This is a genomic window from Flexivirga sp. YIM B11880 (assembly GCF_058148645.1).
This window is the reverse complement of record NZ_JBMAMH010000018.1, coordinates 1-56,458: the sequence shown is the minus strand read 5'-3', so window position 1 is coordinate 56,458 and position 56,458 is coordinate 1. Positions and strand designations below refer to the sequence as shown.

Sequence of the window (56,458 nt, the reverse complement as noted above, 5' to 3'; positions counted from 1 at the left end):
GCGGTGGACGACGCCAGGATCACCGCTCCGGACCACCAGTGGTCGGTGGCTGTGCCCGTCGAACCGGTGTTGGTGCGCGGCGATCAGGAGCAGTTGCGGCGGATGATCACCAACCTGGTGACGAACGTGCGGCTCCACACGCCGGCCGGGACCAGAGCGCGCTGTGAACTCAGCGAGACGTCCGGTCAGGTCCGGCTACAGGTCCGTGACAACGGACCCGGGTTCCCTCCCGAACTCGTGGACCACGCTCACGTCCGGTTCGCACAGGGACGGCACCGCCAGGACAGCGTCGACAGCACCGGCCTCGGCTTGGCCATCGTGCACGCCGTGGCGCGTTCGCACGACGGATCGCTGGACGTCGTCAGCACACCCGGGGACACCACGGTGAGCGTCACGCTGCCGACGGTACGCAGGGCGTGAGTCAGAGCTTGCGGCTCACTATCAGGGCCCGGGCAGGACACGCCTCCGCCAGTTGCCGCGCACTCTCCTTGCTCATCGCGACGCGTGACTGGACCGGGTAGCCGAACTCGTCCAGCTCGATGGCTCCCTCGGACATCACCGCGCAGACGCCGTGAGCGGTGCAGGCGACCCGGTCGACGACGACCTGCAGTTCCCGGTCAGCGCGCCGCATGCGACCGCTCCCGTGATGCGATGCAGCGACCGGCCAGGTGAGCCTCCACATCGGGAGCAAACGCCCGCAGCGCGGACGCGGCGAACCCCGCGACGCCGTCGGGGAAGCGGCAGGCGCCGCGTCCCGGGAGCAGGCCGAGCCGCTGATGCAGCAACCGCAGCTCGTCGTGTCGCATCGCGCCGTCGGCGAGCCGGTCCAACTGCTCGGCCACGGCCGGCACGCCGAACATGCACGGCCCACACTGCCCGGCGGACTCACCCGACGCAAAGCCGGTCAGCCCGGCCACGTGGTCGAGCGGACAGGTCGATCGGTCCAACACGTGGATCGCGCCGGTCCCCGTCTGGAGTCCGTATGGCGCAAGCCCTGCATCGGACCAGGTGGCTCCCCACGCCGCGGCGCCGGCCAGCCAGCCTCCGCTGAGGCCGGACAGCCCGACGGCGGCCACGTCGACGGCGCCGGCGGCGCGCAACAGTTCGCCGAGAGCGACGCCGGCGGCGGTGTCGTAGACGCCGGGCCGCTCGACGCTGCCGCCGATCGTGACCAGGCGTGGCCCCGGCTCGGCCGCCGTGCCGTAGCCGCGGAACCAGCCCGGCCCGTACTGCTCGATCTGGCTGATCCGCCACACGGTTTCGGCGTTCAGCACCACCGTCGGAGGAAGCCTGCGGCCACCGGAGTTCCTACTGCCGAAGGCGATGGGCGTCTGGCGCATGATCGGCCGGGCCAGGCCGCCGTGCAGGTGGTTGAGCAGGGCCGATTCCTCGGAGGCGACATACCGCGCCGGCACCGACAGCACCCGCAGTCCGGCGTGCAGCAGCCGGTCCTCGGTGTCGCTGCCCCGATGAGCCGCCCAGTGCACCTTGCGCGTGATGAGTCCGGCGCCGTGGCGCAATTCGCTCAGGTGCTGCGCGACCACCATGGCGTCCTTGTGCGTGCCGATCTCCCCGTCACACGCGTTCACGATGAGGTCGGCGCGATTCTCGAACGCAGCGCGAAGTTTCGCGCTGGTCCGGAACGCCGCGCCGCCGCGGCCGGTCAGTCCGGCCGCATCGAGAAGCTCGATGAGGTTCACGCCGGTTCCCTCTGTGCTCGGGCCCCGCCGTTCACTGGGGGCTGTATTGGTCGCTCACTCATGTCCACTCCTGCCGTAACACCTCGCGTCGCCGCGCACTGTCGTGGTGCGAGCCGACCAGCCGCCACAACACGGCCACGACGCCGACGACCCCACAGCCGACGGTCGTGTAGCGCAACAGCGGCTCGTTCCCGGTGCCCATCGCGATGCCGTGCCAGAGGGTGATCGGCCACATCACGAAGCTGGACCGGTGCACCAGTCGCCAGAGTCGTTCGCTGATCCGGTGTCTGGCCACAGAGGTCACGACGATCGCGGCCACCACGTCGAATCCGATCGTGCCCAGCCCCACCTCGAGCCGGCTGTATGACGAGGCGAACGGCAGCACGGCAGCGAGCACGCCGATGTGCACGTAGGTATCGACGATCGCCGTCACGATGTGCACGAGAAGGAAGGTCAGCATGCCCAGCGCCAGACTGCGGTGCACGGCCTGGGTCGTCGTGGTGCGGTTCCCGACGCTGCGGCGCGCCCCGGACAGGAAGAGGCCGAGCACCATGACGGCGGTCATCAGCACCATGCTGATCACCCCGGTCGCCCGCGACAGATACCAGAGGACGGTCATGACGCGCGCCCCACCGTAGGCTCGGGCCAGCCCGGGGTGCAGACGATGTCGCCGTGTTCGGGCACGAGCCGGGCCGGTATGCCGCGCTCCGTCAGCCACCCGACCGCGGAGTCACCCAGCACGCACGCTGCCGTCGACGCCGTGTTCGCCTCGAGCGCCGACGCGCCGACACAAGTCACCTGCCGCCAGGTACACGGCACCGGCCGGCCGGTGGCCGGATCGAGCAGATGGTGCCGGAGCGCGCCGTCGACATACCAACGACGCCGGTCCGTGCCCGAGGTCGCGACACCCTGTGTCGTGATGCCGATCCGATCCGGATCAGGGGACGTTTCCTCGTCGGTCGAGATCACCCAGCCCTGGCTCGGCGGCTGCCCCGCAACCGCGATGTCGCCGCCCAGATCGACCAGGAACCCACCCGGCCAGCGCTCCCCGAGCTCGCGGGCGATCCGGTCTGCCGTCGCCGCTTTGGCCGTGGCGCCCAGATCGAGCAGTGCGCCCTCCGCGATGGTGATCGTTCCGGCCACTTGATCGACATGCAGGTCACGCAGGGAACTCCCCTGCCGTGCCACAGTTTCGGGCGCCTCGGCACCGGCCCGGACCGAACCACGGGCGGTGCTCCCCGCCAGGACCTCGGCGAGATCGGCGTCGTATCCACTTGCTTCCATCGCCCGGCCGAGCGTCGGGTCGACCAGTCCATCGGTCACCCTGGCCGCCCACAGCGCATCCTCGAGCAGAGACCGGAGCAGAGGGCTGGTCGATGCCGTGATCGTGCTCGCGCCGGTGGGGGCCGCGACAGTCGACAGCCGCATGACCTCCGAATCCGGCCGGAACCGCGACGCCACAGCGTCCAGCTGCGCGAGTCTTGCCTCGGCGACCTTGCGCGCGGGGACCAGCGTCGCCTCGCGGGTCGCGACGATCTCGCAGTCGACCCCGATCGCGCGGAAACGTGCGGACTGCATCACGAGGAGTGTGTCCGCGCCTGGGTCGTCTGCGTCGCCGTCGGTGTGCTGACCGCCGGCACCTTGCTGAACGTGTGCCGATGACGCGGCGCGTGCTGCGCAGCGGTGGACGATCCTGATGAGTTCGACGGCGACGGTGACGACGAGGACGACCCGGTGGATGTGGCCGCCGGTGATCGTTGTTGGGTCGGGGACGCCGAACTTGACGGTGCATCCACTGCCAGGTGCGCAACGAGCGCGAGTGAGCCGACGACGCCGAGTCCGAGCGCGGCGCGGCTGATTCGTCGGGCCTGTCGAAGAGCGGGAATCATGAGGAAGAGTCCTTTCCTGTCGAACGACCTCAATGCTTCCGGTGGAACTTCTCAAGCCCCTCAGGAACGGCTATGACCTGCCGTTCCGCCTGAGTTGCGCGGATCGAGCGTCAGTGCCGGAACGCGAACCCCTGCTGCCATGCGTTGATCCACGGCTCGGCGAGCCAGATCGCGAGCACAACACTGCAGGCCGCCATACCGGCCAGGACCATGACCCGAGCGCCGACACCGGGGACACGGACCTGTGTCGGCGAAGCAGTTCGGCCGGCCACGATCTTGGTGGCTCGCACGGTGCGCCCGAGAACGTGAACGGTCATCACCGCCAGCCAGGCGAAGAACGATGCTTGGTGCAGGAAGAGTGCGGTCACGGGCAGTCCGAGAAGATGCTCGTGGCGCTCGACCGGACCGTTCACCGCCACGAGAATTCCGGTAGCCAGCACGATCAGGGTGAGGAGCACGACCAGCGGCCCGAGGAGGCGCATCACCAACTGTGGTGGCCCGGCCCGCCGGTAGGCCGCGTGGCCCGTGTAGTAGCGCACGATGCGCCAGCCCGTGCTCCCGACCTTGACCAGCGCCGGTGGCACCAGCAGTAGCCCGACCACGATGTGCCAGCTGATCAGGCCGTGGATGTCGAGGATCGTGAATCCCTCGACGGCCAGCAGGATGAGCAGTACGAGTCCTGTCCATGCAGTGATCCGCGCGTTGCCTGCCGGCCCACCGGTTCGGGGCAGAACCGGGTCGAAGCGCGGCGTGCGATCGGTCAGTTCGTCGATTGCGACCTTCACCGCTCGACCCGAGGAGATCTCATCGGTCATGACGCCGCCGGCAGAGCCGTCGAACGGAGCGGGCGCATCAACAGATTCCTTCCGAGAGATGAACCCGATCGTTCCGGCTGAACTTCTCAACGCCCTCAGCAACCGCTCCGCGTTCGCCGAGAGGCCGAGTCGCGGGAAGGGCGCATACTGGAGGAATGGCATCCTCTCCCGCACGGCGACGACATCTGACCAGCAGCCCCTTCCAGCCACTCGTCGAGCGCGAGGTGGAGCAGTTCGAGTGCGGTGACCGTGTTTGCCACGACTCCTACGGCATGGGCCAGGTGGTCGGCAGGGAAGCCCAAGCGGTCACGGTGGACTTCCGTACCGCGAAGGTGCGCATCACCAGCCCGTTTCAGAAGATGACGAAGCTGTAGGCCGCGCAGTCGCGCGACGAGCTGCCCGCGAGTATGGCGGCGCAGCGTGGAGCACGCCGCGCCGCCATACTCGGTGTCACACCGGCCGGGTGAGCTGCACCTCCGGCGGATAGTCCTCCTCCGGGTCCGTATCGACCGCGATCGACTGCTCGATCAGGTCCCCCTCGTCGGCCTCGGCGAGTGGATCGGCATCGTCGGCGTGTGTGCTCCGGCGCTCGTGGAGTTGCGCGGAGATCGCTTGCATCCGGCGCTGCAGCCGGGCGATCTCCGGATTTGCGTGGTAGCCGGCGGCGGCACGCTGGCTGTTCAGCCGATCCTCCACCCGGGTGAGTTCGGCGAGCAGCTCGCGGATGGACATTGCTGCCAGGTCGGACGGGCGTTGCAGGTCTGCGGTCATGGCGCACCTCGGTCGTGGCGGCGTTGGTGGGTGGCCGGGCACGTCCTCGTGACGACATACGCAGAGGATGAAGGTTTGCGGGTCGCGGCCCGCACCGGAGTCCGCGCCCGGCCACAGCTAGGAACCAAAAGTCACTTCGTCCCTACTCGCTCGCCTCCTTCCGTCTGCTGCCCTGATGACTCGGCCGTGGACGTGACCAGGTGCTGCTGCTTGTTGTCCTGGCTGTGCGCGACCTGGATCTGCCGCGGCTTGGCGCGCTCGTGCAACGGGATCGTCACGTTGAGCACGCCGTTGTCGTAGCTGGCGCTGATCTGCTCCGTGTCGATGTCGTCGCCCAGGCTGATCTGGCGCCGGTAGACGCCGGCGAAACGCTCGCTGGTCAGCCACTGGACGTCGTCCTCCGGCGGCGGTGTCCGGTGCGCGGTGAGGGTGAGCACACCGCGGTTGACGTTCACGTCGATGCTGCCCGGGTCCATGCCGGGGAGATCGGCGTGGAGGACGTAGTGGTCTTCGACCCGGTAGAGATCGATCGGCATGAACTGCGGCGAGCGCGCGGAGCCGGCACGCATGCCCAACAGATTGCGGGCAAGGGCGTCGAATTCAGAAATCGAGTCAGAGCGCATAGCAACCTCCAACGTTCCAAGGTCGCCACCGGGCCACCCGGAGGCGACCGACTGCGAATTCCTACGCCAGAAAATTTAGCACTCTCATCCGCAGAGTGCCAAGAGCCGTTTTGGCCTCAGTGGCTGCCGGGGTTCGCAGCGGTCGTGCGATGGGAGGTCACTGCGTCGCCGTCGAACAGCGCACGGATGCCGTCCTGCCGGTCCGACCGCACCAACACCGTCACCTGGTCCCCCGCTTCCAACTGCACCGCACCGAGGCCGAGCAGCATCGTGTCGCCACGTCGCACCGCGACGACGATGACGCCGTCGGGCAGCACCTGTTCGTCGAGCCGACGTCCGATCAGCGGCGAGCCGGGACCGACCCGGACGTCCTGGATCCCCGCGCTCGACGCGACGCGTGACATGCGACGCGCATCCGCCCGCAGGGCACGGTGATAGGCACGGACGATGTCGCTGAACGCGAGAATGCCCTGCACTCGACGCTCGTCGTCCAGCACGCTCAGCCAGTGCACCGTCGCCGGCAACGCATCCATCGCCTGGTCCAGGGTCGCCGTCGTGTCCACCGAGGGAGCGGTCGCGTCGACCTGCCGCCGCACCTTGCCGTCGGGGTTCTTGTCCCCCGCATCGCGCAGTTCGGCGAGGGTCACCGTGCCCAGGAACCGGCCCTGGGAGTCCACCACCGGTGCGCCCGGAATCCCTTTGGGGGCAAGCTGACCCACCGCGTCCGCCAGCCGGTCGTCGTCGTGCAGCACGAGACGCGGCGGCGCCATGGCGTCGGCCACCGGGACCCTGCCCAGCAGCGGCAGGCCTTCTCTGAGCCGGGCGCCGACCGACTCCTCGCGATTGGCCAGCTGGGACCGGTAGATCGTCTTGTCGAAGTGCCGCACGATCAGGTAGGCGATCCCGACCGCGACCATCGCCGGAGCCAGGATGGTGAGGTTGCCGGTCATCTCGGCGACCATCAGCATGATCGCCAGCGGCGCACGCGCAATGCTGCCGAAGCATGCCATCATCCCGACGATGACGAACGGCGCCGGGCTGTGCGGCACGCCGGGCGCGAAGGTCTCGAGCACGCGCCATACGGCTGCGCCGGTGAAGCCGCCGATCACCATGCCGGGCCCGAAAATGCCGCCGGATCCTCCGGATCCGATGGACAGGCCGGTGGCCAGAATCCGGGCGAACGGCAACACCAGGATGGTCCACAGCGGTATGCCGAGCAGCCCCTCGCGGGTCAACGAGATCTGCACCCAGCCGTATCCGGTGCCCAGGACCTGGGGAATCGCGAGCGCCAGCAGCCCGACCGCGAGGCCGCCGGCGGCCGGCTTCACGATGGTGTTGCCGGGCAGCCGCTTGAAGACGTCGGCGACGCCGTAGAACGTCGTGCTGTAGGTCAGCCCGACGAGGCCGGCGACGATCCCGATGACGGCGAACCAGGCGAGCTGCACCGGCTGGTTGAACTCATAACCCGAGGCGGCATACCCGAACATCGGCGAAAAGCCTTCGACCAAGCCGAAAACCGTGTAGGCAACGATCGACGTCACCAGGCCGGGTACGAGCGCCTCGACCTCGAAGTCGTCCTTGTAGACGATGTCCGCGGCAAGCACTGCGCCACCCAGCGGCGCGCCGAAGATCGCGCCGATGCCCGATCCGATGCCGACGGACACGGCGATCCGACCGTCCTCCGCGGTCAGGTCCAGCGTGCGCGCCAGCAGAGAGCCGAAACCCGCGGAGATCTGCGCCGTCGGCCCTTCACGGCCACCGGAGCCTCCGGATCCGATCGTGATGGCCGAGGTGATCATCTTCACGATGACGGCTCGGGCGCGGATCATCCGCGGGTTGCGGTGGACGGCGTCGATCGCGGCGTCCGTGCCGTGCCCCTCCGCCTCCGGCGCCAGCGTGGTCACGAGCAACCCGGACAGGAGACCACCGAGCGCCACCACCAGCGGAACGGCCCACCAGCGCGTGTAGTGGCCCGAACCCCTGGCGCCGCCCTCCGCAGCGGCGGTGGGCACGACGTAGCCGCCGATGTCCGCCAGCAGCAGGTGGCCCGCCGTCTGCAGGGCGAGAAAGAACGCGACAGCACCCAGGCCGGCAATGATCCCGATGACAACACCGAGCACCACCCACTTCTGGAGGTAGCTGCTGCGGCGGACCCAGCCCCCGGCAGCGGCTCCGGCGGACCGCAATTGCGTCTGCACGACGGTCATGACCGGCTCCGCTGGTGGTGCGCGACGCCGGCTGCCTGATGCAACCTCCGGGAGGCGCGCGTGCGGTCGCTGCCGTGCGCCGCCTGGACCAGCAACCCGAGGGCCTCCGCGAGGTCGGCCTGCTTGTCCGGCGGGATGCTCTTCAGCAGCCGGTTGATCTCGCGGGTGCGCTGACGGGTGCTCTGCGCGATCAGGGCGCGCCCCTCCGCACGGAGGGTGAGGGCCATCTGCCGACGGTTGGCGCTGTCGACCACGCGGTCGACCAGCTTCTTGGTGACGAGCCGGTCACACATGCGGGTGGCCGTCGACGGCACCACGCCGAGGGCATCCGCCAGTTGCGCGACCGTCATCGAGCGATGAATATCGATGAGCACCAGTGCTCGGAACTGGGGCAGCGTCACGTCCGGCTCGAGGTTGGCGAGGGCGCCGGCCGCCACCGCGACGAAGACTCGGTTGGCCGCGAGAACGGCGTCCACGATGTCGGCCTGGCCGGCGAGCATGCTGGCGGCATCGTCGTCCGCCAGCTCCGCGTCGATGGACTCCGACACGGTGGCGTGTTCGTCTGTCATGAGCTCAGCATAGAGCAACTGTTGCACCCTGCATGAATGGCTGCACCCAGCGCACGCCCAGCTGGCGGTGTAATCCTTGCGCGATGCATCGATTGCATACAGCACTGGTCGGCGGAGCACTTGCCCTCATGCTTGCCGGTTGTTCGGCCGGTTCGTCCGGCGGCTCGCCGACCTCGGCCGCAGCAGCCTCATCGTCGCTGAACAGTATTGGAACGCCACTGAACTCGGCTGTCCCGAAGTCGATCCGCGATCTTCCCTTCACCAACGCCGATGGCAAACGGGTGACCTTGGCACAGTTGACCGGTCGCATCGTGGTGCTCTCGGACGTGATGACCTTGTGTCAGGAGACCTGCCCGGTCGACACCGCGACAGTGGTGCAAACGGCACGCGCCGAGGACCACTCCGCCACGCCTCCGGTCTTCATCTCGTTGACCGTGGATCCCGCCCGGGACACGACGACCCAGCTGCGCGCCTATCGCCGGTTGTTCACGAACCCGCCCTCCGACTGGCAGGCCTGGACCGGCAGTGCGAAGGACGTCAACGCGCTCTGGGACTACTTCGGGGTATGGCGCAAACGGGTGCCAGACGGGCCGGGACCTGCACCCCGCAACTGGCGCACCGGCGCGAAGCTCACCTACGACGTGCAGCACTCCGACGAGGTCTTCTTCCTCGACGCAGCCGGGCACGAGCGGTTCGTGCTGGAGGGAGCGCCGTATGCAGCCGGCGGCACGGTGCCCGCGAAGCTGCGGGCATTCATGGACGCGCAGGGCAGGAAGAACCTCCAGGATCCCGCATCGACCGCATGGACCCAGGCGCAGGCACAGACGGTGATCAAGTCCCTGCGTCGATGAGCGGCACACCGAACACCCCGATGTTCCGGGTGACGGGGCCGATGTGGATGCCCACCGCGCCACCGAGTTGGCTGCGCTACCTGGCTTGGCACCCCCAACCAGTCCCGATCCTCATCGTGCTGGCGGTCGTCGCCGGGGCGCTCTACGGCTGGGGCGTGGTGCGTCTGCGGCGACGTGGGGACACGTGGCCGCTCGGCCGTGCCATCTGCTTCGCGGTCGGCCTCGCCACCTTCGTGTTCATGCTGGGAACCGGCATCAACGGCTACGGCATGGAACTGTTCAGCGTGCACATGGTGCAGCACATGACGCTCAACATGGTCACCCCGTTGCCGTTGCTGCTGGGACGACCGCTGACGCTCGCGCTGCGCGCCATACCCGCACGATCGCGGACGCACCGGCACCTCGTCCGTTTCCTGGGCAGCCGCTTCAGCGCGGTGATCACCGCGCCGGCGTTCACCATTCCGTTGTTCGTGGTCACGCTCTACGGCCTCTACTTCACCCCGGCGATCGACTGGCTGATGAGCAACTGGCTCGGGCACGACGCGATGCTCGTGCATTTCGTGCTGACCGGCTACCTGCTCTTCTGGCCGATCCTGGGGCTGGATCCGTCACCGCACCGGCAGCGGCCGGCGGTCCGTCTGATCGAGGCATTCCTTCCGATGCCCTTCCATGCCTTCTTCGGCGTCGTCGTGATGGGTATGACGACTCTGCTCACCACCTGCTTCGCCCAGCCACCGATGTCGTGGCACCTCTCCCCCGTGCACGACCAGCAGATCGGCGGCGCCATCGCGTGGGGCTTCACCGAACTGCCCAACCTCGCCGTCGTACTGACCCTCGCCGTCGTCTGGGCCGTGAGCAGCAGGCACGAGGAGCGGCGCCACGACCGGTCTGAGGACCGGACCGGCGATGCGGAGTTGCGTGCGTACAACGAGTGGCTCCACAACCTGGACTGAGGGCGTCACTCCGCCTTGCCGATCGAGCTGCGGACTGGCCGCGAAACTCACTAGGGTAGAGCGCAACTCAATGGTGGCAACCCCTTCACGAAGCACAGGTACCCCAGATGAAAACGGCGGTCTCCGCGGCGCTGCTCAGCGCTGCTGCACTCTGTCTCACCGCAGGCTCGGCAGCTGCCGCGACGCCGCGAGCGACATCCACGCTCAACGCCTGCCCGGTGATCACCGTGCAGTATGGCGACTCGCATCACTCGTTGGTCAAAACGCTGCAGCAGCGCCTCGGCGGGTTGATCGCCGACGGCTACTTCGGCAACGCGACGCTGGCCAAGGTCAAGGCGTTCCAGACGACTCGTGGGCTGACTGTCGACGGTGTCGTCGGCCCGATGACATGGGACCTGCTCGGCGGCTTTCCCGGCTGCACCACCATCACCGGCTACGTGATGGCCGATTCCGGCGCGGCCGGGTCGAAGGCCCAGATTCGTTCCGGGCCAGGGATGGGCGCTTCGGTGATCGGCAGCTACGGGCCACATGCGAAGGTCACCGGCACGCGTGTCGGCACCGGCCCATGGCTGCACACCAACCTCGGCTACATCAACAAGGGCACGCTCGAAACCACGACGACCAACCCGTCGTCGCTGAACGGTCGGATCCCGTCCAGCGGCCTGTGCAAGGTTCCCCTTACCTACAACTCCCCCGACTCGTTCGACCCCGGTTACACCAAGAGCACCCAGCGCTACCTCAACTGTGACGACCTGCCCTACCTGAACGCACTTGAGGGTGCCTACAAGAAGCAGTTCGGCCACTACGCCGCGATCGACCTGACCTACCGAAGCATCGCCGAACAGCAATACTGGTACGAAAAATTCGGCTCACCGCGAGCGGCATACCCGGGCACCTCCAACCACGGCTATGGTCTCGCCGTGGACTTCCGGGAGACCGACCAACCGGGCGAGGAGTTCGGCTGGGGCGGCACCGGACAGAAGTGGCTGTCCGCCAACGCCGCGCGTTGGGGGTTCGTCAACCCGTTCCCCTACGGCACCGAGGGCGAGAGCTACCACTTCCAGTTCGTCGGTTGACGGTGGCGCCGGAGGTCACGTCCCGTCCGGCTCGTGCATGTAGGGATAGAGCTGGCCGCGGTTCTCGTCGACCTGCAGCGTCCGCCCTGCAAAGGGAAAGGCGCGCTGTGGGCACGCCGGACGCTCGCACACCTTGCAACCCATGCCGATCTGGGTACGGAAGGCACGATCCTGCAGATCCAGCCCGGTCGAATAGACGGTCTGCGGCGCGTAGCTCAGGTCGCAACCCAGCCCCACCGCGAAAGTCTTTCGTGGCGCACGGAATCCGACACTCGCGCTGCTGACGGTCCGAGCGATCCACAGGTAGGCGCGGCCGTCGGGCATCTCGGCGATCTGCCGCAGCACCTGGCCGGGACGGCTGAAGGCGTCATACACGGTCCAGAGTGGACACGTGCCACCGGTTCGCGAGAAGTGGAACGGCGTCGCCGACTGACGCTTGGAGAGGTTGCCCGCACGATCGACGCGCACGAACGCGAACGGAATCCCTGAATTCCCCGGCCGTTGCAGGGTGTTCAGCCGGTGGCAGGCGGTCTCGAAGCCGACATCGAACTCCTCCGCCAGCAACTCCAAGTCGTAGCGCGTGCGCCGGGCCGCGGCCAGGAACTCGCCATACGGCAGCAGCACCGCACCGGCGAAGTAGTTGGCGAGCCCGATCCGCGCCAACCGCGTCGTCACCGGATCGGCGAACGGCGCCGTCCGCACGATGTCGTCGATCGCGTCCGACTCCGTCGCGAGTGCGAACTGGCTGACGATCTGGAAGGCCTTCTGTGCCGGCTGCAACTCGCCCGCCACCCGCAGGACGTGCGTCGTCGGGTCGTAGCGGCGTTGGCCGCCGATCTGCGAGCGCGGCACCTCGACCACATCAATTTGCTGTGTTTGCAGGTACTTACGTAGCTGCTCATAACGATCAGGGGGACGTATGCCGAGCCGCCGCGCCAGCTGCTCCGCGCGCACATCGAGCGTGTCGAAGTAGTTGGAGTGCACCGAGAAGAAATCACGCACGGCTTCGTAGGGCATCGGCGGCCCGAGCTGGTCCTCCCGGTCCGCGCCGAGCCGGGCCTCCAGCGCGGCGACTCGCTCTCGGTCGGCGTGCCGTCCCTCGGCCATGGACAGCAGCGCGGCCGCCACGCCCGGCAACTGATCGGCAACCAGCCGCACCTCAGCGACGGACAGGGCGCGCAATTCCTCGTGTTCGGCGAACGAATCGACCAGAGCGGCCGCGGTGCGCCCCTCCGGCTCGACGGTGAGCCGCTGCACGTCGACGCCGAGCGCGGCCGCGATGCGGGACCGCAACTCCGGCGTCAGTACCCGGTTGTTGTGTTCGATCTGGCTGAGGTAGCTGGGGGAGATCGACACACGGCGGGCCAGCGCCGCACCGCTCAGCCCGGCATCGATCCGCGCGCGCCGCACGACGAATCCGGCATACTCCCCGGAGACCACAGCCAATCTTTACAACATTGGCAGCCCGCGCGGCGAAACTGTCCGAACTTCGCAACCGCAGGCGGCTGTCCGGCCCGGTCGACCGTTGCTTATCTTGTGAAGGAAGCTATCCATCGACAAGGGAGTCGCCATGGCAGATACGAGCGCGTTGCCGAAGCCGAAGAAGTCTGTCGCACTGTCGGGAGTGCCGGCCGGCAACACTGCACTGTGCACCGTCGGTCAGCGCGGCAACGACCTGTCCTATCGCGGCTATGACATCAACGACCTCGCGGAGAGCTGCAGCTTCGAGGAGGTCGCTCACCTGCTCATTCACGGCACTCTGCCGACCCAGGCGCAGCTCGACGGTTACACGAAGCGATTGAAGGCGGCGCGCGCGCTGCCGCTTCCGGTGCGCGCGGCGCTCGAGGCACTGCCGGCGGCCAGCCACCCGATGGACGTCATGCGCACAGGTGTGTCGGTGCTGGGCTGCACCCTGCCGGAGAAGGACGACCACAACGCCGCCGACGCCCGTGAGATCGCCGACCGGCTGATCGCGTCGCTCGGGTCGATGTTGCTCTACTGGTACCACTGGAGCCACAGCGGCCGACGGATCGACGTCGAGACCGATGACGACTCCATCGGCGGACACTTCCTGCATCTGCTGCACGGCGAGGAGCCGACCGCCGAGCAGGTCCGCGCGATGAACATCTCGCTCAATCTGTATGCCGAGCACGAGTTCAACGCCTCCACGTTCACTGCGCGGGTGATCGCCGGGACCGGCTCGGACATGTACTCCTGCATCACCGGTGCGATCGGCGCGCTGCGCGGGCCGAAGCACGGTGGTGCCAACGAGGTCGCGCTGCACATCCAGCAGCGCTATGCCACCCCGGACGAGGCCGAGGCGGACATCCGCGAGCGAGTGGCCAACAAGGAGGTGGTGATCGGCTTCGGGCACCCCGTCTACACGATCTCCGACCCGCGCAACAAGATCATCAAGAAGGTCGCGAACGACCTGACCAAGGGCACCGGTGACGAGACACTCTTCGCGGTCGCCGAGCGCATCGAGTCGGTCATGGACGACGCCAAGAAGATGTTCCCCAACCTGGACTGGTTCAGCGCGGTGAGCTATCGCGCACTGGGCGTGCCGACCGACATGTTCACGCCGCTGTTCGTCATCTCCCGCACCACCGGCTGGGCCGCACACGTGCTCGAGCAGCGCGCCGACAACAAGATCATCCGCCCCAGCGCCAACTACGTCGGCCCGGAGGACCAGAAGTTCGTCCCGCTCGCACAGCGCAAGTAATCCGCCTCCGTCGATACGCTCCTTCGCCGATACTCGACCAGCGGCTCTCCGACACACGATTGGTGAACAGCATTGTCCAGCAGTGAAACCGACACCAGCACAACGAAATCCGCGACCGGCGGCCGCGCCTGGGACCAGGTACTGGTCGACATCGTCGACTACGTGCGGGACTACCGCATCGACTCCGACCTCGCGCTCGACACCGCACGCAACATCCTGATCGACGCGCTGGGCTGCGGCCTCGAAGCTCTCGAATACCCCGCTGCGACAAAGCTGCTCGGCCCGATCGTGCCCGGCACGGTCGTCCCCAACGGTGCTCGCGTCATCGGCACCAACTATGTCCTCGACCCGGTGCAGGCGGCGTTCGACAACGGCGCGCTCGTGCGGTGGCTCGACTTCAACGACACCTGGCTGGCGGCCGAGTGGGGCCACCCGAGCGACAACGCCGGCGCGATCCTCACCGTCGCCGACTGGATCTCCCGCGAACGGGTGGCCCGCGGCGAGGAGCCGCTGACCATGCAGGCGGTGATCGAGGGCATCGTGAAGGCGCACGAGATCCAGGGGATCATCGCGCTCGAAAACTCTTTCAACGCAGTCGGTCTCGACCATGTCATTCTGGTCAAGGTCGCGAGCACCGCCGTTGTCTCGACGCTGCTCGGGCTCAGCCGGGACGAGACGCTCGCCGCCGTGTCGCTCGCCTTCGTCGACGGTCAGTCACTGCGGACCTACCGGCACGCGCCCAACACCGGCAGTCGCAAGAGCTGGGCCGCCGGCGACGCATGCAGCCGAGCCGTGAAGCTGGCGTTGATCGCGCGCACCGGTGAGATGGGCTACCCGACGGTGCTCACCGCGCCGACGTGGGGCTTCTACGACGTGAGCTTCGGCGGTAAGCCGTTCACGTTCCAGCGTCCCTACGGTTCGTATGTCGCCGAGAACGTCCTGTTCAAGATCAGCTACCCGGCGGAGTTCCACAGCCAGACCGCGGTCGAGGCGGCGCACACGCTCAAGGACCGAATCACTGCTGCGGGCAAGACGATCGACGACATCGACGAGATCACCATCCGCACCCATGAGGCGTGCATCCGGATCATCGACAAGCAGGGTCCGCTGAACAACCCGGCCGACCGTGACCACTGCATCCAGTACATGGTCGCCGTCCCGCTCATCTTCGGCCGGCTGACCGCCGCGGACTACGAGGACGATGTCGCCTCCGACCCGCGGATCGACGCCCTCCGCGCCAAGATCCACTGCGTCGAGGACCCGCAGTTCACCCGCGACTACCACGACCCGGAAAAGCGCAGCATCGCCAACGCGCTGACCGTGAAGTTCACCGACGGCACGTCGCTGGACGAAGAGGTCGTCGAGTACCCGATCGGCCACCGCCGCCGGCGCGAAGAGGGGCTGCCGCTGCTGGAGGCCAAGTTCCGCCGCAACCTGGCCCGGCGGTTCGACGAGGCCAAGCAGCGGGAGATCGCCGAGCTGTCCCTGGACCACGCGCGTCTCGCGGCGACGCCGGTCAACGAGTATGTCGACCTCTACGTCACGCTCGACAACGACTTCGGCCGGAAGGACAGCTGATGCCGGCATCCACGAAGGAGCAGCTGAAGGCGCTGGTCGAGGAACGCGCCGGTGTCGTCGTACCGGGCTCGTTCAACCCGTTGTCCGCCAAGGTGATCCAGGATCTGGGGTTCCGGGCGTCATACGTCACGGGAGCCGGCGTGACCAACATGTCGCTCGGCCTCCCCGACCAGGGCTTCATGGGGCTGGCCGAGATCGCCGACCACACGGCGCGGATCCGGGACGCCGTCGAGCTGCCGCTGCTGGTCGACGCCGACACCGGCTTCGGCAACGCGCTCAACGTGCGGCACACCGTGCGCGTGCTGGAGCGGGCCGGAGCCGACTGCATCCAGTTCGAGGACCAGGTCAGCCCGAAACGGTGCGGCCACTTCGAGGGCAAGTCGGTCATCGACACCGACGAGGCGGTCAACAAGATCAAGGCCGCCGTCGACGCCCGTCGCGATGACAACCTGCTCATCATGGCGCGCACGGACGCGGCCGCCGTCCACGGCTTCGAGGCGGCTGTCGAGCGAGCCCGCGCGTTCGGCGAGGCCGGTGCCGACATCCTTTTCGTCGAGGCGCTCACCGATCGGGAGCAGGTGCTGAACCTCCCCGGCATGGTGGACCAGCCGCTGCTCGCCAATCTCGTCATCGGGGGCAAGACACCCATGGTGTCGGCTCCGGAGCTGGCCGAGGCCGGCTACGGGATCGTGCTCTACGCCAACGCGGCGTTGCAGGGCGCGGTGTTCGGGATGCAGAACGCACTCACCGCGCTGCGGGACCGCGGGCGCGTCACCGAGGAGGACAACCTGGTCGTCGGTTTCGCCGAGCGGCAGCGCCTGGTGGACAAGCCCCTCTGGGACGAGCTCAACGACCGCTACAGCTGAGCTGTTTGGCTCGACTCCTCGCAAGACGGTCCTGCTTCCGGCGATCCGAACCGACCGGCACAGGTATCACCGAACGGCACAGTTACAGGTGTGCCACTCGATGGCACGTGTGCCACTCAGTGGCACGTGTGCCACTCGGTGGGAGGTGTGCCACTCGCCGAGCACTCCGGCCCGTCTCACATCCCGCGCGCGTTGAGGTAGCCCTGCAGGGCGACAACGGTGCGGTGGTTGAAGTTGCTCGCACCGTCCTGCGTGATGCCGAGGTAGCGCTGCACCGCACGAGTGGTGTTCGGGCCGATGACGCCGTCCTGGTAGACGCCGACCCTGGCCTGCAACGCGACGATGGTGTTGCGGGTGAGGTGACTGGCGCCGTCCTGGCGGATACCGAGCCAGTGCTGGGTCGACGCGGTGGTGAGCGGGCCGATGATGCCGTCCAGCACCAGCGCCCGGTGCCCGCTGCCCCGGGACGGCGGTGCGGGTGAGGGTGTGGGCGTCGGTTGGGGCGTGCCCGGGTTGACCTTGATGGCCAGCCCATTGGAGCGGGTGAGGCCGGCGCGCTTGGAGCACACCGGCCAGGCGCCCGGACCCTGGCCGCGCAAGGTCGCCTGCGCGACGTAGATCTGCTGGTCGCGGGTGGCGTACTGCGCGCTCGACGCGAACTGCCCCCCGCCGAAACCGAGCCAGGTGGACTTGGTGAACTGCAGACCGCCGTAGAAGCCGTTGCCGCTGTCGATCGACCAGTTGTTGCTCGACTCGCAGCTGGCGACGCTGTCCCAGACGTTCCAGGGCGTCGCCGCCTTGGCGTGTCCAGCGCTCACCAGGCCGGCACCGACCGAGGCCGCGGAGGCCATCACGGCTCCCAGGGCGCGCCGGCCTGCGACGGACGGCCGGTCGGACTTGTGGCGTGGTGTGTAAGGCACGGTGTTGTCCTCTCGTGGTCACCTGGGAATTCCGTTCGCCTTCGCGAAGCCCCATGCACGTTACGGGATTGACGCATGTGACACAAGATGCGAGTGAGGTTTGGCTGCGAAACTCAAGACGACACGCCGAGCGGAAAGGTAAAATTACATCGATGTAATTAACGGCGTCGGTCCCGACGGCGGCGGTGCAGCGCCTGCCGATCCAGCGGTGCCGAGATGACGTCTCCCATCACCACGCCCGTGCTGATCGCGAGCGCAACGGCGGCCGCCCCCATCAGCGTGCTCACCGCCTGTCCCTGGGTGGCCACTGACGTCCCGACGACGCTGCCGGAGACCGCTTCATACATGCCACGGAAGATCCGCAGACCGGGCAACAGCGGTGACACCGCAGGGACCACAACCACGAGTGCGGGCGCGCCGAGCCGCAGACCGACGAATCGACCGCCCATGCCGATGACGATGGCGGCCACCGCGATGGCCGTCGTCGCGCCGAGGTGGAACCCGCCGAGACCGACCGAGCTGGGCAGGCCGCCGGCGAGCAGCAGCCCGACGGCTCCGAGCAGACCGGCCGGCACCAGGTGGCGCGGCAACACGCGCGCGGACACCGCACTGCACACCGCACCGAAGGCTCCGCAGACGACCTGCAACCAGAGCACGGCCGGCTGGGACGCGAAGTTCAGCGCCTTCGGAGCGGTCAGTTGCAGGTCGAGCGCTTTGTCCAGCCGCAGCGTGAGCGACAGGCCCGCGGCGATGCCGACGATGATCCCCGACGTGGTGAGGAAGACGGTGAGCAGCCGGCCCGCGCCGGTCACCGGGTAGCCGGTGATCGCGTCCTCCACCGCGGAGGCCATCGCGCGGCCCGGCAGCAGCACCACGATGCCGGCGGCGATCGCGTAGCCGAAATCGGTCGGCGGCATCTCCAGCCCGATCCAACCGTGCGTGCCCACGAGGTAGCCGACCCAGGCGAGTACGACGGACACCGCCCCGCCCGCCGCCGAGGCGTAGAAGGACGGCACCGCACGCTTGCCGAGCCACCGGCCGATCCGGTCGACCAGCAGCACCGAGATGATCGACACCACGATGGCCATCGCGTGGCCGCCGAGCAGCGCGCAGACGGAGCCGGCCAGCCCGGCATACCCCAACGCCACCATCCAGCGCGGGTAGATCCGCGACCTGCGCTGGATCCGGCGCAACTTCTTGATCGCGGCCTCGACGTCGTCGATCCCGCCGGACACCAACTCCTCGACGAGTCCGTGCACCGCGGTGAGACGCGCGAAGTCGCGGGTGTTGGATCGCACGACCCGCAGCAAGGTGACCGGCACGCCGTTCGGCGCGGACGCCTGGGCGAGCAGCGATTGGTTGGTGATGTCCAGCTCGAGCCGACGCAGCCCGGCAGCTGCGCTGACGGCGACCACCGCCGCTTCCACATCACGGGTACTCCCACCGCAGCGCAGCAGCAACTCGCCGACCCGCACGGCGAGTTCGAGCGCACGCCGGACCGAGGCCTCCTGCTCGGGAGCCTCCATCGTGCGCGGATCGCGGTATGGCGTGTGGCGCAGGCTGTCCGCGAGCGGCATCGGCTCAGTGACCGGTTCACCCTGTAGGAAGCGCATCCGGCCAGAGAGGGGCAGACCGCCGGGATCCGTGTCGGGCACGTCGTCGTTCACTCGCACCAGGGTAGAGGCGAGTTCCTGCGCGCGGTATGTGCCGGCTGAGCGTCGGCTGAATTCGCTACTGCGCCAGGGGTTTCGCGAGCGCAAGTTGCACCCGCAAACTGGAGTCGCTCGGGATCGGCCACCAGCTGGCGCCCGAGGTCAGGTGCGTCAGCACGAAGATCACGCCGATCACCGCGAGCAGTGCGCACAGGCCGATGATGATCTGGGTCAGCGGCTGGCCGCGCACCACGCCACGCACGATGCTGCGCGAGCCGCGGCGCAGCGAGACGCCGCCGGGACCCCACCACATCACCACCGCGCCGACGAGCACGCCGGCGGCCATCGGCAGCGGCCGGCCGATGTAGACCGGTCCGCCCTCCGCCAGCGAATAGCCGAGCCCGACCGCCGCCGCGGTGCACCCGCCGACGAATGCCGGGATCAGCACGGTCAGCAGCGTGGCCAGCACCGCAATCACGCCGTGCCACGGCGAGGTGACTGCCGCGACGATGCCGTCCGAGCGCCGCGGCCCGGCGGCGTAGCGGCGCAGCACGAGCGAGGTGATCGTCTTGTCGCACCAGCGGGCCGCGATCGCCCACAGCACCAGCAGGGCGATGCCGACCGTCGGCCACACCGCACTGATGCCGGTGAGNCACGAGCGAGGTGATCGTCTTGTCGCACCAGCGGGCCGCGATCGCCCACAGCACCAGCAGGGCGATGCCGACCGTCGGCCACACCGCACTGATGCCGGTGAGCGCGGCCAGCAGAGCGGCCAGCGTGCCGGTGCGCGACGCCTGCCCGATGCGGGGGTCGGGCGGGGGCACGAACCGGCCGGGCGCGACCGACGGCACCGGTCCCTCCGGCCGCGGCACCATGCCGTTGTCGTATGACGGGCCGCCCGCGACAGCGGGCCGCGGCGGGCCCAGGTGCTCGGTCGGATCGGGCCGGCGCGCCGGCCGCACGATCCGTTCGGTGCCTGGCTTGGGCCGGGAGAGGCGCTCCGTGGCGGGCTTGCGCTGGTCGCCCGTGACCCGCGCGGTCCGGCGGTCCGCGATGACCGGCAGTTCCCCGGTGTGACCGCCGTGGGCGAAGATGTCGAGTGCGGCCAGCACCTCGTCGGCGGCCGGGCGGCGCTCCGGGTCGGGGTCGAGGGCGGCCTCGAGCAGTGGCCGGATTCGTGCGTCGACGCCGGTCAGGTCGTGCTCGCCACGGCATACCCGATCGAGCACGACGGGCATCGGCCCGCGACCGAACGGCGAGTGACCACTCGCGGCATACACCAGGGTCGCCGCCCAACCCCACCAGTCGGTCGCCTGCGTGACCTCCTCGCCCTCGACGATCTCGGGTGAGAGGTAGCCCGGCGTGCCCATGACCAACCCGGTGGAGGTGAGCCGGGAATCGTCGGCGACGTGCGCGATGCCGAAGTCGATGAGCACCGGGTCGTCGCCCACCATCAGCACGTTGCCCGGCTTGAGGTCGCGGTGCACGATGCCCGCCGCATGTATGGCGCCGAGCGCGTCGGCCAGTCCCCGGCCCAGCCGGGCGAGCCGCGCGGCCCCGAACGGCCCGTCGTCCTCGACGACCTCGTCCAACGCCGCGCCGGGCACGAAACTGGTGACCAGGAAAGGGCTTTCGCCGTCGACGTCCGCGTCGAGGAAGGACGCCACATGGGGCGACTTCACCCGCACCAGCGTGCTGACCTCCCGGCGCAGCCGCTCGCGGGCACTGCGGTCGTGCGCGATGTGCGCCCGTAGCACCTTGACCGCGACGGCACGGCCGTCGTCGTCCAGCGCCTTGTAGACCACTCCCATGCCGCCCTCGCCGATCTTGCGGATCAGCTGGTAGTCGCCGATGCGGTCCTGATCCGCACGGCGCTCGCGGTCGTCGGCGCCCTGGATCACCGGCAGCCGGTGAGTGCCGCCGTCACCGGGCGGCATCGGCTCCGGGCGGCGGTTCGCAGTCATGGTCTCCACGGTAAGCGACAACGATCCGGACACCGTGCACGACGCCCGGGAGGGTGCGACGTGGCGAACACCACCTGCCAGAAGGGCACAGTCGGGTAACGGATCGGGGTCCCCGCGAAGCATTCGGAGGAGGGGGAGAAACTTCGTGGGGTGATCAGGAAGTGATGTAGGACTCCAGCTGATCGCGTTCGCGCTGCAGCTCGTCGAGCCGGAACTTCACAATGTCCCCGATGCTCACGATGCCCACGAGCTGGTCGGCACGCACCACCGGCAGATGGCGGAAGCGGTGCTCGGTCATCGACGCCGCGAGAGCGCTGATCTCGTCGTCCGGCGAACAGGTGACGACCTCACTGGTCATCAGGCTCGACACCGGCCGGCCGAGCAGGCCGTCGGACCCGCCGAGCAGGGCGCGCACGACGTCGCGTTCGCTGATGATGCCGGTGATCGCGTCGTCGTCCATGACCACGACCGCGCCGATCTGGTGATCGGCGAGGGTCTGCACGAGTTGGCCGATCGTCGCGTCTGACGTGAGAGTCACGACGTCGGATCCCTTGCCCTTGAGCAGCTCTTGGATACGCATGTTTCACCGTAACGCCACGGGGGCCGCTGTGGCCACGATCACACGTCATACAGTGAGGGGTCACGGATGGCCGTCGCGGGGTGACGGCCCACTTGCTCACTGACGAAGGGGTATGCCGGTGCCGCACGACACGTTCGACCTGGTCATCGCGGCCAACCGGCTGCCGGTGGACCGGGTCCAGGAGGGCGGCAAGTCCGTCTGGCGGCGCAGCCCCGGCGGCCTGGTCACGGCCATGGAGTCGGTGATGAGCGATCGCGACGGCGCGTGGATCGGCTGGTCCGGCGTCGCGGGCAAAGCGCCGGCCCCGTTCGAGCAGGACGGCATGCATCTGCACCCGGTCCCGCTCAGCGCCGAGGAGGTGCGCGACTACTACGAAGGATTCAGCAACGGGTCGCTGTGGCCGATCTACCACGACGTCATCGTGCCGGCGACGTTCAAGCGGCGCTGGCAGGCGGCATACGAGCAGGTCAACCAGCGCTTCGCGGAGGTGGCGGCCGAGCTGACGACGCGCGGCGGCACGGTGTGGGTGCACGACTACCAGCTGCAGCAGATGCCGCTGATGCTGCGCGAGCTGCGGCCGGACGTGCGGATCGGCTGGTTCAACCACATCCCGTTCCCGCCGGTCGAACTCTTCATGCAGCTGCCGGCCCGGGATGCCCTGTTGCGCGGTCTGCTCGGCGCGGACTTCCTCGGCTTCCAGCGCCGTGCCGACGCGCAGAACTTCCTGCGCGCCTGTCGCCAGTTGCTGGGCGACGACCAGGTCTCGGTGCGCGGTGACGTCGTACGGACCGCCGGTGGGCACGAATGCCGAGCCGCCGCAGTGCCGATCTCGATCGACACCCGGGCGATGGCCGAGCTGGCCGCGACCCCGCAGGTCCAGGAGCGCGCCGCCGAAATCCGCGGCCAGCTCGACAACCCCGAGCACTTGCTGCTCGGTGTGGACCGGCTCGACTACACCAAGGGCATCCGGCACCGCCTCAAGGCGCTCGAGGAACTGCACCGCGAGGGCCGGCTGGACGCGACGCGCACGAAGTTCATCCAGGTCGCGACACCGAGCCGCGAGCGCCTGGAGGCCTACCAGCAGATCCGCGACGACGTCGAGCGCACGGTGGGCCGCATCAACGGTGACCACTCCCCCATCGGTGCGCCCGCCGTGACCTACCTGCACCGTTCGTTCCCACGCGACGAGATGGCCGCGATGTTCGTGGCGGCTGACGTCATGCTGGTCACGCCGCTGCGCGACGGAATGAACCTCGTGGCCAAGGAGTATGTCGCCACCCACGGCGACAACGGCGCGCTGGTCCTGAGCGAATTCACTGGCGCAGCAACGGAACTCAGGCAGGCGTTCCTCTGCAACCCGCATGACATCGCCCGGACGAAGCAGACGATCCTGCGCGCCATCGAGGCGTCCCCCCGAGAGCGGGCCAGGCGGATGCGGGCCATGCACCGGCAGGTCGTGCGGCACGACGTCCAGCACTGGGCCGAGCAGTTCCTCACCAATCTGGCCGTCGCGCCGAGACAGCCGTGATCGGTGCAGTGCCGGCCGACCTGCGAAAAGCGCTGCGCTCCTTCGCGGCTCGCGAGCGGATCCTCGTCGGGACCGACTTCGACGGGGTGCTCGCGCCGCTCGTCGAGGACCCCTCGCAGTCTCGCCCGGTCGAGGGGTCGATGGACTCGTTGCGCGAACTCGCCGCCGCGCCCGGCGTTGACGTCGCGATCGTGTCCGGGCGGCACCTGAGCGCGCTCCAGGCGCTCACCCGGGTGGAACCGTCCGAACCGATCGCGCTGATCGGCTCGCACGGCGCCGAACCCAACCGCACGCTCGCCCTCGACCTCACCTTCGACGACGCGGCGCGCGCCCGGCTGGAGCAGGCCACGGCCGCCATGACCCAGGTGGTGGATGCTCATCCGCCGACCCGCATCGAGCACAAGCCGGCGGGCGTCGTGCTGCACACCCGCAACGTCCCCGACGACATCGCGCAAGCAGCCACGGCCGCCGCTCTGGCGATCGACCTGCCCGGTGTCGACGTGATGAAGGGTAAGCAGATCGTCGAACTCAGCGTCCTGTCGGTCACCAAGGGCAGCGCGTTGCGGGCGTTGGCAGGGCAACTCGGCACCGACGCGACGCTCTATCTGGGCGACGACGTGACCGACGAGCGGGCGTTCACCGTCCTCGGCGAGGACGATCGCAATGTCACGATCAAGGTCGGCCCGGGCGACACAGCAGCCGGCTTCCGGATCGACGACCCGGCGGCCGTGGTCGAGGTCCTCCGGCTGCTTGCGGATCTCCGCGCCGCCAACCCTCACCAGTGACAGGACGGGCCGTCACCGGCGTTGAGTGGCTGGTCCGGTGTCCGGTGTCGCGGGGTGCCGGGCCTGTGGCGCACGAGCGGTCGAGCCGCGGACCAGGAGCTCCGGCGCGAAGAGCGCGTCACCGGTCGGCTGGGTATGGCCCTTCACCAGTTCTGCGAGGGCATCCGCGGCAGCGGCCGACATCGTGGTGACGTCCTGCCGCACCGTGGTGAGCGGTGGACCGGTGTATTTGGTGATGTCGGAGCCGTCATACCCGATGACCGACAGGTCGGCCGGCACGGTGAGGCCCTGCTGGGTCGCCGCGCGCATCACGCCGAGCGCCATCAGGTCGGAGCCGCAGATGATCGCGGTCGCACCCCGGGCGATGAGCGACCGGCCGGCGAGTTCGCCACCCTCGACGGTGAACCACGTCTGCTCGATCAGCGTCTCCATGCCGGCCGCTGCGGTCTGCCGTTCGAACTCCGCGACCTTGCGGATCGACGGCACATAGCGCGGCTGTCCGGTGGCCAGGCCGATGCGTTCGTGACCGAGTTGCACCAGATGGTCGAAGGCGAGCGCGACCGCCGCCCGCTCGTCGGTGGAGAGCGACGGTGCCGCGATCTCCGGGCGGTGGCCGTTGATCATCACGATCGGCAGTCCCTGCGCCACCAGTCCCTGGTAGGCGGAGATGTCCGAGTTGGCCTCGGCGTGTTTGCCGCTCACGAAGATGATGCCGCAGACGTCGTGGTCGAGCAGCATCGGCAGGTAGTCCTCCTCGGCGACGCCGCCCGGCGCCTGCGTGCAGAGAACCGCGGTGAATCCCTTTGCCGCGAGGCGTTGTTGGATCACCTGGGCGAAGAGCGGGAAAACCGGGTTCGTCAGCTCCGGCACGATGAGCCCGACCGGGCCGCCGCGCATCGCGCTGCGCAGGTGGGGCGGCCGTTCGTAGCCGAGCACGTCGATGGAGGTCAGCACGGCCGAGCGGGTCTCCTCTGCAACGTTGCTCTTGTTGTTCAGGACTCGCGAGACGGTGGCCTCGCTGACACCGGCGTGCTCGGCGATCCGGGCCAGTCGCCCGGTCACTGCGCGGCCCGCGAGACGGCCGAAGGATCGTCGGTCGGCGACCAGGCCCAGAGCGCATAGCCCGGCCCGTCGGCCTGCAGGGCGACCGTCGCTTCGTCCGGCATGATCTTCGCGGCCGATGCGGCCACCGGCCGGCCGAGTTCGATGCCGGGCAGGTGTATGGCGGGAACCGTCAGCACCTCGTGGGCCGCCCGGGCGCAGTGCACCAGCACCGCAGCGTCCCGCGTCTCGCGCACGAAGGTCAGGCTGTCGCCGGTCGCGGAGACCCACCGCAGGCCCCCGTGCCGCAACGGCTCGAGCTCGTGCCGCGCCGCGATCAGCTCCTGGTATGTCTCGAAAATGTCGGCGTCCCAGCGCTCCTCGCCCCAGGGCATCGGCCTGCGGCCGTCCTCGCCGAAGGCGCCCTCCATGCCGATCTCGTCGCCGTAGGTGATCATCGGTATGCCGGGCATCGTCAGCAGCAGCGCCGCCGCGACGCAGACCATCGCGCGGTCCCCGCCGACCAGCGTGCGGATCCGCGTCGTGTCGTGCGATCCGGTGAGGGTGAAGCTGAAGACGCGGGACCGCCATGGATCGAGCGAGCCGAACTCGTCGATCGTCGCCGCCACCGACTCCCCGCCCAGACGTGGCACCGGGAGCGGCGCCCCGAGGAAGTTCGGTGCAAAGCCCTTGTCCCGCAACCAGGTCCACAGCGGACGCGTGAAGCCGGAGTAGTTCATGACACCGTGCCAGCCGGAACCCTGCGCGTCGGCCGAGTGGTCGTGCACGTGCTCGCCGACGAGCAGCTTCTCGCCGCCGAGGTCGTCGAGGGTCGCACGCAGGTGCTCGGCGACCTCGTGGTTGACGTCCTGCGCGTTGTGGCGTCCGGTCATGTTGGCGACGTCGATCCGCCAGCCGTCCAGCGGTTGGGGCCCGGTCAGCCAGCGCCGCACCGGAGCGTCCGCGCGGTCGAAGAAGGCCGCCCGCAGCGCTGCCGAGGAGTGGTTGAGCTTGGGCAGCGACGGCACGCCGAGCCAGCTGTCATATCTGTCGTCGCCGTGGAAGAAGTAGTAGTCGCGTTCCGGTGCGGTGGGGCCGGCCTGCGCTGCCCGGAACCACTCGTGCGCGTCGCCCGTGTGGTTCGTCGTCAGGTCTCCGAGCACGCGGATCCCGCGCCGATGTGCTTCTGCGACAAGCCGATCGAGCGCTTCGTCGCCTCCCAGCAACGGGTCCACCGCGTCGAAGGTGGAGGCGTCATACCGGTGGTTGGAGCGTGCCGGGAAGAACGGCGTGAGGTAGAGCACCGTCACCCCGAGCCGCTCGAGATGGCCGAGGTGCTCCCGGATGCCGTCCAGGTCCCCGCCGAAGAGCTGCGTGCTGACCGCGTGCCGGCTCGCCGAGTCGACGGCGTCGTCCCAGGACGCGGGCGTGGCCCACTCCGGTGCGATCTCTGCCACCGGAGGAGCGTCCTGCGCGCGTGCGAACCGGTCCGGAAAGACTTGGTAGACAATTGAATCCGCGGCCCAAGCCGGTGGCTCGGGATAGGTGACGAGCCGGAAGTCACCGTGATCGGGGACGTCGCGCCGGTGCAGTCCGGTGCCGTTCAGCCACAGGTATGTGCCGTCGACACCCTCCAGCAGGAAGCGGTATGACGTGACGGGGTTGTGGCAGGTGACCTCGGCCGTCCACCAGTCCTCGACCGCGCCGCGCCGCTCGATCGTCGCGCTGCCGAAGAACGGCTCGCCGTCCCATACCTGCCGGACGTGCAGCGCCGTGACGCCGGCGGCATGTGGCACCCGCACGCGCACGGTGACGGCCTCGCCGAGCTGCGGCGCCTGGTTGCCGACATACAGCGCCGATCCGTCGTGGTGCGGCCGGGCCAGCAGATCCTCGCTCACTTGACCGATCCCTGGGTGAGGCCGCTGACCAAGTGCTTCTGGAAGACGAAGTAGAGGATCATGATCGGCAACGAGGTGAGCAACGACGCAGCGGCGAATTCGCCGAAGAGAGAGACGCGTTCGTTGCCGAGCGTCATGCCGTAGAGGCCGACGCCGAGGGTCTGCGAGTTGACGTCGGTCAGGAAGATGCTGGCCAGCATGAACTCACCGAAGAGACCGACGAAGGTGATCATGAAGACCGTCACCAGGATGGGCCGGACCAAGGGCAGGATCACCGTGAAGAAGACGCGCGCGTGCGACGCGCCGTCGACGCGGGCCGCCTCATCCAGCTCGCGCGGAACGGTGTCGAAGTAGCCCTTGAGCAGCCACACGTTCGCGCCCATGGCGCCGCCCAGGTAGGCCAGGATCAGCCCCCAGACGGTGTTGAGCCCGAAGGCGGGCAGCACCTCACCGATCCGGCTGAAGGTGATGTAGAGGCCGACGAAGGCGAGCAGCGCCGGGAACATCTGGAGCAGCAGCAGCGCGAGCAGACCTGCTCGCCGGCCGCGGAACCGCAAGCGGGAGAAGGCGAATGCCGCACACGCGCCGATGAAGAGCCCGATGAGCGATCCGCCGAGCGAGATGAGCAGGGAGTTCTTGTACCAGGTCAGGAAGGGCCGTGCGCTGTCGTTCAGCAGGTCGTGGAAATTGCTGAAGCTGATCCCGGTCGGGAAGAGCGAGGTCGTCGAGAGGCTCCCGGACGGGTTCAGTGCCGAGGAGAGCACGAAGAGCAGTGGGAAGAGGGCGAAGGCGAGCGCGACCCAGACGACGACGTGCTTCCACCAGACCTTCTTGAAGTCGGCGGCTCGGTTGCTGCCGACGCTCTTCACCGTGGTGCCGGGTGCGGACATCAGTTGACCTCCTCGAGTTGCTTGCTGCGCAGGAAGCCGGGGAAGCTCATCAGCGCCACCAGCGCGAAGATGATGATCGCGACCGCGCCGGCCAGGCCGTAGTCGGGGCTGGTGCCGCCCAGCGCCAACCGGTAGGCGTAGGTGATCAAGAGGTCACTGGAGCCGATCTGGGCGTTGCCGTTGTTGAACGGCCCGCCCTGCGTCAACAGCTGGATGAGCCCGAAATTGTTGAAGTTGTACGCGAACGAGGCGATCAGCAGGGGGCCCACCGCGACCAGCAACAGCGGTCCGGTCACCGATCGCAGGGTGCGCCACGCACTCGCGCCGTCGATCCGCGCCGCCTCGAGCACGTCACCCGGCAGTGACTGGAGGGCACCGGTGCACACGATGAACATGTAGGGGAAACCGAGCCACAGATTCGTGATCAGGATCGCCGCCCGAGCACCCCACGCGTTGCCCAGCCAGTCGATGTTCAGATGGGTGAGGTTGTTGATCAGGCCGAACTGCTGGTTGAACATCGATCCCCAGACCAGCGCCGAGACGAAGACCGGCACGGCATACGGCAGGATCAGCACCGAGCGATAGATCCCGCGGCCGCGGATGCGAGCGTCGTTCAGCAGCAACGCCAGGAGCATGCCGGCGATGAAGGTGGTGAGCACCGACAGTGCGGCGAAGCAGATGTTCCAGACGAAGATCTTCAGGAAGCCGTCCCGGATGGTGGGGTCGGTGAAGATCGTCGTGAAGTTGGCGAGCCCGACATTTTCCTTCCAGCCGACCGGGAGTGGCTGTCCCTGGCCGTTTTTCGGCATCCATTGAGCATCCTTGGCGACATACACCTGTTTGCTGACGGTGTCGGTGACCGTGTCGGCCTTCTTGTCCCACACCAGCGTCGGTTTTCCCTCGTATGCCGCGGCGAAGCCGCTCGCCTTGATGCCTCCGCCGTCCTTGGTCGGCACGGCGAACTGCCCGAGGTCCTTGCGCTTGTTGGCCTGCAAGAGGTTCAGCGTGGTGTAGCCGTCCGCCGTGACGATCTTGCCCGCCTGCTCGGTGACCTTGCTCTTGTCGAGCGGCTTGAGCCCGGAGCGGTCACCGACATACGTCTGACCCTTGCTGTCGGTGAGCAGGAAGATCAGCGGACCGGTGGTGACGCTCTGCCCGTCCTTGACCCCGACGGTGAGGGTGTAGGTCGGAGACCCGGCGACCTGCTGCACCGAGTAGGCGATGTCCTGCCGCGTCGCGTCCTGCTTGGACGCCAGGTGGCCCTGGCCATAGTTGGTGAGCGATGTCGCGGCGGTATAGACGATCGGCCACACCTGGAGGCCGACCAGGAGCACGACGCCGAAGAACAGATATTTGGCCGGCACCGCGCGGCGCGTGCCGAAGACCAGCAGTGCGCACATTGCGAGGAACGCGACACCGATCACCGCGAACGTGTTGCCCGCGTCGGCCAGCTTCGTCGCGACGTAGAAGGCGAGCACGACGCCGAGGACGATCAGCCCCCACTTCCCGGCGTTCGCCCACCAGGGGGTCGTCGCGGGCGGCAGGCCGGTCCGCGATTCCTCGCGGGTGGTGGTGGTGACAGCCATGTGAACTCCGGGCGGTGCAGCGGGACGGGGTGGGAGTGGGGCTCGGCGGCTGCGGCCCGGACGGTGGTGGACCGCAGCCGCCGAGGTCGGTCAGCCCTTGGCGATGTTCTGGGCGATCTCCTGCTGCGCCTTGTCGAACCGCGCCTTCGGCTGGCTCTTGCCGGAGACCACATCGGCCATTGCCTGGCCGAGCGGACCCCAGACGGAGTTCATTGCGGGAATGTTCGGCATCAACTTGCCACCCTGCGCCGCCGCCGCCCACTTGGCGACGTCGGGGTCGGTCTTGCTCACGTCGTCATACGCGGCGGTGAGCGCCGGCGGGCGCTGGCCGACCTTGAAGAGGGTCTCCTGCGCCGATTTGGTGGTCAGGAAGCTGGTCACGAAGGTCTGCGCGATCGTCGCGTTCTTGGCCTTGGAGGACACGAAGAACATCTGCACGCCGAGGAACGGCTTCATCTGGCCACAGCCGGCGATCGTCGGCAGCGGGTCGACGGAGTATTTGATGCCGGCCTTCTTGAACGCCGGGATCGACCAGGGACCGGTGATCTCGAACGCGGTCTTCTTGGTCTGGAAGAGGGTGTCGGCGTTGGTGGAATCGATGTTGGTCGAGAGTGCGCCGACCTTGCCGAGCTGCGCCATCTCGGCCGCACCCTTGATGCTCCCGGCGCTGTTGACGATCAGCTTGCTCGGGTCGTAATCGCCGTTGGACTTGGTCCCGAAGATGCCACCACCGCAGGCGGAGAGGAACGGATAGCCGTTGTAGGCGTTGCCGGTCTTGCCGACCTGGTCGGACAGGATGTTGCTGACCTTGCCCTCCTTCTTCAGCTTCTGACCCATCGACACCAGCTCGTCCATGGTCTTGGGAGCGGTGGGAGCAAGGGACGTATTGCGAACCAGCGCAAGGTTTTCCACGCCGTACGGCACGGCATAGGTCTGGTTGTTGTACTTCGTCGCGGCGATCGCCTGCTTGTTGAAACCGGAGGCGACGCTGACCGGCAACTGCACCGGCGCGATCGCGCCGTTGGCGACCAGCTCACCGGTCCAGTCGTTGGCGCCCACGATCACGTCGGGCGCCTGCCCTGCCTTGAACGCGGTTTCGTACTGCCCGCGGACGTCATTGGCGATCTGGACCGCCACCTTGACCCCGTTCGCCGCGCCGAACTGGGTGGCCAGCTGGCGGACGTATGGCGCGGACGTCGCGTCCGCCCAGATGACCAGGTCGGCGTTCTTGTCCCGGGCCGGGTTCTTGGTGCTGACCGAGGTGGGTGCGGCGGCCGCGGACGACTTACCGCCGGCACTGCTTGCCGCGGCTCCGGAACTGGTGCCCGCGGCAGAGCTCTTGCTGCCACCCGAGGACGACCCGCCGCAGCCGGCGAGGGTGACTGCCGTCGCGCTGGCGAGAGCGACGGCGAGAGTGCGCTTGATCATGGAATCTCCTTCGGCGGATGTGACGCTCGTCATACAGCGTTGCCGGGACACTACCGAGCTTGCAGCGCTTCTGCAAGATCTTGCAGGCGCCTTTCAGTCGCTTTCAGCAGCCGTATGGCGAGACGTTTCCCGGCACGGCCCCGGCACAGGCGCGGCCCGGGTAGGGTGTGTTCGGCGTCACACCACGCCGCACCCATTCACAACGGATCGTCCGGCACGTTCCTGCCGGTGAAGGAGTTGCATCATGGCGACAGTCACCTATGACAACGCGACACGCGTTTATCCCGGAGCCGACACCGCTTCGGTCGACAAGCTCAACATCGACATCCAGGACGGCGAGTTCCTGGTGCTGGTCGGCCCGTCCGGTTCCGGAAAGTCCACCGCGCTGCGTATGCTGGCCGGCCTCGAAGAAGTCAACGAGGGCCGCATCATGATCGGCGATCGGGACGTCACCAACCTGTCCCCCAAGGACCGCGACGTCGCCATGGTCTTCCAGAACTACGCGCTCTATCCGCACATGTCGGTCGCCGACAACATGGGCTTCGCGCTGAAGATCGCCGGCGTGTCCAAGACCGAGATCCGCAGCCGGGTCGAGGAAGCGGCCAAGATCCTCGACCTCGAGCCCTACCTCGACCGCAAGCCGAAGGCGCTCTCCGGTGGTCAGCGGCAGCGTGTCGCGATGGGACGCGCGATCGTCCGTTCGCCGCAGGTGTTCCTGATGGACGAGCCGCTGTCCAACTTGGACGCCAAGCTTCGTGTGCAGACCCGCACTCAGATCGCTTCTCTGCAAAGGCGATTGGGCGTCACGACCGTCTACGTCACCCACGACCAGGTCGAGGCCATGACGATGGGCGACCGCGTCGCCGTGCTCAAGGACGGCATCCTGCAGCAGCTCGACACCCCGCGGCGGATGTACGACCACCCCAACAACGTCTTCGTCGCCGGCTTCATCGGCTCGCCGGCCATGAACCTCTTCGAGGTTCCGGTCGCCGACGGCGGCGTCAAGCTCGGCTCGCTCGTTCACCCGGTCGACCGCGCCAAACTGGCCAAGGCGGACACCACCGCGATCGTCGGCATCCGGCCCGAGGACCTGGAGCCGACCAGCGAGGGCGGCATCCCGGTCGAGGTCGACGTCGTCGAAGAGCTCGGCGCCGATGCCTACATCTACGGGCGCACCAGCATCGGGAACCAGCCGGGCGAGAAGCAGTTGGCCGGCTCCGAGAACGACAAGCAGATCGTCGCTCGCGTGGACGGCCGGCAGGTGCCGGACAAGGGACAGACGATCCATTTCAAGCCCAAGGGCGACGGCGAACACCTGCACCTGTTCAACCCGCAGACCGGGGAACGCCTGGAGTCCTGACCTGCCGCTGCTTCTGATCGAGCGGCATACCAACACACTGAGCGGCGTACGGAATCGCGCAGATTCCGTACGCCGCTCACTGCTGCGATATGCCGCTCGATCAGCGGGCAGAGCACAATGGTGCCCGTGGCACTGGACATCACCACCGCCCGACCGTGGCCGGCACTGCTCGATCTGCCGTGGCGACTCCCCCTGGCGGAATGGCCCGAGGACTGGCTGGCCGCCCTGCCTCGAGGCATCTCGCGGCACGTGGTCCGCTTCGTCCGGCTGGAGGGCCGGGTCGTGGCGGTCAAGGAGATCAAGGACGACATCGCCCGCCGGGAGTACAACATGCTGCGGATGTTGCGGCGCCTCGACCAGCCGGTCGTGGAACCGATCGGGGTGGTCAGCGGCCGACTGACCAAGGCCGGCGAGCCGCTCGACGCGTGCCTGCTCACCCGCCACCTGCAGTTCTCCCTGCCCTATCGGGCGATGCTCAGCCAGAGCTTGCGGCCGGAGACCGCGGCACGACTCATCGACGCGTTGGCCGTGCTGCTGGTCCGCCTGCACCTGGTCGGCTTCTGGTGGGGCGACGTGTCGCTGTCCAACGCGCTCTTCAAGCGCAGCGCCGGGGAGTTCTCGGCATACCTCGTCGACGCCGAGACCGGTGAGTTGCACGACCGGCTGACCAACGGCCAGCGGGAGCACGACCTCGACATCGCCCGGGTGAACATCGCCGGCGAGCTGATGGACCTGCAGGCCGGCGGGTTCGTCGACGAGGAACTCGACCCGATCGCTGTGTCGGACCGGATCATCGAGCGCTACACCGTGCTGTGGAGCGAACTCACCGCCGTCGAGCGCTTCGACGTCGGCGAGCGATGGCGGGTGGACGAGCGGATCCGGCGGCTCAACTCACTCGGCTTCGACGTCGGAGAGCTCGACATCACGACAGACTTCGACGGCGCGACGATCCAGATCCAGCCCAAAATCGTTGACGCCGGGCATCATTCGCGGCGACTGCTGCGGCTGACCGGACTGGACGTCGAGGACAACCAGGCCCGCCGGCTGCTCAACGACCTCGACTCCTTTCGCGCGGCCAACGATCGGCAGAACGACGACGAGGAGCAGGTCGCCCACGACTGGCTGATGCAGGTCTACGAGCCGGTGACGCGCACCGCCCCGCTGGAGATGCGTCGCAAGATCGAGCCGGCCGAGTTGTTCCACGAGGTGCTCGAGCACCGGTGGTACATGTCCGAGGCGGCGCACCGCGACTTCCCGATCGAGGAGGCGGCGCGGGACTACATCGCCAAGGTGCTGCCCGGCAAGCCGGACGAGAGCGCCGTCGTCGGTGTCGACACCCAGGAGTTGCCGGTCCGCGCGCACCCGTGAGTATGCCGGGCGGCCCGGCATACTCACCTGTTATGCCAGCGGCTTGCCGTCCGAGTCGTTGATCTTGTGCATCAGCAGCAGGATGAAGTCGATGAGATGCCACACGCCACACGCGCCGAGGGTGACCAGCTTGAGGATGCCCAGGCCGGTGTGGCCCAGGTAGAAGCGGTCGACACCGAGACCGCCGAGGAAGAACGACAGCAGCACCGCGGTCAGCCAGTCCTTGCCGGAGAAGATGCCCGGCACCTGCTTGGCCGGCACGACGAAACCGGACGACGCGTCGCGGACCGGCGTCTCACCCTTGACCACGCCCGCCGCAGCCATCTGGGCGAGCTGCGAATAGGGCACCGGCCCCTGTTCCTGACCCATGGTGAGCAGGAAGTACATCGGCTCACCGCCGTGGGCGTAGTACGGCTGCTGTCCGTACGCCGGCGAGCTCTGGTAGGGCTGGCTCTGCTGCGGCGCCTGACCGTATGACGGCCCGGAATAGTCGCCGCTGGCTGCCCCGTTGTCCTGCTGACCGTCGCCGCCGTAGTTCCCCTGGAAGTCGCTCATGTCCTGCTTTCGGTCGTTGCGGTATGCCGGAACCATAGCGTCAGACCGCCGGCGTTGCCCGCCGGTTCCGCTGACCCGTTCAGTTCGCGGCGCGCAGCCGGGCGACCTCGTAGAGCGTGACCGAGGTCGCGATGCCGGCGTTGAGCGACTCGACGGACGAGCTCATCGGCACCGACACGATCTGGTCACAGGTCTCGCGCACCAGCCGCGACAAGCCCTTTCCCTCGGAGCCGACCACGATCACCAACGGCTCGGTGGCCAGCTCCAGCCCGGGCAGCTCGACGTCGCCGTCCATGTCGAGACCGATGACGAAGAAGCCGGCCTTGCGGAAGTCGGTGAGGGTCCGGGTCAGGTTGCCGGCCAGGGCCACCGGCACTCGTGCCGCCGCTCCGGCGGAGGTCTTCCACGCCGCGGCCGTCATACCGGCTGAACGACGCTCGGGGACGATGACGCCGTGGCCGCCGAACGCGGCGACCGACCGGAGGATGGCGCCGAGGTTGCGCGGGTCGGTGATGCCGTCGAGCGCGACGACGAGCTGAGTGCCGGGCGCCTCGGGGTTGATCAAGTCGTCGGGGTGCGCGTAATCGTAGGGCGGCACCTGGAGCGCCAGACCCTGGTGCGGTGTGCCGTCGGACAGCCGGTCGAGCTCGGGACGCTGCGCCTCCATGATCGGAACCAATTGATCCGCGGCTATTTTCAGCGATTCGCGGACCCGGTCGTCGGAGTCGATCCGGCCCGCGACATAGAGGGCGGTGGCGGGTACGCCGACCCGCAGCGCCTCCAACACCGAGTTGCGGCCGACGATCAGCTCACCGGACGGCTTGGCGTTCTTGGACTGCCGACGGGGCGCGGACCTCTGCGCGGCATCCGACTTATGAGCAGTCTTGTAGGCCTTGTGATTCGGCCGCTCGGTCGCCTTCGGCGTCGGGCCCTTCCCCTCCAGGGAACGGCGCCGCTGGCCGCCGCTGCCGACGACGGCGCCCTTCTTCGAGTTGCCCTTGCGGACCGCGCCGCGGCGGCTTGAGTTTCCGGGCACGTCAATCGTCCTTGTCAGGTTTGCCGGTGACGGTCCAGCGAGCACCGTCCGGTCCGTCCTCCACCGTGATGCCGGCGGCGGTCAGCTGGTCGCGGAGCTGGTCCGCGGTCGTGAAGTCGCGCTCCTGCCGAGCGCGGGCCCGCGCCTCGATCAGGCCCTCGACGAGCGCGTCGAGCGCGCTGGTCGCGGCATTGTCACTGCTCGAACCCCATTGACCAGAAAGCGGATTGACGCCGAGCACCTCAGTCATGGCGACCACCTCGGCGGCGATCGCGGCAGCGCGGTCGGTGTCGCCCTCGTCGAGGGCGATGTTGCCCTCGCGGATGTGCTCGAAGACCACGGCGAGCGCGCCGGACACGTTGAGGTCGTCGTCCATCGCGTTCGCGAAGGCCGTCGGTATGGCGTCCGCCTCGCCCACGCCGTCCGGCAGGGCCCGGCGCAGGAAGCCCTCGATCCGGTCGACAGCGGCGGCTGCCTCGTCGAGTGAGCCGGGGTGGTATTCGATCGTCGAGCGGTAATGCACCGCACTCAGGTAGTAGCGCAGCACCAGCGGACGAACCGTCCTGGTGAGCTCGAGCACCGCGAGAGTGTTGCCGAGCGACTTGCTCATCTTCTCGCCGGCGATGGTGACCCAGCCGTTGTGCATCCAGTAACGCGCGAAACCCAGTCCCGCTCCGTGCGATTGGGCTTGTTCGTTCTCGTGGTGCGGGAAGCGCAGGTCGATGCCGCCGCCGTGGATGTCGAAACTGTCGCCCAGCCAGCGACGCGCCATCGCGGAGCACTCCAGGTGCCAGCCCGGGCGGCCGTCACCCCACGGCGTGGGCCACGACGCAGTGGCGGGCTCGCCCGCTTTGGTGCCCTTCCAGAGCGCGAAGTCGCGCGGGTCGCGCTTGCCGCGCGGATCGGCGTCGGCAGCCGGCTCCATGTCGTCGATCTTCTGCCGGGTCAGCTCGCCGTATTCGGGCCAGGACCGGACGTCGAAATAGACGTCGCCGGAGCCGTCCTCGGCCGGGTAGGCGTGGCCCTTGTCGATGAGCAGCCGGATCAGCTCGATCATGTCGGTGACGTGACCGGTGGCGCGCGGCTCGTAGCTGGGTCGGAGCACGCCGAGCGCGTCGAGTGCGTCGTTGGTCTCGCGCTCGAAGGTGTAGGACCACTCGTTCCAGGGGACGCCGGCCTCGGCCGACTTGGTCAGGATCTTGTCGTCGATGTCGGTGATGTTGCGGACAAGCGTCACGTCATACCCATGACCGGTGGTGAGCCAGCGGCGCAGGATGTCGAAGGCGACCGCGAAGCGGACGTGGCCGATGTGCGGCGCGCCCTGCGTGGTGAGCCCGCAGATGTAGATGCCGACCTGTCCCTCGCGCAGCGGCTCGAACGGCCGTTGCGTCCCGGTGGCGGTGTCGAAGATCTGCAAGGTCACGCAGCCGAGTTTATCTGCCGCGAGCGGCTCCCCCGACCACGCGCCCTGTCGATCGAGGGGAGTACACGTGCACCTCTCCGTGCCACTCCCGTCGGTCAGGTTGTGGTCGTGTCGCTCAGTGCCCGCGGTCGATCCACTCCTGCAGGTGCGGCGCCTCTGCGCCGATCGTCGTGTCGTCGCCGTGCCCGGTGTGCACGACGGTGTCCGGTGGCAGGATCAGCAGCTTGCCGCGGATCGAGTCGACGATGGTGCCGAAGTCGCTGAACGACCGTCCTGTCGCTCCCGGGCCGCCGTTGAAGAGGGTGTCGCCGCTGAAGAGGACGCCCTCCTCTTCCAGCAGGAAGCAGCACGCGCCGGGCGAGTGCCCTGGGGTGTGAACAACTTTCAGCTGCGCTCCGCCGACGTCCAGCTGCTGCCCGTCCGCCAGCTCGCCGTCCGGGGCCTCGGTGATCACCCGGTCCCAGAGCATCCGGTCCGCGCCGTGGATCAGCACCTGCACGCCGGGATGCAGCGCCGCGAGGTCCCGCACCGCGTCGATGTGGTCGTCGTGGCCGTGTGTGCAGAGGATGTGCGTCAGCCGCCGGGCGCCGATGGCGGAGTCGATCGCCGACGCGTCGTGCGCCGCGTCGATCACGACGCATTCGCTGTCATCTCCGATGATCCAGACGTTGTTGTCGACGTCCCAGGTGCCGCCGTCCAGGCTGAACGTGCCCGACGTGACCACCTTGTCAATGCGTATGTCGCTCACGGGGATTCCTCTCGTTGCGGCGGACCGTCAGCCTATCCGGCGGCCCGGCGTGCGGTGGTCACCGACCACCCCTTGATAGGCAAGTACGAACTTGCCTATTATCTCGGGGTGAGCGACGAGGTGTTCCGTGCCATCGGGGACCCGACCCGCCGGGTGATCCTCGACGAGCTGACCGCCCGCGACGGAATGACCTTGTTCGAACTGTGCACCCGGCTGCTCACCGAGCACGGCCTGACGATCACCCGTCAGGCCGTGTCGCAACACCTCGCCGTGCTCGAAGACGCCGGACTGCTGCGGACGGAGCGAGCCGGCCGCACCAAGCTGCACCATCTCGACACCGGACCGCTGCGGTCGCTGCTCGACCGCTGGGTCACACCCGAAAAGGAGAACCGACCGTGAGACCACAACTTCACGTCATGAGCGTGTTCGTCGACGACCAGGCCAAGGCCCTCGATTTCTACACCGACCGGCTCGGCTTCGTCCCCAAGCACGACGTGCCGATCGGGGCCGACCGCTGGCTCACCGTTGTCGATCCGGAGGCGCTGGACGGTGTTGAGCTGCTGCTCGAGCCGAACGGGCACCCCGCTGCTCAGCAGTTCCAGCGCGCGATTGCTGAGGACGGCATACCTGCGGCGTCCTTCCGGGTCGACGACGTCGAGGAGGCACATCGCGAATTGTCCGCAGCCGGAGTCCGGTTCGTTCAACCTCCGAGTGTCCAAGGCGAGTTCACGATCGCCGTGCTCGACGACACCTGCGGCAACCTGATCCAGCTCATCGGGCCGGCGTGAGCTCCGTCCATCCCGTCGGACGTTTTCCCATGCCAGGCGAGCGCTATGGCTCCCGCCCGGCATGGGCGAGGCCGCGTAGGTTTGCTGAATGAACTTCTTCGTCGGCACGTCGGGATGGAACTACCCGAGGTGGCGCGGGGACTTCTACCCGCCGGGGCTCGTGCACCGACGGGAGCTCGAATACCTCTCGCAACGCACGACATCCGCGGAGCTCAACGGCTCGTTCTACTCGCTCCAGCGACCCACCTCGTATGCCGCCTGGCGCGACCAGGTGCCGGACGACTTCGTCTTCGCAGTCAAGGGCGGCCGGTTCATCACCCACCTGAAGCGGCTGCGGGACGTCGAGTCGGCGCTGGCCAACTTCTTCGCCTCGGGAGTGCTCGCCCTGCCACCGAAGCTCGGACCGATCCTGTGGCAGCTGCCGGCTCGTCAGCCGTATGACGCGGAGCTCCTGGAGTCGTTCTTCGCGCTGCTGCCGCGCACCACGACGGAGGCGGAGCGGCTCGCGGAGCGGCACGACGACAAGCTCAAGGAAGGGCGGGCGCTCACCCGCGCCACGTCATACACGACGTTGCGGCACGCGCTGGAGCCGCGCCACGAGAGCTTCCTGGAGCCGGAGGCAGCCGACCTGCTGCGCCGGCACGACATCGCGATGGTGCTGGCCGACAGCGCCGGTCGCTGGCCGGTCATCGACCGGGACACCGCCGGTTTCCGCTACGTGCGACTGCACGGCGACACCGAGCTCTACGCGAGCGGCTACGGCGCGGGGGCGCTGGATGCGTGGGCCGAGCGATGCCGTGAATGGGCGTCCGCCGGGCAGGACGTGTATGTCTATTTCGACAACGACGCGAAGGGATTCGCACCGCACGACGCCGTCGCGCTGCTCTCCCGGCTGACCGGGGACTGCATCACTCGAACGGTATGACGAGCGCGGTCGCGATGGCCGCGACGCCTTCGCCGCGGCCAGTGAGGCCCAGGCCATCGGCGGTGGTGCCAGCGACCGAAACCGGCACTCCGCCAAGGGCTTCGGAAAGCACCGCCTGTGCCTCACCGCGGCGCGTGCCGATCTTCGGGCGATTGGCAACGACCTGCACGGCGACGTTGCCGAGCTGAAATCCGTTGTCGAAGAGGATGTTTCGGGCCTCGCCCAAGAGCCGCACACCGGGCGCGCCGGCCAGCTCCGGGCGATCGACACCGAAGTGCGCGCCCAGGTCCCCCAGACCGGCGGCGGAGAAGAGCGCGTCACACATAGCGTGGGCCGCGACGTCCCCGTCGCTGTGGCCCTCGACACCGCGCTCCCCCGGCCACTCCACACCGGCGAGCCAGAGCGGCCGTTCGTCCGTCGCGTAGCCGTGCACGTCGATGCCGATCCCGGTGCGGGGCAAGGTCATGAGTGACTCCTCATCCAGTCGATCACTGCCTCGGCGAGTTCGGAGGGTGCCCGTGTCGCGGTGTCGAGCCGCAGATCCGGCGACCACGGCTGATATTCGCGGTCGAGCACGTCCTGCCACGCCGGCACCTGGAGGCCGGGTATGTCGGAGGACCGCTCGGTCACCCGACGCTCGTGCAGTTGCGGGTCGGAGCACTCCAGCTCGACCTCCACCAGCCGGGCACCGTGCTCGGCCGCGACCGCACGCCACCAGTCGCGTGTCTCCGGCATCGGGTTGACCGTGTCGGCCACCACGGAGAGGCCGAGCGCGAGCTGGTCGCCGGCCACGCGCAAGGCCACGGCATACCCCTCGGGGCCGGTGATCTGCTTGGCGAGACCGCTGTGCACGAGCGTTGCCTCGATGGTGTCGACGCGCAGATGCGCCAGCGGAATGCGCTGGGCGAGGGCGCGGGCCAACGTGGTCTTGCCGGTCCCGGGGAGGCCGCCGAGGACGATGAGGACGGGTGCGGCGCGGCCGAGCAGGCGCTCGGCGGCCTCGATGTCCGGCGGCAGGGTGATCTTCAGCGCCAGCGGGTCGCCGTCGATCACCTGGACAGTGCCACCGGAGCGTTCGATCAGCATCGCGTCATCGGTCGCGTCTCCGCCGCGGGCGTGCGCGGCCTCCAACGCCGCCCGACGAAAGCCCTGCGGCGTCTGCACCGCCCGCAGCCCCGCCCGGTCCGGCGTGTCGATCACCCGGCCGGTGGAGTCGACCCGCTTGATCGTGTCGCTGACCGGCAGGCCGGGGACCACGCCGTCGGCCCCCGCTGCGACGGCGGCAGCGACGGCGTCGAAGAGGGATGTCGGCGCGAGGGCACGTGCGGCGTCGTGGACGAGCACGATGTCCACCTCGGGTGGCAGTGCGGTCAGGCCGGCGGCCACCGAATCCGTCCGCTCCGCGCCGCCGGGTACGACGCGCACCCCGGGCAGCAGCGCCTCGAACTCCGCGAGGTGGGTCTTCGGGGCGACCACGACGATCGAGTGGGACGTGCTCTCGATGCGCGGCTCACCCCGCTTCGGCACCCCACGAAGTTCCTCCCCCGCTTCGCTCCTCCGGATACTTCGCGGGGACCCCGCCGCTCCTCCAGCCGCTACTCGACCGACGTCGCGGGCGCGTTCCAGGGCGTGCTCGACCAGGGTGCGGCCGCCGATGTGGACGAGCGCCTTCGGCATACCGGCGCCCAACCGCATCCCCATCCCGGCGGCCACGACGACAACGCCCACGACCGGAAAGTCGTGGGCGTTGTCAGCGGGTCGGTGGCTCAGGAGGCGAGCACCTCATCGAGAGTGGCCTCGGCCTTGTCCTCGTTGATGTGCTCGGCGAGCGCCAGCTCGGACACCAGGATCTGGCGTGCCTTGGCGAGCATGCGCTTCTCACCTGCCGAAAGGCCGCGATCCTGGTCACGGCGCCACAGGTCGCGCACGACCTCGGACACCTTGATGACGTCACCGGACGCGAGCTTCTCGAGGTTTGCCTTGTAGCGACGCGACCAGTTGGTCGGCTCCTCGGTGTGGTCCGCGCGCAGCACCTCGAACACGTGGTCGAGGCCTTCCTTGCTGACGACGTCGCGCACACCGACCAGGTCGCAGTTCTCGGCCGGAACTTCGATCTTCAGGTCGCCCTGGGCAACCTTGAGAACGAGATACTGCTTGTCCTCTCCCTTGATCTTGCGGACCTTGATCTCTTCGATGAGGGCCGCTCCGTGGTGCGGGTAAACGACCGTCTCGCCGACCTTGAAAACCATGTGTTGTTTTCCCCTTTCGCGGTTCCCAGAATATCACGAGTTGTGCGGGTCACATAAACGTTTCCGCAGGTCAGCGCCTTGCACAGGCGTCCAAGGTGGTCTTGACAAGCCGCGCCGCGCGTGCTCCGCGCGCGCGAGATCTGATGGTCAACCAGTTCACGTGGGGTGCTCACGGCGGGAGAGACGTAGCCGCCCGGCCCGCCCGCTCGAAAGCCGCGGGGACGGACCGCTAGGCTGACGCGTGTGACGCGACGACTGGCTTCCCACCTGAATTCGGTGTCCCGGCCCGCGCTCGGTGCGCTGGCACTGGCAGCGACCGCGACGACGCTGAGCGGCTGCATGTACCTCTCGCCGGCGCAGACGACCAAGAGCTACGACGCCGCCGACGGTGTCAGCAAGACCATCGGCAACGTGCAGTTGCAGAACCTGCTGATCGTCACCAGCGCCCAGGGTCAGCCGGGTGCGCTGCAGGGTCTCGCCGTCAACAACGGTCAGTCGCCGGTCAAGCTCACTGTCAAGGCCGGCAGTTCCTCGACCAGCGTGACCATCCCGGCCGCCACCGCGGTCCGCCTGGATGGCAAGAAGTCCGGCGTCGACAAGGCCACGGTCTCCCCCGTCTCGGTGTCCTCCGTCGCCGCCCGACCCGGCGCCTACGAGAGCGTGAGTTTCTCCACCCAGGGCAGTGGCACCACTGACATCCAGGTGCCGGTCATGCTCGACCAATACCCCTACGGCTCGGCGTCGCCGGCCCACCCGACCTACACCCCCCCGCCCAACACGCAGGCGTCGGAGCCGCCGGCCTGAGCAGCCCTGCCCCGAACGCATTCGGCCCCTGACTCGCTGTCAGGGGCCGTTGTCGTATGCCGCGGGTCAGGACGTCTCGAACTTGTAGCCCAGCCCGCGCACGGTGAGGATGAACTTCGGCTCGCCCGGATCCGGCTCGATCTTGGCCCGCAGCCGCTTGATGTGCACGTCGAGCGTCTTGGTGTCCCCCACGTAGTCGCTGCCCCAGATCCGGTCGATCAGCTGCGCCCGGGTGAGCACCCGCCCGGTGTTGCGCAGCAGCAGCTCGAGCAACTCGAACTCCTTGAGAGGCAACGAGATCGATTCGCCCTTGACAGCGACGGTGTGCCGCTCGACGTCCATCCGGACCGGGCCGCCCTCCAACGTCGCCGGCACCAGCTCCTCCGCCTCCTGGCCGCGGCGCAGCACCGCCTTCACCCGCGCCAGCAACTCGCGGGCCGAGTAGGGCTTGGTCACATAGTCGTCGGCGCCGATCTCCAGCCCGACCACCTTGTCGACCTCGCTGTCCTTAGCAGTGAGCATGATGACCGGGACGTTCGACTTCTGCCGCAGCATGCGGCACACCTCGACGCCGGGCATGCCGGGCAGCATCAGGTCCAGGAGCACCAGATCGGCTCCGATGCGGTCGAATTCGAGCAACGCGTCCGGCCCGGTCTCGGCGAGCGCGACGTCATACCCCTCCTTGCCGAGCATGTAGGTGAGCGGGTCGGAGATGGAGACTTCGTCCTCGACCACGAGGATGCGCGTCATGGGCTGACCTTCCGTGTCGTGTCAGGTATGGCGGGGCCGGTCGGCGGTGCCGCCGGAAGTCGCATGGTGAAGGTCGAGCCGTGGCCCTCTTCGGACCAGACGGTCACCTCACCACCATGGTTGGAGCAGACGTGTTTGACGATCGCCAGGCCGAGACCGGTGCCGCCGGTGCGGCGCGACCGAGCGGCGTCGACCCGGTAGAAACGTTCGAAGATGCGGTCCAGTTCAGCGGGTGGGATGCCGGCGCCCTGGTCGGTCACGATCACCGAGACCAGGTCGCCGTCCGGCTGCACACCGACGCTGACCCGGGTGTCGCTGTCGGAGTAGTTGACGGCGTTTTCGACCAGGTTGCGGATCGCGGTCGTGATGAGGTTCGGGTCGCCATACAGCTGGACCGGCACCGCCGGGTCGCCATACGCCGTGACGAGGGTGATGCGCTTGTCGTCGGCGAGCACCCGGACATGCTCCACCGCGTCCTGGGCACAGGCGCGCAGGTCCACCAGCACGGGGTCCTCCAGGGTGTCCGCGACCTGCAGCCGGGACAGCTCGACGATCTCCTGCACCAGCCGCGCCAGCCGGGTCGTCTCCACCTGCATTCGGCCGGCGAACCGGTGCACCGCCTCACTGTCGTCCCGGGCCTCGTCGACCGCCTCGGCGAGCAGCGTCAGACCGCTCACCGGCGTTTTCAGCTCGTGCGAGACGTTGACGACGAAGTCGCGGCGGGTCTCCTCGACCCGCCGGGAGTGAGTGCGGTCGTCGACGAGGAGCAGCACGTGGTTGCCGCGAAGCGGTGCGACGCGCACCGCCAGCGTCAGCTGGGCACTGCCCAACGGACCGCGCGCGACGTCGAGCTCCACTTCGCGGACGTTACCGTCACGGCGGACCCCGCGCACCATGCCGAGCAGCTCCGGGTGGGACACCTCGGCGGCCCTGACCAAGCCGAGTGCGCCGGCGCTCGGACTGGACCAGACCACCTGGTCCGAGGCGTCGACCACGATGACGATCGACTGCAACACGTCGAGCACGTCGATGGCGGCGGGCGTGAGCGGTGACGTGGAATGCGGCGCTTCAGCGGCGGGGGTCGCGGCCCGGCGTCGTACGAGCACACCAGCGACGAAGCCCACGACGAGGGCGGCCGCCGCGGTGGCAACTGCGAGCATCACGGCGCCCAATGTACGCACCCCTGACACCTCGTTTTCACCGAAGCGGCGTCGTATGCCGAGTGTCCGACGAGCGTTAACGTCTGCGTCTCCTGGCGTTCACCGAACGCGGGGACCCTTCAACCGGAACGACCGGGATCACCACAACAGCAAGGGATACAGATGCGCGACGCTTTCCACGACGACCTCGACAAGGTGTCGGACGACCTCGTGGAGATGACCACGATGGTGGGGGCCGCCATGGAGCGGGCGACCACGGCGCTGCTCGAGGCGGACCTGCGGATCGCCGAGAGCGTGATCGCGGCCGACGACGACATCGATGTGCTGCGCCGTGCGGTCGACGACCGGGCGGTGGACCTGCTGGCGCGCCAGCAGCCGGTCGCCACGGACCTACGGATGGTCGTCACCGCGATGCACATGGCCAGCGACATCGAACGGATGGGCGACCTCGCCCGACATGTGGCCAAGGCCGCGCGACGCCGTTACCCGGAGGGCGCCATACCCAGCGAATTGCACGGCACGATCCGCGGTATGGCGGACGTCGCCGCCCGGCTCGTCGCAGCCACCGGGCAGGCGATCGCCGACAAGGACGTGACCGGCGCGGCCGAGATCGACCGGATCGACGACGAGATGGACGACCTGCACCGGGCGATCTTCGCCGAGTTGCTCGGCCACCGCTGGGAGCACGGCACGGAGGCAGCCGTCGACACCACGCTGATCGGCCGCTACTACGAGCGGTTCGGCGACCACGCCGTCGCGGTGGCGGGACGCATCGTCTACCTCGTCACCGGCCGCTACGACACACGCGACGAGGGGCTCGCCCGCCGCTGATACAGCCCGACCCGCGCGAGGAGTCGACGCCGACGAGTCAGCGACCCTGGTTGGCGACGGCTTCCGCGGCGGCCTTCGCGGCGACCGGGTCGAGGTATTCGCCACCCGGGACGGTCGGCTTGAGGTCTTCGTCGAGCCGGTAGACCAGCGGCTGGCCGGTCGGGATGTTGAGGCCGACGATGTCGTCGTCGCTGATGCCGTCGAGGTGCTTGACCAGCGCGCGCAGGGAGTTGCCGTGCGCCGCGATGAGCACGGTCTTGCCGTCCTTGAGGTCCGGCACGATCGCCTCCTCCCAGTAGGGCAGGAAGCGCGCGACGACGTCCTTGAGGCACTCGGTGCGGGGCATCTCGTCACCGAGGCCGGCGTAGCGGACGTCGCCGTCCTGGCTGTATTCGCTGCCCGGCTCGATCGGCGGCGGCGGCACGTCGAAGGAGCGGCGCCAGGTCATGAACTGCTCCTCGCCGAACTCCGCCAGAGTGGCCTTCTTGTCCTTGCCCTGCAGCGCGCCGTAGTGCCGTTCGTTCAGCCGCCAGCTGCGGCGCACGGGGATCCAGTGCCGGTCGGCGACGTCCAGCGCGAGCGCTGCGGTCGTGATCGCGCGCCGCAGCAGCGAGGTGTGAACCACATCCGGCTGCAGGCCGCCGTCGAGGATGAGCTGACCGCCGGCGACCGCCTCCGCCCGCCCCTTGTCGCTCAGCGGGACGTCGACCCAGCCGGTGAAGAGATTCTTGGCGTTCCACTCGGACTCGCCGTGACGAAGCAGCACCAGGGTGTAGGTCATAACGGCCATCCTATTCAGCGGGGCTGCCGCCCTCTGCGTGGTCCAAGAGGTGGCGGAACGCCTCCAGGTTGCGGGTGGACTCGCCGCGACTGATCCGCCAGTCCCATTCCTTCTGCATGGAGGTCCGGAAGCCGATCACCAGCAGCTCGTTGAAGATCTCGTCGGACGCCTCCAGCACCGTCCCCATCAGGGTGTCGAGGTATGCCGCGTCCACCGCCGCGACCGGTGCGCGGGTGACCACGAAGACGTCGCCGTGCTCATCCACGGCGTAGGCGACGCCCGGCCGGCGCAGGTTGCGCCGCAACAGATAACGGTAGAACTCCGTCTCGTTCTCGTCCGGGTGTCGTATGACGAAGGCGGTTGCCGTCAAGGCGGTTTCGCCCAGCACCAGCGATACGACAGTCTTCAGCTTGCGCTCCCCCGGCAGCGTCACGACGAACTCACCGTCACGGGCACCGAGCTCCCACTCCACCTTCGCGTCCGTCAGGTAGTCCTCGATGATCTGCTGCGTGTCGGTCATCGCACTAGCCTCTCGCACCTTTCCCGCCGTTGACGGCCGAACCAGCCAGTGACCCCGCAGCTGCACCGTCAGCGACCGGTTCGACCGTCAACCGCGGACACTCCCGCGCATGACTAGCACTCGACCGACGCGGGTCAGGGGATCGGGGCGGTCGGCACACCGGTGAAGGCCGCCAGCTGCATGGTGGAGGTGTCTTCGGCGGTGCTGCGGCAGGCGTGCCGGTAGACCTCGAGAAGCCGCTCGCTCGTCGCGTCCCAGCCGAAACCGGCGGCGTGCTCGATCGCGTTGCGCGCCAACTGCTCGCGCAACACGGTGTCGTCGAGCAGCTCCGCGATCGCGGTCGCCCAGTCGGTCGGGTCGTGGCCGTCGACCAGCCGGCCGGCGTTCCCGACCGCGTCCGGGAGGCCGCCGACGTTCGCCGCGACCACCGGTGTCCCGCACGCCTCCGCTTCGAGCGCCACCAGCCCGAAGGACTCCGAATACGACGGCACCGCAAGCAGATCCGCCGCCCGATACCACTGCACGAGCTCTGCGCGGTCGACCGGTGGGACGAACTGCACGACGTCGGCGATGCCGAGCTCGCGGGCCAGCTGCTGCAGCCGGCGCGGGCGTTCCAGGCCCGTGCCGCTCGGGCCGCCGAGCACCGCGACCGTCAGCCGGTCCCGCCGGGCGGGTTCGTGCTCGAGCAGGGGGGCGACCGCCCGCAGCAACACGTCCGGAGCCTTGAGCGGCTGGATGCGCCCCACGAAGAGCACCACCTGCGCCTCAGCCAGCAGGCACACCGCGGACCGCGCCTCAGCCTTGTCGCCCGGCGTGAAGGTCGCCAAATCGACCCCAGGAGAGACGATTTCGACGAGCGACGGGTCTGCGTCATACAACTCGACGAGCTCGCCTGCCTCGCGGGGCGTGTTCGCGACGAGCAGGCTCGCCGCGCGCACGACCTGCTCCTCGCCGATCTCGCGACCGCCCGGCTCGGGCCGGTCTCCCTCCGCCAGGGAGGCGTTCTTGACGCGCGCCATCGTGTGCATCGTGTGCACCAGCGGCACGTCCCACCGGTCCGCCGCCAACCAGCCGACCTGGCCGCTCAGCCAGTAGTGCGAATGGACCAGGTCGTAGTGCCCTTCCGGGCTGTGCGCGACGTGGCGCATGACGCCCGCGGCGAAGGCACACAACTGGCCGGGCAGGTCGTTCTTGGCGAGGCCCTCGTAAGGGCCGGCGTCGATGTGCCGGACCAGGACTCCTGGGCTGAGCTGCACGGTGTCGGCGAGCGCGGCAGAGGTGCGCCGGGTGAAGATCTCCACTTGGATCCCCATGCGGCCCAGCCGCTTCGCCGTCTCGACCACATAGACGTTGAGCCCTCCCGCATCGCCGGTGCCAGGCTGATCGAGTGGCGAGGTATGCACGCTGATCATCGCCACGCGCCGCACGGGACACGGCCGGCCGGGAGCTGTCGTCACCCGGCCAGTGTTCCACTCCTGGTCACCCCACGAAGTTCCTCCCCCACCGCTCCTCCGAATACTTCACGGGGCCCCGACTTAGGCTGGTGCGGTGCGAGCGGAACGTCCGGTGGGAGCCATCACCCGCGGCACGACGGCTCCCAATCGCCTGCGGCGCTGTGACCGCTGGCTCCTCGCGACCCAGGCATGGCGTCTGCGGCGACCGACCGCGGCTCCGGTCGTCGTCGACCTCGGCTACGGTGCCTCGCCGATCACCGCCGTCGAACTGCGCGACCGCATCCGCACGGTCCGGCCGGATGCGCGCGTTGTCGGCATCGAGATCGACCCGCAGCGGGTTGCTGCCGCGCAGGACTTCGCCGGCGATGGATTGTCTTTCGCGCGAGGCGGTTTCGAGATTCCCGTGCCGGGTGAAGTGAGCGTCGTGCGCGCCTTCAACGTCCTGCGTCAGTATGACGAGGCAGAAGTCCACGGAGCCTGGCGCCGCCTGCAGGAGCGGCTGACACCGGACGGGTTGGTCATCGACGGCACCTGCAGCGAGATCGGCCGGGTGATGACCTGGGTCGCGCTCGATGCAACGGGTCCGGTGTCGCTCAGCCTGTCGCTGCGACTGCGCGGCCTCGACTCCCCGGCGGTCGTGGCGGAGCGACTGCCCAAGGCGCTCATCCACCGCAATGTGCCCGGCGAGCGGATTCATGCCTTCCTGCAGGCGCTCGAGCATGCCTGGGCGAAGGCCGGCCCGCACGCGTCATACGGTGCGCGCCAACGCTTTCTCGCGACCGCGGCAACCCTGCAGCAGGACGGGTGGCCGTTGCTCGACGGCCCCGGCCGGTGGCGGCTGGGTGAACTCTCGGTGGCCTGGGATGCCGTTGCCCCGACGATGCCGACGACCGGGAAACCCTGAGCAACAGGGCTGCCGAATCCGCCGCTGCCGAACCTCCCTTCGGCTCAATCAGCGCATTACCGTGAGCGGCATGCGTACTCCAGGGGACTGCGCCCGGCTTCGGGCGCTGGGTCCGGTGGAACTTCTCAGGGGATCGACACCGTTGCCGCTGAGTCAGTTGGAGCGCTCCGTGCTGGCCCGGGTCGCCATGTGCCCGGCCGGGGGCTCGGCGCCGACCGACTCTCTGGTGCCGTGGATCTGGGGTGACGATCCGCCCTCCTCCGCGCGCAACCGGGTGCAGGCTCTCGTGTCGGGACTGCGACGCAAAGGCGGTGGGCTGTCGGTGATCGAGACGACCAAGACCGGCTACCGTCTCGCCGACTGCGTGCGGTCCGATCACGCCGAATGGCGCGAGCTCGTCGATCGCGAGTCGTCCGGCGCCGACCGATGGGCCCGGCTGACTACGGCGATCGACCTCTTCGACGGGCCGCCGTTGCAGAACATCCCGCCGACCGAGGAGGTGCATCTCGCGCAGGAGACGTTGACCGGTGAACGTCTCTCCGTCATGGAGGAGTGCACCGAGCTCGCCCTCCAGCTCGGCGAATTACGTGGTTTGGCAACGCGATTGACCGCCCTCGTGCAAGAACAGCCGTTCCACGAGACGTTCGCCGCGCAGCTGATGCGCGCGCTGGTCGCGACCGGGCGTCAGGAGGAGGCACTGCGCGTCTACCGCGACATCTACCGGCGGCTGGACGACGAACTCGGCGTCCAGCCCTCGGAACTGCTGCGAGCCGCTCACCAGCAGGTGCTGAGCGGGTCGAGTTGGGTGGCACCGGACCGGCCGACGCCGGGACAACCGGCGTCCCGCCCGGCGGAGCCGCCGGAGCCGGCGCACTCCGCGGCAGCCGCCGGGGTCGCCCACCTGCCGATACCGCGAACCCTGCCCCGTGGCCCGTCGCACTTCGTCGGGCGCGACGCGGAGCTCGACCAGGTCCGGCTCGCGGCGGCGAGTGCAGCGGACGAGGCCGTGGTCGTCACGGTGACCGGCCTGACCGGGGTCGGCAAAACCGCGCTCGCCATACGGGCGGCACGGCAGGTGCAGGAGCGCTTCCCCGACGGAACCCTGTATGCCGATCTCGGTGTCAGCGAGGCGCTCGACCCGGCGGACGTGCTCGGCTCCTTCCTCCGGCTCCTCGGGGTGCGCACCCGCGCCATCCCGGAGGACCTCCCCGCCCGGACCGGCCTGTTCCGCTCCGTCCTGGAGACCCGGCGGGTCCTCATCGTCGTGGACAACCTGCCGGTCGTGACGCCCGACGTCGCCGAGTCGCTGGAACACCTGCTGCCGGTGTCGGCGGGCTCCCTCGCAATTGTGACAGCTCGCGGCATGGACCCGGAGGTCGCTGACTGGTCGTCGATTCGGTTGCGGTCGCTGCAGATCGACGATGCACTCAGCCTGCTGGGCGCGCTGATCGGCGAGGACCGGGTCGCGGCCGATGTCGACGGCGCGACCTCGCTGCTCCACGCGACCGGACGACTGCCCCTCGCGATCCGGCTGGTCGCAGGTCGGCTCAGCCACCGCCCCGACCGTCGCTTCGCGCCGATGGCGGAGCGGTTGCGCTCCAGCTCCCCCGGCGGGCGGGACGCACTCGAGGGCCTGCGGCGCAGCGTCCAGCTCGTGTGGGAGCGACGGACCGCCGAGGAGCAGCATGCCATCGGCTTGCTCGCCCATCTACCGCTGAGCGGCGTCAGCGGCTGGATGCCCGGAGTGCTCCTGCACGACGAGGACGCCGGCGACGACCTCATCGAGATGCTGCTCGCCACGAATCTGATCGAGCCGGTCGAGCGCGACAACGAGTGCACCATCTACCGGCTGCACGATCTGGTCGCGCAGTTCGCCCGCCACCACCAAGCCATCGACGACGACGAAGTAGCGCGATGCGCAAGGGATCTCGGCCGGGAGCTGCTGCGCCGGGCGACGAGCTTCCACGACTCCTTCCACCGCCGCTTCGTCCCTGCGCCGCCCCCCATGCCGGACGACGACGCGTCGCCGCTGCCCGCCGCCGACGTCGCGGTCGCGCGAGCCTTCTTCCGAGCCGACGGCCCGGCGATGCTCGCGATCGCCGAGGCGGTGCTCGACTCCGCACCGGAGCTGTCCTGGCGGTTGCTGGTCGCCGCGGCCAACGCGCAGCACACCTTCGCCGGGCACGGCAGTTGGCTCGACGTGGCGTCACGGGTGCGCGCGCGGCTCGGCTCCGCCTCGTCGGACCAGCAGCTGGGCCGCGCATTGCTGCAGCTTGCCGAGGCCTGGCACCGCCAGGACCTGCGGTCGCAGTCGCGGGAGGCGCTGGCTGCCGCCGGCAGTGCGCGCAAGGCGCTCACACTGTTGGGCGCCAACCAGGCAGCCGCCGCAGCGGACATCGTCACGGCGCAGGCCGCCCTGTCGTTGGGTCGGCGATCACTTGTCGAGGCAGCGCTGAACCGCGCCGAGGAGCTGCTCCACGAGAAAGCCGACCCGACATACGCCGGTTGGGCGAGCACCGTGCGGGGCGTGATGCTCAACGACTACGACGAGTTGACCGCCGCCGAGCACGAGCTGATGCGCAGCCGCGAGCTGCTCGCCGCCGGCGGTGACCGGATCGCCTACGCGACAGCGACGATCGAGCTTGCGCGGGTGACCTGGCGCCAGCACCAGCTGGGCTCGGTCAACGTGCTGCTCGCCGAGGTGACCAGCCTGCTGCAGGACTTCGACGAGCAGCACCTGCTGTCATACGCGCTCGACGCGCGGTCCGAGATGAGCTACCAGCTGGGACGGGACGAGGACGCGTTGCAGGAGGCGGAGGTCGTATGGCGCCGAGCGACCGACGCCCAGGACCTCTTCCTGGCAGCGCGCGCCCGCCGCACCAAGGCCCGCGCGCTGGCCGCACTCGGCCGGCTCGGCGAGGCGGCCACGGAGTTGCGGGAGAGCATCGAGGAGTGCACGACGTTGGACCGGCCGCTCAGTGTCGCCGCCGCCATGCACGACCTGTCGGTGGTGCTGTCCAAGCAGGGCGAGCATGCTGCCGCCGCCGAACTGAGTCGCCAGGAGCGGGCCGCGCGCGCATCCGCGGATCTGGCCGCGCGCGAGGAGTTCGACGAGGCGTTCGGCCGGGAACTGGACGACGTCGATCCCGCATCGGTCTGACCGCGACAGGTTCGGGTGGGCGCGGTCACTGCGAAGACCACGCCCACCCGAGATCTGAGCCGACCCTCAGGAGACCAGCTTGCTGTAGTGGAACGGCTTGAACGTGCCGTAGCCGGAGAAGTACGGGTAGGGATCGATCCGGTGGACCGCGCCCTTGCTGCCGCTCTCCTCATAGGCCCAGTAGGACGTGTGATCCGTGGTGGCCCACTTCTCGAAGATCACGACGTGACCCTGGCTGCCGACGTTGGAGTTGAGCAGCACGTCACCGGTTCGGAGCGCCGACTTGCTGATGTAGCTGCCGTAGTTCGGCATACCGGCCGTCGTCGTGCCCGGCTTGGGCAAGCCCCACGCCATCGACACATACCCGGAGCAGTCCTCGCGGTAGCCCTGGTAGTAACCCTGCTGGTTGTAGGGCACTCCGTTGGCCACCCAGACCTTGGCCCGGGAGATGACCGTCGCGCCGGTCACCCCGACGGCGCCGATGTGGTGAGAGGCGTCGTTGTTCTTCAGCGTGGAGTTGAGGTTGGCCTTCGTACCGGCCGCGATCTTCTGCGACGCGCCACCGTAATTGCTGTTGTAGTAGACGTACACCGGCTTCGACGTGCGGTTCCACACCGACGCCGCGTTGTTCTTGATGCACAACCCCTTACCGGCACCGGCGCCCTTGAAGACGTAGCACGTCGCCGGATCCGTCCCGTAGTTGGCGACCGATGTCGTGAAGTCCGACACCGACCCCGCCTCGTCGGAGTTGTAGTAGTAACAGAATTCGCCCGACTCGCACGCACCATTGCGCGCGGTCGCCGCATGCGCCGGCGCGGCGATCACCGCACCGGTGCCGACCGCAACGAACGTACCGGCGGCGAGCATGGTTGCCAGCCGAGTTGCCTTTGCGCTCAGCACTTTTCGTCCTTGGCCTGACATCGCGGCTCAGAAGTGGATGGCGTACTGGAAGCCGCCGTCGTTACTGTTCAGGCCGGAGATGTGCCGGGTGCCGTAGCCGTAGGGCGTGTTCCAGTTGTACTCTTCGACGTCGAACGAACCGTCGGCGTACACCTTGTTGATGTAGGCGACGTGGCCGACCTTGTGCACGGTGTTGACCGCGATGGCGCCGACCTTCGGCGTCCGGTTCACCGGGATGCCGGCGGCCACTGCCGCGGTGTACCAGTGACCTGCGTTGCCCCAGTGCTGGCCCTTGTAGGAGTTGGAGAACGCGACACCGTCCCGGCTGTTCACGCGCCAGGCGGCGAAGGACGTGCATTCACGCGTGTAGAAATTCCACTTGTCCACGAGGTCCGCCGCCGAGTTGCGGTAGGGATAGTCGTTGACCGGCGCCTGCGAGGACAGCGCGCCGATGTGGTGCGAGGCGTCGTTGTTCTTCAGCGTGGAGTTGAGGTTGGCCTTCGTACCGGCCGCGATCTTCTGCGACGCGCCACCGTAATTGCTGTTGTAGTAGACGTACACCGGCTTCGACGTGCGGTTCCACACCGACGCCGCGTTGTTCTTGATGCACAACCCCTTACCGGCACCGGCGCCCTTGAAGACGTAACACGTCGCCGGATCCGTCCCGTAGTTGGCGACCGACGTCGTGAAGTCCGACACCGACCCCGCCTCGTCGGAGTTGTAGTAGTAACAGAATTCGCCCGACTCGCACGCACCATTGCGCGCCGTCGCCGCATGCGCCGGCGCGGCCGCGATACCGATGGCTGCCCCGGCGAGCAGGGCCGAGGTGCCGATGACGGCGGCGGCTCGGTTCAGACCTGAACGTGTGGTGACCATTTTCAACACTCCTCTGACGTGGTCGGCTCCGTGCGGAACGTCATCCACCATCGCGACCACCACTGCGAATCCGCTGCGGCCGGTTCGCAGCGCCGCACCGGATCATCGCAGCGCCATGACGCGCGTGCGGGTCGCAGCAGTCGCTCAGGAGTTGGTGAGACCCGACGTGGCCAGGTAGAGCGTGCCGGCGCCCGACGCAGTCGCCGGACCGTCGGCGGCACCGAGGAAGCAGGACTCCCCTGGCGCCAGCTCGAACTCTTCGCCCGCACACGACAACGAGACGGAACCGTGCAACGCCAATGCGATTCGCGGGCGGTCGGGCGCGGGAAGGACGACCGGTTCCGCCGCCGGTTCGACGACGTGCAGCTGGAAGTGGGGCACTTCCGCGGGGAAGGAGTGGATCCGCCCGGGAGTCGGGCGCTCGGGCACCATGGCGCGGTCCGAGTCGACGATGCGCAGCAGCTCGTCGATGTTGATCGGCTTGGGAGTCAGCCCGGCGCGGACGATGTTGTCCGAGTTGGCCAACAACTCGACACAGGTGCCGTGCACGTAGGCGTGCAGCACGCCCGGCGGCACGAAGATGTAGTCGCCGGGCTCCAGCACGCGGTGCACCATGAGCAGTAGCACCACCAGACCGATGTCGCCCGGGAACTGCTCGGCGATCCGCAGCATCGCGTCGAACGACTGGGCGTCCGGCCCGGTCAGCCGCGCGCCGCAGGCGGCGACGACCTCGTCGACGAGCGCACGCTGGAGCTCGCGGTCGGCGCGCAGGATGTCAGCCAGCAGCGTTGCAACCGGTGCCTGTTCGTCAGCGACTGCCTGCAGCATCGCGGTGAGCGACGGCACACCGAGCAGGTGGACGACGCGGCGGATGTCGTCATACGGCCGCAGACCGGCGAAGATCTCGAACGACGTGACGGCCAGCAGCGCCTCGGGCTTGGGCCACCTGTCGGCGTAGGTGCCCGGTGCCGCGGCGAGCGCCTGCCCGGCGTTCGGGTGTGCCTGGATGGAGAGCGCGGTCTGCGGCGCGAGGATCTTCAGCAGGAAGGGGAAGCGTCCGCCGAAGTGGCGGGCCACCTGGGGCCCGAGCGTGGCGATGGGGTCCTCGGCGACGAGCCGGTCGAGCGTGACGTCACGGATGCCGGACGGTGCGGCCTCGTGTGCGCCCATCCACAGCTCCGCCTCGGGCTCGGCGGTCGGCGATGGGCGTCGGGTCAGTTCCGCGAGCACGGTGCGCGAACCCCAGGCGTAGGTCTTGATCTGCGGGCGCAGCCGACCGAGCACCGGCGTGGACCAGCGCGCCATCTCCCCTTCGATCACGGCAGGCGGTGTCCTGTCACCACGATCCGTAGGGTCCCCGGTTGTTCCCCTGGGCGCGCCCGGTCACCTGCTGCAGCGCAGGGCGCACGTCGGCGAGGTAGACGCCCGCTGCCACCACGGCGGCGATCTCGAAGATGCTGATCGGCGACAGGATCATCAGGAAGCCGATCAGGGACGCGACGCCGGTGATCGCCAGCCACGCCGGCTTGCTCAGCTTGCCGGCGGCTGTGAATGCGTCGGACCGTTGCCGGACGCAGTCGACGAGCGCGAAGAGCTGCATCGCGAAGAGCGCGACGCCGAGGACGATCGCGACGGTCTCCTGCAAGTGCACCAAAGCTCCCATGCTGTCAGCCTAACGCCGCGGATGGCCGTCAACTGTGAGTTCACCGTATGACGGCGGTGACCGCGCCCACCGGCTCCCCGTGTCCCAGCACGTCGGCGTGCCCCAGCTCGTCGACCGCGGGGCCGGTCACACCGGCACGCCGCAGCAGCTCCGCCATGACGACGGGACGGGCCCGCTGGCCACCGTCGGCGATCTTCACCACGAGACCGCGTCCGTCGGAGAGGCCCACGGCATACACCGCCTCGGCGCCGTCCTTGGCGATCAGCCCGTCGACGCCGTTGATCAGTTTGGTGACGTCCCGCGTGCTGCCGCCGAGGTATTCGGGATGCTCGCGGATGGCGTCCCGCACGGTCGCCTCGTCCGTGCCGGCCTCGGCGGCGGCGAGCGCCCCGAAGGCGCGGGCCAGCCCGGCCGGCGAGATCGCCACGACCGGGGCGCCACAGCCGTCCACCGCGACAGCAGCGATCTCCTCGTGCGCGAGTTCGCTGATCGTCGCGGCCATCGCCTGCTGCAGCGGGTGCTGGGGGTCACGGTAGGTCGCGGTGTCCCAGCCGTTCACGACGCACGTGGCGAGCATGGCGGCGTGCTTGCCGGAGCAGTTCTGTGTGATCGAGGTCGGACCGTTGCCCTCGCGGAGCCACTGGATGCGGGTCTGTTCGTCATACGGCAGGTCGGGGGTGTTCTGCAGGTCGGCCTCGGTGAGGCCCGCACCGGCGAGGATCGCCCGGACTCCGTCCAAGTGGAACTGCTCGCCGGAGTGACTCGCGCTGGCCAGCGCGACGAATTTCGGCTCGAGCCGCAGCCCGCTGCGCAGCATCGCGAGGGTCTGCAGCGGCTTGTTGGACGAGCGCGGGAAGCACGGCGCGGTGACGGCACCGAGCGCGACGTCGATCTGCCCGTCGGGGCCGGTGATGACGGCGACGCCGCGGTGCACGGACTCGATGAAGCCGCCCCGGTCGACCTGGGCGAGGACGGGAGCGTCGGAGAGTGCGAGTAGGGATGAGGAAGCCACGGTCCCGACGATAGAGCCGTATGGCGCGGTCGCCTCCGCAGGGTTCGGCTGACGGACGCAGGCCGGCGCCGTTCGGGCGGGGTGACGTCCACAACTCGCGACCGTTGCGGGTTGTGCACGCTGATCACGAGAATCCGGTGAACAACTCGCGACCGTCGCGACTTACGCACGGCGCAGGCCGGGCGGATTCCACCGGTCTAGGCAACATCTCGAATTGAAGGAGATGTTGTGGGAGATCGTCAGAAGGGTTGTACTCGGTCGTATCCGCCGCAGGTGTGGTCGAAGTTTTTCGACTTGGT

The 56,458-nt window shown here is 68.6% G+C and carries 55 protein-coding genes (1 of these 55 cut by a window edge); 19 read left to right on the top strand and 36 right to left on the bottom strand.

Features of this window, described 5'->3' with window-relative positions; genetic code table 11:
- A protein-coding gene (locus tag ACN8HC_RS18095; RefSeq protein WP_490076239.1) for a sensor histidine kinase crosses the window boundary here: on the top strand, positions 1-420 show its final stretch. 1,020 nt of this gene lie to the left of the window's left edge; only the last 420 of its 1,440 coding nucleotides appear in the window; its start codon lies off the left edge, out of view; the stop codon is at positions 418-420.
- Between the two features lies 1 nt (position 421).
- Here the strand turns inward: ACN8HC_RS18095 and ACN8HC_RS18090 are convergent, their stop codons facing one another.
- From ACN8HC_RS18090 to ACN8HC_RS18070, 5 genes are all read right to left on the bottom strand, one after another.
- Positions 422-631 (bottom strand): ferredoxin, encoded by a 210-nt coding sequence (locus tag ACN8HC_RS18090; protein ID WP_490076238.1) that lies wholly within the window; start codon positions 629-631, stop codon positions 422-424.
- Positions 618-1,700 (bottom strand): NADH-ubiquinone oxidoreductase-F iron-sulfur binding region domain-containing protein, encoded by a 1,083-nt coding sequence (locus ACN8HC_RS18085; protein ID WP_490076237.1) that lies wholly within the window; start codon positions 1,698-1,700, stop codon positions 618-620. Before ACN8HC_RS18085 ends, ACN8HC_RS18090 begins: the two co-directional genes overlap by 14 nt.
- Before the next feature lie 58 nt (positions 1,701-1,758).
- On the bottom strand, positions 1,759-2,319 hold the full coding sequence (locus ACN8HC_RS18080; RefSeq protein WP_490076236.1) for a ferric reductase-like transmembrane domain-containing protein: 561 nt from the start codon (positions 2,317-2,319) through the stop codon (positions 1,759-1,761).
- On the bottom strand, positions 2,316-3,278 hold the full coding sequence (locus tag ACN8HC_RS18075) for an FAD:protein FMN transferase (protein ID WP_490076235.1): 963 nt from the start codon (positions 3,276-3,278) through the stop codon (positions 2,316-2,318). Before ACN8HC_RS18075 ends, ACN8HC_RS18080 begins: the two co-directional genes overlap by 4 nt.
- A gap of 421 nt (positions 3,279-3,699) precedes the next feature.
- Positions 3,700-4,404 (bottom strand): hypothetical protein, encoded by a 705-nt coding sequence (locus ACN8HC_RS18070; protein ID WP_490076234.1) that lies wholly within the window; start codon positions 4,402-4,404, stop codon positions 3,700-3,702.
- 155 nt (positions 4,405-4,559) lie between these two features.
- On the opposite strand from ACN8HC_RS18070, the gene ACN8HC_RS18065 reads away from it, so the two are divergent.
- A complete protein-coding gene (locus ACN8HC_RS18065; protein ID WP_490076233.1) occupies positions 4,560-4,778 on the top strand; it encodes a hypothetical protein in 219 nt (72 codons plus the stop codon).
- A 76-nt stretch (positions 4,779-4,854) separates the two neighbouring features.
- Here the strand turns inward: ACN8HC_RS18065 and ACN8HC_RS18060 are convergent, their stop codons facing one another.
- The 4 genes from ACN8HC_RS18060 to ACN8HC_RS18045 all read right to left on the bottom strand — a co-directional run bounded on the left by ACN8HC_RS18060 (position 4,855) and on the right by ACN8HC_RS18045 (position 8,574).
- On the bottom strand, positions 4,855-5,175 hold the full coding sequence (locus tag ACN8HC_RS18060; protein WP_490076232.1) for a hypothetical protein: 321 nt from the start codon (positions 5,173-5,175) through the stop codon (positions 4,855-4,857).
- Positions 5,176-5,306: 131 nt separating this feature from the next.
- Positions 5,307-5,798, bottom strand: a complete 492-nt coding sequence (locus ACN8HC_RS18055; RefSeq protein WP_490076231.1) for an Hsp20/alpha crystallin family protein — start codon at positions 5,796-5,798, stop codon at positions 5,307-5,309.
- A gap of 116 nt (positions 5,799-5,914) precedes the next feature.
- Positions 5,915-8,005, bottom strand: a complete 2,091-nt coding sequence (locus ACN8HC_RS18050; RefSeq protein WP_490076230.1) for a chloride channel protein — start codon at positions 8,003-8,005, stop codon at positions 5,915-5,917.
- The gene (locus tag ACN8HC_RS18045; RefSeq protein ID WP_490076229.1) at positions 8,002-8,574 is read right to left on the bottom strand and encodes a MarR family winged helix-turn-helix transcriptional regulator; all 573 of its coding nucleotides are present in this window, start codon (positions 8,572-8,574) and stop codon (positions 8,002-8,004) included. The genes ACN8HC_RS18050 and ACN8HC_RS18045 overlap by 4 nt, the downstream gene beginning before the upstream one ends.
- A 32-nt stretch (positions 8,575-8,606) precedes the next feature.
- On the opposite strand from ACN8HC_RS18045, the gene ACN8HC_RS18040 reads away from it, so the two are divergent.
- The 3 genes from ACN8HC_RS18040 to ACN8HC_RS18030 all read left to right on the top strand — a co-directional run bounded on the left by ACN8HC_RS18040 (position 8,607) and on the right by ACN8HC_RS18030 (position 11,454).
- Positions 8,607-9,425 (top strand): SCO family protein, encoded by an 819-nt coding sequence (locus ACN8HC_RS18040; protein WP_490076228.1) that lies wholly within the window; start codon positions 8,607-8,609, stop codon positions 9,423-9,425.
- On the top strand, positions 9,422-10,378 hold the full coding sequence (locus ACN8HC_RS18035) for a cytochrome c oxidase assembly protein (RefSeq protein ID WP_490076227.1): 957 nt from the start codon (positions 9,422-9,424) through the stop codon (positions 10,376-10,378). Before ACN8HC_RS18040 ends, ACN8HC_RS18035 begins: the two co-directional genes overlap by 4 nt.
- Positions 10,379-10,485: 107 nt before the next feature.
- Positions 10,486-11,454, top strand: coding sequence for a peptidoglycan-binding protein (locus ACN8HC_RS18030; protein WP_490076226.1), 969 nt, complete (start codon positions 10,486-10,488; stop codon positions 11,452-11,454).
- A 15-nt stretch (positions 11,455-11,469) separates the two neighbouring features.
- Here ACN8HC_RS18030 and ACN8HC_RS18025 read toward each other — a convergent pair whose 3' ends face one another.
- Entirely contained in the window at positions 11,470-12,894 is a 1,425-nt protein-coding gene (locus ACN8HC_RS18025) for a helix-turn-helix domain-containing protein (RefSeq protein WP_490076225.1), read from the bottom strand.
- Between the two features lie 130 nt (positions 12,895-13,024).
- On the opposite strand from ACN8HC_RS18025, the gene prpC reads away from it, so the two are divergent.
- From prpC to ACN8HC_RS18010, 3 genes are all read left to right on the top strand, one after another.
- Complete coding sequence (gene prpC, locus ACN8HC_RS18020) at positions 13,025-14,176, top strand: bifunctional 2-methylcitrate synthase/citrate synthase (RefSeq protein WP_490076224.1); 1,152 nt, start codon at positions 13,025-13,027, stop codon at positions 14,174-14,176.
- 72 nt (positions 14,177-14,248) lie between these two features.
- Positions 14,249-15,754, top strand: coding sequence for a bifunctional 2-methylcitrate dehydratase/aconitate hydratase (locus ACN8HC_RS18015; RefSeq protein WP_490076223.1), 1,506 nt, complete (start codon positions 14,249-14,251; stop codon positions 15,752-15,754).
- Entirely contained in the window at positions 15,754-16,620 is an 867-nt protein-coding gene (locus tag ACN8HC_RS18010) for an isocitrate lyase/PEP mutase family protein (RefSeq protein ID WP_490076222.1), read from the top strand. Before ACN8HC_RS18015 ends, ACN8HC_RS18010 begins: the two co-directional genes overlap by 1 nt.
- A gap of 176 nt (positions 16,621-16,796) precedes the next feature.
- Here the strand turns inward: ACN8HC_RS18010 and ACN8HC_RS18005 are convergent, their stop codons facing one another.
- The 4 genes from ACN8HC_RS18005 to ACN8HC_RS17990 form a co-directional block, all read right to left on the bottom strand.
- The gene (locus tag ACN8HC_RS18005) at positions 16,797-17,540 is read right to left on the bottom strand and encodes a transglycosylase family protein (protein WP_490076221.1); all 744 of its coding nucleotides are present in this window, start codon (positions 17,538-17,540) and stop codon (positions 16,797-16,799) included.
- A gap of 158 nt (positions 17,541-17,698) precedes the next feature.
- Positions 17,699-19,207 (bottom strand): threonine/serine exporter family protein, encoded by a 1,509-nt coding sequence (locus ACN8HC_RS18000; protein WP_490076220.1) that lies wholly within the window; start codon positions 19,205-19,207, stop codon positions 17,699-17,701.
- Positions 19,204-21,129, bottom strand: coding sequence for a serine/threonine-protein kinase (locus tag ACN8HC_RS17995; RefSeq protein ID WP_490076247.1), 1,926 nt, complete (start codon positions 21,127-21,129; stop codon positions 19,204-19,206). Before ACN8HC_RS17995 ends, ACN8HC_RS18000 begins: the two co-directional genes overlap by 4 nt.
- Positions 21,130-21,310: 181 nt before the next feature.
- Entirely contained in the window at positions 21,311-21,736 is a 426-nt protein-coding gene (locus tag ACN8HC_RS17990; protein ID WP_490076219.1) for a CBS domain-containing protein, read from the bottom strand.
- Positions 21,737-21,848: 112 nt separating this feature from the next.
- Here ACN8HC_RS17990 and ACN8HC_RS17985 point away from each other — a divergent pair, with 112 nt between their 5' ends.
- Positions 21,849-23,264 carry an alpha,alpha-trehalose-phosphate synthase (UDP-forming) gene (locus ACN8HC_RS17985; protein WP_490076218.1) on the top strand — a complete coding sequence of 472 codons (1,416 nt, stop codon included), beginning with the start codon at positions 21,849-21,851 and terminating at the stop codon, positions 23,262-23,264.
- Entirely contained in the window at positions 23,261-24,049 is a 789-nt protein-coding gene (gene otsB / locus ACN8HC_RS17980) for a trehalose-phosphatase (protein ID WP_490076217.1), read from the top strand. Before ACN8HC_RS17985 ends, otsB begins: the two co-directional genes overlap by 4 nt.
- Before the next feature lie 12 nt (positions 24,050-24,061).
- On the opposite strand, the gene ACN8HC_RS17975 is transcribed toward otsB, so the two are convergent.
- The 5 genes from ACN8HC_RS17975 to ACN8HC_RS17955 form a co-directional block, all read right to left on the bottom strand.
- Positions 24,062-25,111 carry a LacI family DNA-binding transcriptional regulator gene (locus ACN8HC_RS17975; protein WP_490076216.1) on the bottom strand — a complete coding sequence of 350 codons (1,050 nt, stop codon included), beginning with the start codon at positions 25,109-25,111 and terminating at the stop codon, positions 24,062-24,064.
- Positions 25,108-26,988 (bottom strand): glycoside hydrolase family 13 protein, encoded by a 1,881-nt coding sequence (locus ACN8HC_RS17970; protein WP_490076215.1) that lies wholly within the window; start codon positions 26,986-26,988, stop codon positions 25,108-25,110. The genes ACN8HC_RS17975 and ACN8HC_RS17970 overlap by 4 nt, the downstream gene beginning before the upstream one ends.
- Positions 26,985-27,878, bottom strand: a complete 894-nt coding sequence (locus tag ACN8HC_RS17965; RefSeq protein ID WP_490076214.1) for a sugar ABC transporter permease — start codon at positions 27,876-27,878, stop codon at positions 26,985-26,987. The genes ACN8HC_RS17970 and ACN8HC_RS17965 overlap by 4 nt, the downstream gene beginning before the upstream one ends.
- Entirely contained in the window at positions 27,878-29,464 is a 1,587-nt protein-coding gene (locus ACN8HC_RS17960; RefSeq protein WP_490076213.1) for an ABC transporter permease subunit, read from the bottom strand. The genes ACN8HC_RS17965 and ACN8HC_RS17960 overlap by 1 nt, the downstream gene beginning before the upstream one ends.
- A 90-nt stretch (positions 29,465-29,554) precedes the next feature.
- Positions 29,555-30,892, bottom strand: coding sequence for a sugar ABC transporter substrate-binding protein (locus tag ACN8HC_RS17955; protein ID WP_490076212.1), 1,338 nt, complete (start codon positions 30,890-30,892; stop codon positions 29,555-29,557).
- Positions 30,893-31,136: 244 nt separating this feature from the next.
- Between ACN8HC_RS17955 and ACN8HC_RS17950 the strand changes: the two genes are divergently transcribed.
- Both ACN8HC_RS17950 and ACN8HC_RS17945 read left to right on the top strand, forming a co-directional pair.
- On the top strand, positions 31,137-32,252 hold the full coding sequence (locus tag ACN8HC_RS17950) for an ABC transporter ATP-binding protein (RefSeq protein WP_490076211.1): 1,116 nt from the start codon (positions 31,137-31,139) through the stop codon (positions 32,250-32,252).
- A 126-nt stretch (positions 32,253-32,378) separates the two neighbouring features.
- Positions 32,379-33,620 carry a DUF4032 domain-containing protein gene (locus ACN8HC_RS17945; protein WP_490076210.1) on the top strand — a complete coding sequence of 414 codons (1,242 nt, stop codon included), beginning with the start codon at positions 32,379-32,381 and terminating at the stop codon, positions 33,618-33,620.
- Between the two features lie 30 nt (positions 33,621-33,650).
- Here ACN8HC_RS17945 and ACN8HC_RS17940 read toward each other — a convergent pair whose 3' ends face one another.
- The 4 genes from ACN8HC_RS17940 to ACN8HC_RS17925 form a co-directional block, all read right to left on the bottom strand.
- A complete protein-coding gene (locus ACN8HC_RS17940; RefSeq protein ID WP_490076209.1) occupies positions 33,651-34,175 on the bottom strand; it encodes a TM2 domain-containing protein in 525 nt (174 codons plus the stop codon).
- Positions 34,176-34,254: 79 nt separating this feature from the next.
- Positions 34,255-35,211 (bottom strand): 23S rRNA (guanosine(2251)-2'-O)-methyltransferase RlmB, encoded by a 957-nt coding sequence (gene rlmB / locus ACN8HC_RS17935; protein WP_490076208.1) that lies wholly within the window; start codon positions 35,209-35,211, stop codon positions 34,255-34,257.
- 1 nt (position 35,212) lies between these two features.
- Positions 35,213-36,634, bottom strand: coding sequence for a cysteine--tRNA ligase (gene cysS / locus ACN8HC_RS17930; protein WP_490076207.1), 1,422 nt, complete (start codon positions 36,632-36,634; stop codon positions 35,213-35,215).
- Positions 36,635-36,749: 115 nt separating this feature from the next.
- Positions 36,750-37,388, bottom strand: a complete 639-nt coding sequence (locus ACN8HC_RS17925; protein WP_490076246.1) for an MBL fold metallo-hydrolase — start codon at positions 37,386-37,388, stop codon at positions 36,750-36,752.
- 102 nt (positions 37,389-37,490) lie between these two features.
- Between ACN8HC_RS17925 and ACN8HC_RS17920 the strand changes: the two genes are divergently transcribed.
- From ACN8HC_RS17920 to ACN8HC_RS17910, 3 genes are all read left to right on the top strand, one after another.
- On the top strand, positions 37,491-37,781 hold the full coding sequence (locus tag ACN8HC_RS17920; protein WP_490076206.1) for an ArsR/SmtB family transcription factor: 291 nt from the start codon (positions 37,491-37,493) through the stop codon (positions 37,779-37,781).
- A 17-nt stretch (positions 37,782-37,798) separates the two neighbouring features.
- Positions 37,799-38,170: a VOC family protein gene (locus ACN8HC_RS17915; RefSeq protein WP_490076245.1), complete on the top strand. Its 372-nt coding sequence runs from the start codon at positions 37,799-37,801 to the stop codon at positions 38,168-38,170.
- A gap of 88 nt (positions 38,171-38,258) precedes the next feature.
- Positions 38,259-39,095 carry a DUF72 domain-containing protein gene (locus ACN8HC_RS17910; protein WP_490076205.1) on the top strand — a complete coding sequence of 279 codons (837 nt, stop codon included), beginning with the start codon at positions 38,259-38,261 and terminating at the stop codon, positions 39,093-39,095.
- Here ACN8HC_RS17910 and ispF read toward each other — a convergent pair.
- Genes ispF through ACN8HC_RS17895 form a run of 3 tightly spaced genes read right to left on the bottom strand, consistent with a single transcriptional unit; the run spans position 39,079 to position 41,344 of the window.
- Positions 39,079-39,561: a 2-C-methyl-D-erythritol 2,4-cyclodiphosphate synthase gene (gene ispF / locus ACN8HC_RS17905; RefSeq protein WP_490076204.1), complete on the bottom strand. Its 483-nt coding sequence runs from the start codon at positions 39,559-39,561 to the stop codon at positions 39,079-39,081. The two genes, ACN8HC_RS17910 and ispF, sit on opposite strands and share 17 nt — an antisense overlap.
- A complete protein-coding gene (locus ACN8HC_RS17900; RefSeq protein WP_490076203.1) occupies positions 39,558-40,823 on the bottom strand; it encodes a 2-C-methyl-D-erythritol 4-phosphate cytidylyltransferase in 1,266 nt (421 codons plus the stop codon). Before ACN8HC_RS17900 ends, ispF begins: the two co-directional genes overlap by 4 nt.
- A 38-nt stretch (positions 40,824-40,861) precedes the next feature.
- On the bottom strand, positions 40,862-41,344 hold the full coding sequence (locus ACN8HC_RS17895; protein ID WP_490076202.1) for a CarD family transcriptional regulator: 483 nt from the start codon (positions 41,342-41,344) through the stop codon (positions 40,862-40,864).
- Positions 41,345-41,587: 243 nt separating this feature from the next.
- On the opposite strand from ACN8HC_RS17895, the gene ACN8HC_RS17890 reads away from it, so the two are divergent.
- Positions 41,588-42,148 carry a hypothetical protein gene (locus ACN8HC_RS17890; RefSeq protein WP_490076201.1) on the top strand — a complete coding sequence of 187 codons (561 nt, stop codon included), beginning with the start codon at positions 41,588-41,590 and terminating at the stop codon, positions 42,146-42,148.
- A 66-nt stretch (positions 42,149-42,214) separates the two neighbouring features.
- Here the strand turns inward: ACN8HC_RS17890 and ACN8HC_RS17885 are convergent, their stop codons facing one another.
- Positions 42,215-42,898, bottom strand: coding sequence for a winged helix-turn-helix domain-containing protein (locus ACN8HC_RS17885; RefSeq protein WP_490076200.1), 684 nt, complete (start codon positions 42,896-42,898; stop codon positions 42,215-42,217).
- Positions 42,895-44,058 (bottom strand): sensor histidine kinase, encoded by a 1,164-nt coding sequence (locus ACN8HC_RS17880; RefSeq protein WP_490076244.1) that lies wholly within the window; start codon positions 44,056-44,058, stop codon positions 42,895-42,897. The genes ACN8HC_RS17885 and ACN8HC_RS17880 overlap by 4 nt, the downstream gene beginning before the upstream one ends.
- Before the next feature lie 162 nt (positions 44,059-44,220).
- Between ACN8HC_RS17880 and phoU the strand changes: the two genes are divergently transcribed.
- On the top strand, positions 44,221-44,889 hold the full coding sequence (phoU, locus tag ACN8HC_RS17875; protein WP_490076199.1) for a phosphate signaling complex protein PhoU: 669 nt from the start codon (positions 44,221-44,223) through the stop codon (positions 44,887-44,889).
- 37 nt (positions 44,890-44,926) lie between these two features.
- Here the strand turns inward: phoU and ACN8HC_RS17870 are convergent, their stop codons facing one another.
- The 3 genes from ACN8HC_RS17870 to mshA all read right to left on the bottom strand — a co-directional run bounded on the left by ACN8HC_RS17870 (position 44,927) and on the right by mshA (position 47,602).
- Positions 44,927-45,670 (bottom strand): phosphoglyceromutase, encoded by a 744-nt coding sequence (locus ACN8HC_RS17870; protein WP_490076198.1) that lies wholly within the window; start codon positions 45,668-45,670, stop codon positions 44,927-44,929.
- A 10-nt stretch (positions 45,671-45,680) separates the two neighbouring features.
- On the bottom strand, positions 45,681-46,190 hold the full coding sequence (locus ACN8HC_RS17865; protein WP_490076197.1) for a YbjN domain-containing protein: 510 nt from the start codon (positions 46,188-46,190) through the stop codon (positions 45,681-45,683).
- Between the two features lie 134 nt (positions 46,191-46,324).
- Complete coding sequence (gene mshA, locus ACN8HC_RS17860) at positions 46,325-47,602, bottom strand: D-inositol-3-phosphate glycosyltransferase (RefSeq protein ID WP_490076243.1); 1,278 nt, start codon at positions 47,600-47,602, stop codon at positions 46,325-46,327.
- A 136-nt stretch (positions 47,603-47,738) separates the two neighbouring features.
- Between mshA and ACN8HC_RS17855 the strand changes: the two genes are divergently transcribed.
- Positions 47,739-48,548 carry a class I SAM-dependent methyltransferase gene (locus ACN8HC_RS17855; RefSeq protein ID WP_490076196.1) on the top strand — a complete coding sequence of 270 codons (810 nt, stop codon included), beginning with the start codon at positions 47,739-47,741 and terminating at the stop codon, positions 48,546-48,548.
- Positions 48,549-48,618: 70 nt separating this feature from the next.
- Positions 48,619-51,708, top strand: coding sequence for an AfsR/SARP family transcriptional regulator (locus ACN8HC_RS17850; RefSeq protein WP_490076195.1), 3,090 nt, complete (start codon positions 48,619-48,621; stop codon positions 51,706-51,708).
- 66 nt (positions 51,709-51,774) lie between these two features.
- On the opposite strand, the gene ACN8HC_RS17845 is transcribed toward ACN8HC_RS17850, so the two are convergent.
- From ACN8HC_RS17845 to ACN8HC_RS17825, 5 genes are all read right to left on the bottom strand, one after another.
- Positions 51,775-52,608: a peptidase inhibitor family I36 protein gene (locus tag ACN8HC_RS17845; protein ID WP_490076194.1), complete on the bottom strand. Its 834-nt coding sequence runs from the start codon at positions 52,606-52,608 to the stop codon at positions 51,775-51,777.
- A 27-nt stretch (positions 52,609-52,635) separates the two neighbouring features.
- A complete protein-coding gene (locus tag ACN8HC_RS17840; RefSeq protein ID WP_490076193.1) occupies positions 52,636-53,484 on the bottom strand; it encodes a peptidase inhibitor family I36 protein in 849 nt (282 codons plus the stop codon).
- Between the two features lie 144 nt (positions 53,485-53,628).
- Entirely contained in the window at positions 53,629-54,804 is a 1,176-nt protein-coding gene (gene manA, locus ACN8HC_RS17835) for a mannose-6-phosphate isomerase, class I (protein ID WP_490076192.1), read from the bottom strand.
- 16 nt (positions 54,805-54,820) lie between these two features.
- A complete protein-coding gene (locus tag ACN8HC_RS17830) occupies positions 54,821-55,147 on the bottom strand; it encodes a DUF2516 family protein (RefSeq protein WP_490076191.1) in 327 nt (108 codons plus the stop codon).
- Positions 55,148-55,187: 40 nt separating this feature from the next.
- Positions 55,188-56,159: an asparaginase gene (locus ACN8HC_RS17825; RefSeq protein WP_490076190.1), complete on the bottom strand. Its 972-nt coding sequence runs from the start codon at positions 56,157-56,159 to the stop codon at positions 55,188-55,190.
- Positions 56,160-56,458 lie beyond the last annotated feature (299 nt).

Coding starts and splice junctions, on each gene's coding strand:
- ACN8HC_RS17885 (WP_490076200.1), bottom strand. CDS start 42,898: ATGACGCGCATCCTCGTGGTCGAGGACGAAGTCTCCATCTCCGACCCG.
- ACN8HC_RS17895 (WP_490076202.1), bottom strand. CDS start 41,344: ATGGTTTTCAAGGTCGGCGAGACGGTCGTTTACCCGCACCACGGAGCG.
- ACN8HC_RS18030 (WP_490076226.1), top strand. CDS start 10,486: ATGAAAACGGCGGTCTCCGCGGCGCTGCTCAGCGCTGCTGCACTCTGT.
- ACN8HC_RS18070 (WP_490076234.1), bottom strand. CDS start 4,404: ATGACCGATGAGATCTCCTCGGGTCGAGCGGTGAAGGTCGCAATCGAC.
- mshA (WP_490076243.1), bottom strand. CDS start 47,602: ATGATCAGCGTGCATACCTCGCCACTCGATCAGCCTGGCACCGGCGAT.
- ACN8HC_RS18010 (WP_490076222.1), top strand. CDS start 15,754: ATGCCGGCATCCACGAAGGAGCAGCTGAAGGCGCTGGTCGAGGAACGC.
- ACN8HC_RS17910 (WP_490076205.1), top strand. CDS start 38,259: ATGAACTTCTTCGTCGGCACGTCGGGATGGAACTACCCGAGGTGGCGC.
- ispF (WP_490076204.1), bottom strand. CDS start 39,561: ATGACCTTGCCCCGCACCGGGATCGGCATCGACGTGCACGGCTACGCG.
- ACN8HC_RS17830 (WP_490076191.1), bottom strand. CDS start 55,147: ATGGGAGCTTTGGTGCACTTGCAGGAGACCGTCGCGATCGTCCTCGGC.
- ACN8HC_RS18065 (WP_490076233.1), top strand. CDS start 4,560: ATGGCATCCTCTCCCGCACGGCGACGACATCTGACCAGCAGCCCCTTC.
- ACN8HC_RS17850 (WP_490076195.1), top strand. CDS start 48,619: ATGCGTACTCCAGGGGACTGCGCCCGGCTTCGGGCGCTGGGTCCGGTG.
- ACN8HC_RS17965 (WP_490076214.1), bottom strand. CDS start 27,878: ATGTCCGCACCCGGCACCACGGTGAAGAGCGTCGGCAGCAACCGAGCC.
- ACN8HC_RS17865 (WP_490076197.1), bottom strand. CDS start 46,190: ATGACCGACACGCAGCAGATCATCGAGGACTACCTGACGGACGCGAAG.
- ACN8HC_RS18080 (WP_490076236.1), bottom strand. CDS start 2,319: ATGACCGTCCTCTGGTATCTGTCGCGGGCGACCGGGGTGATCAGCATG.
- ACN8HC_RS17840 (WP_490076193.1), bottom strand. CDS start 53,484: ATGGTCACCACACGTTCAGGTCTGAACCGAGCCGCCGCCGTCATCGGC.
- ACN8HC_RS17955 (WP_490076212.1), bottom strand. CDS start 30,892: ATGATCAAGCGCACTCTCGCCGTCGCTCTCGCCAGCGCGACGGCAGTC.
- ACN8HC_RS17940 (WP_490076209.1), bottom strand. CDS start 34,175: ATGAGCGACTTCCAGGGGAACTACGGCGGCGACGGTCAGCAGGACAAC.
- ACN8HC_RS18090 (WP_490076238.1), bottom strand. CDS start 631: ATGCGGCGCGCTGACCGGGAACTGCAGGTCGTCGTCGACCGGGTCGCC.
- ACN8HC_RS17870 (WP_490076198.1), bottom strand. CDS start 45,670: ATGACCTACACCCTGGTGCTGCTTCGTCACGGCGAGTCCGAGTGGAAC.
- ACN8HC_RS18040 (WP_490076228.1), top strand. CDS start 8,607: ATGAATGGCTGCACCCAGCGCACGCCCAGCTGGCGGTGTAATCCTTGC.
- ACN8HC_RS18035 (WP_490076227.1), top strand. CDS start 9,422: ATGAGCGGCACACCGAACACCCCGATGTTCCGGGTGACGGGGCCGATG.
- ACN8HC_RS18045 (WP_490076229.1), bottom strand. CDS start 8,574: ATGACAGACGAACACGCCACCGTGTCGGAGTCCATCGACGCGGAGCTG.
- ACN8HC_RS18075 (WP_490076235.1), bottom strand. CDS start 3,278: ATGCAGTCCGCACGTTTCCGCGCGATCGGGGTCGACTGCGAGATCGTC.
- ACN8HC_RS18050 (WP_490076230.1), bottom strand. CDS start 8,005: ATGACCGTCGTGCAGACGCAATTGCGGTCCGCCGGAGCCGCTGCCGGG.
- ACN8HC_RS17985 (WP_490076218.1), top strand. CDS start 21,849: ATGCCGGTGCCGCACGACACGTTCGACCTGGTCATCGCGGCCAACCGG.
- ACN8HC_RS18060 (WP_490076232.1), bottom strand. CDS start 5,175: ATGACCGCAGACCTGCAACGCCCGTCCGACCTGGCAGCAATGTCCATC.
- prpC (WP_490076224.1), top strand. CDS start 13,025: ATGGCAGATACGAGCGCGTTGCCGAAGCCGAAGAAGTCTGTCGCACTG.
- ACN8HC_RS17960 (WP_490076213.1), bottom strand. CDS start 29,464: ATGGCTGTCACCACCACCACCCGCGAGGAATCGCGGACCGGCCTGCCG.
- phoU (WP_490076199.1), top strand. CDS start 44,221: ATGCGCGACGCTTTCCACGACGACCTCGACAAGGTGTCGGACGACCTC.
- ACN8HC_RS17915 (WP_490076245.1), top strand. CDS start 37,799: ATGAGCGTGTTCGTCGACGACCAGGCCAAGGCCCTCGATTTCTACACC.
- ACN8HC_RS17880 (WP_490076244.1), bottom strand. CDS start 44,058: ATGCTCGCAGTTGCCACCGCGGCGGCCGCCCTCGTCGTGGGCTTCGTC.
- ACN8HC_RS17950 (WP_490076211.1), top strand. CDS start 31,137: ATGGCGACAGTCACCTATGACAACGCGACACGCGTTTATCCCGGAGCC.
- ACN8HC_RS17990 (WP_490076219.1), bottom strand. CDS start 21,736: ATGCGTATCCAAGAGCTGCTCAAGGGCAAGGGATCCGACGTCGTGACT.
- ACN8HC_RS18055 (WP_490076231.1), bottom strand. CDS start 5,798: ATGCGCTCTGACTCGATTTCTGAATTCGACGCCCTTGCCCGCAATCTG.